Origin of the sequence: Paenibacillus sp. LjRoot153, assembly GCF_964253085.1 — a bacterium.
In the GTDB taxonomy this organism is placed as follows: domain Bacteria; phylum Bacillota; class Bacilli; order Paenibacillales; family NBRC-103111; genus Paenibacillus_E.
This window is the reverse complement of the sequence record NZ_CAXUQH020000001.1, coordinates 6,453,357-6,511,027: the sequence shown is the minus strand read 5'-3', so window position 1 is coordinate 6,511,027 and position 57,671 is coordinate 6,453,357. Positions and strand designations below refer to the sequence as shown.

Here is a 57,671-nt window from a genome sequence, read left to right as displayed (position 1 = left end):
ATGTGAAGGAATCAGCGCGCGCATTTACAGGTTGGACGTACAATAAGAATGATCATAAGGTCAACTACAATGCCAAACAGCACGATAATGATGCCAAAACACTGCTCGGGGAAAGCGGTAAGCTAGATGCAGACGATGTGATTGATATTTTATTTCATCAAGAAGCATTGCCAACGTTTCTAGCGACGAAGTTATTGAACTATTTTGCAACCGAGACACCTTCCGATCGCTGGATTCAGAATATAGCGGGATTAATCATGAAGAAGTATACCCTGGGGGAAGTGCTTCAGGTGCTATTCCTTTCCGATGAATTCTATGCCGATACCAATCGGATGGCACTCATTAAAACACCAGCAGATTATGTAGCGGGTATCCTGAAATGCTGCAAGCTCTCCGTCGCCAAAGGGCATGCACAAGCGATGCGGAAGATGGGGCAGGAACTATTCGTCCCACCTGATGTTGCGGGCTGGAGAGGGGGCGCCTCTTGGCTCACAACGAACTGTTTGTTGGCCAGGTTTCAGTTCGCTGAGGGAATCGCGAAGCAAATGAACGGACAACAGCTGAACTCGTCAGCGTTCCAACCCAATCAGGTCGAGTCGCCTATAGAATGGGCGAAGCACTATGCAGAGCTCATGGGTATCTCGGACTTATCCGAGCAAACACAAGCGAGTTTGCGTGCATACGCAGATGATACCATTGTACATACAACCCAAACCAAGCAAAAAATAACAGGCCTACGCGGTCTCTTGCAGCTCGTTTTGATTAGTCCTGAAGCTCAGATGAAATAGGAGGGAACTTTGTGAAATTAACGAGAAGAGAATTTCTAATCAAAGGAACGGCGTTATTCGCAACCCTTGGGCTTGGTGGTGCACTTTTCACAGAAACGGGTAAATCTCTATGGGCAGGGAGCTCCGAATCTAGCGTGGAGGACCCAGTGTTAGTTGTTGTGCAGTTAAGCGGCGGTAATGACGGGATCAATACATTGATTCCATATGGACAGGGCCTCTATTATGATTCACGGCCTACGCTTGCATATGAACAGAAGGACGTACTGGCGCTCGATTCTCACGTTGGCTTACATCCTATTCTCACAGGATTGGCAGCGTTGTATAAGTTAGGCAAAATGGCTATTATACAAGGTGTTGGATATCCGGAGCCTAATCATTCTCACTTTCGTTCTATGGAAATTTGGCAAACCGCAGAGCCCGCGAAAATGAGCCGCAGCGGTTGGCTGGCACGGTACGCGGAAGCTTCCTTACAGAGGAATCCGAATCCGTTAAAAGTGATTCAAATTGGCGGTTCAGGGAGCAAAGCCTTCGCCTCTGATCAATCAAGCTTTCCAGTGATTCAATCCTTAGAGTCCTATCATGTATTCGATCCCAAGACAGCGTTGATGGACAAGAATAGAATAACCAAAGCGTTCTTGGATATGTATGGGGCATCGAATCCGTCCAACCAACTGCGGGTCATTTCTTCTCGAGGATCGGAAGCCTATAAAAGTGTCGAAGCGATCCAAGCGCTTGCTGCCACTTATACGAAGAAAATTGAGTATCCAAACACGAATTTTGCGCGGGACTTACAACTTGTAACGAAACTGTTGGTTGGAAAGTCCGGGACGCGACTCTTCAATGTAGAAGTAGGTGGATTCGACGATCATGCGGATGAGAAGCTGCAGCATGCACAAATGCTGACGCAGGTCGATGAAGGGCTAACCGCGTTCTATCAGGATTTGCAGGCACAGGGGCTGCAGGATCGCGTCGCTGTTATGGTGTTCTCCGAGTTTGGACGTCGTGTTAGAGAGAACGGCAGCGGTGGAACAGACCACGGAACAGCGGCACCGATGTTTGTCATTGGCGGCAAGGTGAAGGGTGGTCTATACGGCGCCTATCCGAGCTTGAGTAACTTAGACAATGGGGATTTGAAATATGAGGTTGATTTCCGTTCTGTATATAGTACATTAATTGACTCGTGGTTAAATGGGGATACAGCAACAGTGCTAGGTAAAACGTATGAAAATTTAAAATTCATTTAAGGTGAGGTGCGCGGTTGGAACTAGCGGCAATTTCAGATCATATTGCGGAGGGTTTGCGAATTCTCTTCGTTGGCTATAACCCTAGTATCCGATCAGGAGAAACGGGACATCACTATGCGAATCCGAGTAATCGATTTTATCGCATCTTGTTACAGGCGGGCTTAACTCCAAGGCTCTACAAGCCGCAAGAGGATGGCGATCTGCTTGAAATCGGTTATGGCTTCACGAATATCGTGGCACGTCCTTCATTGACGGCAGCGGAAATTACGGCAGACGAGTACCGTGAGGGCAGACATATTCTGAGAGAGAAAATTGAGAGCTATCGACCAAAGGTCGTTTGTTTCGTGGGGAAGGGTGTCTACGAGCAGTATAGCTGCCGCAGAGGCATCTCCTGGGGAAGTCAACCGCATCCGATTGTAGAAGGCGTTATTGATTATGTGTGTCCGTCTTCTAGCGGACTTGTGCGTATGAAGCTGGAAGATATGGTAGCGATTTATCGAGGAATTCTGACAAGTCTTGTAGAGCCTGTTTGAGGTTTTACTTGATGCTTGCACAGAATATTGCTATCATAGCCATAATACAAAAGCAAAGGTGTGGTCACTCATGGGAAACAGGGCCTATAACTTTAACGCAGGGCCTGCGGCTTTACCTCTCGAAGTACTTCAGAGAGCACAAGAAGAGTTTGTTGATTTTAAAGGCATTGGCATGTCCATCATGGAAATTTCTCACCGTAGTTCGGAATATGAGCAAGTGCACAATGAAACACAAGCGTTATTGAAGCGTATTTTTGGTATTCCGGACGGGTACCAAATTCTCTTCTTGACAGGTGGAGCAAGCTCTCAGTTCTCCATGATCCCTATGAATTTCTTGAAGCCAGGCAAGGTTGGCAGCTATGTGCTGACAGGCGCTTGGGCCGAGAAGGCTGTGCAAGAAGCAGCACTATTCGGAGAAGTTTCTCTTGCAGCTAGTTCGAAAGAACAGAAATTTATGAAAATTCCTGCATTGAGTGACATTAACCTAGATCCGAATTCAGCTTACCTGCACATCACGTCCAATGAGACGATTGAAGGTGCACAATTCCAAAGCTTTCCGGAAACAGGCAACATTCCTTTGATCGGTGACATGTCTAGTGATATCTTGAGCCGCCCAGTCGACGTTTCGAAGTTCAGCATGATCTATGCGGGAGCACAGAAGAACCTTGGACCATCTGGTGTGACAGTTGCGATTATTAAAGACGATTTACTAACTGATTTGCCAAAAACAATCCCAACCATGATGCGTTATGAAACGCATAGCAAAAACAATTCCTTGTACAATACACCGCCGGCCTATTCCATTTATATGGTGAATCTCGTATTGAAATGGATTGAGGAGCAAGGTGGATTAACCGTTATTGAGAAAAATAATATCGAAAAGTCAGGCCTTATTTATAGCGCAATCGATAGCAGCAATGGCTTCTACCGTGGACCAGTGGATCTAGGAAGCCGTTCTACGATGAACATTACGTTCCGCTTGCAAGATGAAGAGCTGGAGAAGAAGTTCATTAAGGAAACCGAGCAGCAAGGGTTCGTTGGATTGAAAGGTCATCGCAGTGTCGGTGGTTTACGTGCTTCCACGTATAACGCAGTACCTTATGCATCATGTAAAGCACTCGCTGATTTCATGACGGATTTCCAACAACGCAACAGCTAGAAAATGATTTAAGCTATTCATGGCACCCTCGTGTGCGCGTGAATAGCTTTTTTTGTCTTGAGGCATGTAGTTTCGACCGAAGGGTTTGGAAGCCTGTAGAGGCTCTCTGAGCAGGTTTAAAGACGGCAACTGGAAGGAGAGTTGGAACTAGATCTAGTAGAGGATAATCGTCCTAGTCATTTCGACATATCCGAAAAAATCAAGTAAAATATGAAAATATTTTTTCTAAACCCATCGAGCCACGCCCCGTCTAGGATTAGGTGTTTTCTAAAAGTAAATAGGCCGTTTTGCTCGTTGACAAACACAATATATTGATATAAATTTGAATCTATCAACTAGATGTCGTGATAAAAAGCGCATTGCGAGATTGCTAGCGGAAGGCTCATATCGAGTCGGAAATCAAGTGAAACCGCAGGTTTCAAGCTTTTTTGACCGTTAACGGAGTCGTTAAGAAATGCAGATTCTGTCGATTCATGAGTAGTTAAACTCGCGAATGACAGACGATAGAATTGGAATCTTTACTACATATAGGTTGCTCGCAAGTGATGGCACAAGATAGAGAGAATTGAAAATGATAGGAGACGGAAGCTATGTTGATTGCTTACGATTCGAAGACTGGAAATGTTCGCCGTTTTATTGCGAAGCTCCAGATGCCCGCGGTTCAAATAGAGGAAGCGATGACAATGGACGAGCCATTCGTACTCGTGACGTATACAACTGGCTTTGGACAAATTCCTCCCAAGGTAGCTTCTTTCCTAGAAAGCAATTCCTCTCGTCTTCAAGGCGTTGCAGCAAGCGGTAATCGCAACTGGGGAGACGGCTTCGCCAAAAGCGCAGATACGATCTCAGCACTTTATGATGTTCCCGTATTAACCAAATTTGAATTATCCGGTACTAAAAATGATGTAGAACGATTTGTTCAGGGGGTACAAGCAATTGCGGCACATTGAACTTAATAATGAATTAATGCAACGCGGTACGGATGGTTTTTTCCAATTAGAGAAGGATAAAGAAGCTGTTAAGGTGTTCATACAAGAAGTCCACAGCCGAAGCCTCACATTCCCCGATACCTCTTCGAAGGTTCGTTATATGATCGACAATAACTTCTACGAGAACGTTTATGACAAATACACCGAAGATGAAGTTAACAGCGTGTATCAAGTGGCACACGACAATCAATTCGAGTTCGCATCATATATGGCAGCTTCGAAATTTTATACAGATTACGCTTTGCGCAGTGATGATAAGACGTTATATCTGGAGCATTTCCCTGATCGCGTAGCGATCGTAGCCCTGTACTTGGGTCGCGGAAACGCAGAGACAGCACGAGTGCTGGCCCTATCCATGATGGAGCAGCGCTTGCAGCCAGCGACACCTACGTTCTTGAACGCAGGCAAGAGCCGTCGCGGTGAATTGGTGTCTTGTTTCTTATTAGAAATGGATGATTCCTTAAATTCCATCAACTATGTATTAGCAACATGTATGCAGTTGTCCAAAATTGGCGGCGGTGTAGCCGTGAACTTATCAAAGCTTCGTGGGCGCGGTGAAACGATTAAAGGCGTTGAGGGTGCGGCGAAAGGTATTATTCCTGTACTTAAGCTAATGGAGGATGCGTTCTCCTATGCGGATCAAATGGGTCAACGCAAGGGCTCAGGTGCGGCGTATTACAACATTTTCGGCTGGGACGTTATGGAGTTCCTAGATAGTAAGAAAATTAATGCGGATGAGAAATCCCGTTTGAAAACACTCTCCATCGGACTTATTGTACCGAATAAGTTTTATAAGTTGGCGGAGGAGAACAAGCCTCTACATATTTTCGCTCCTTACACCGTTCTGCAAGCTTATGGCAAGCATATGGATGATCTGGATATGGATGAAATGTATGATGAACTTCTAGCGAACCCTAAAGTTAAGAAGAAAGCAATCATGAATGCACGTGATATGCTGACCAAAATTGCGACAACTCAACTGGAATCCGGTTATCCATATATGATGAATCGTACGAATGCGAATAAGGATCATGCCCTGAAGGGGATTGGGACGATCAAGATGTCCAATCTTTGTACAGAGATTTTCCAATTGCAAGAAACGTCCGAAATCAATGATTACGGTCAAGAAGACACCATTCTTCGCGATATCAGCTGTAATCTTGCTTCGATGAATATTGCCAATGTGATGGATCGTAAGAAGCTGCGCGAAACCGTGCACGAAGGCATGATTGCCCTAACTTCTGTGAGTGATATGACGACGATCCACAATGCGCCAGGTGTTGCCAAAGCGAATCGTGAACTGCATTCTGTTGGTCTTGGTGTTATGAATTTGCACGGCTATTTGTCCAAGAACAAAATTGCTTACGAGAGTGCTGAAGCAAAGGATTTCGTTCGCACCTTCTTTGCAGCGATGAATTTCTATTCCATTGAAAAAAGTATGGAGATTGCCAAAGAATCCGGCCAAACTTTCGAAGGCTTTGAGCTATCGGAATATGCGAATGGGAACTATTTTACCCGTTATACAGAAATAGATTACCGTCCGCTGTCGGATAAAGTGAAAGCTTTATTCGAAGGTATGCCGATTCCGTCGCCTAGCGATTGGAAAGCGTTGCAAGCTGACGTTCAGAAGCACGGTCTGTATCACGCTTACCGTTTGGCTGTAGCGCCAACACAAAGTATCTCGTATATCCAAAATTCAACATCCAGCGTTATGCCAATTGTTGAACCAATTGAGACACGTACGTATGCGAACTCGACAACGTATTATCCGATGCCATTCATGGCACGTGACAATTTCTTCTACTATAAATCCGCTTATCAAATGGATCAATTCAAGATTCTTGACCTCATCTCGGAGATTCAAACGCATGTGGATCAAGGGATCTCGACCATTTTACACGTAAACAGTGATGTTTCAACAAGACAACTTGCTAGATTATACCTGTATGCGGCACACAAAGGACTTAAATCGCTCTACTACACACGAACCAATCAGCTATCCGTTGAGGAATGTGTAAGCTGCTCGGTATAATTAGGAAGGGGACTACCATTCATGACAAGTGCACCAACGATCAATAAACCCATCGTCAAAAAAGCGGTGAATTGGAACCGGCCTGATGATGATTTTACGATTACGTTCTGGAATCAAAATATTATGCAATTCTGGACAGATGAAGAAATTCCATTGTCTGATGATAAAATGTCCTGGATTACACTCAGCAACGTTGAACGTGAGCTATATATGAAGGTGCTTGGCGGTCTGACATTGCTTGATACGATGCAAGGTGGAGTAGGGATGCCGAAGATTCTTGAGCATGTGGATGGGCTGCAGCGCAAAGCTGTGCTTAGCTTCATGGGGATGATGGAGCAGATTCATGCGAAGTCTTACAGCTCGATTTTCACTACGTTGTCTACGACAGAAGAGATCAACGAGCTGTTCCAATGGGTGGAGCGTAATCCACACTTGCAGTTTAAAGCGAATAAGATTTCACATTATTATGAAAATATTAATACGACCAAAGAGCTGTATCTAGCGATGGCTTCGTCAGTTCTGCTAGAAAGCTATTTATTCTATAGCGGTTTCTACTATCCGTTGTACTTAGCTGGCCAAGGTAAAATGACGAGCAGCGGCGAAATCATTGACTTGATTCTGCGCGATGAGAGCATCCACGGGTTGTACATCGGCGTGTTGGCACAAGAGGTCTACGCGGAGCTAAGCCCTGCTGAGCAAGATGAGGCGTACGCGACATTGTGTGCGCTGCTGAAAGAGCTTCATGCGAATGAAGAAGGCTACACGGATAGTCTATATGGACCGCTGGGTCTGGCGGACGAAGTGAAAGCATTCCTACGCTACAACGCGAATAAGGCGTTTATGAACTTGGGCGTTGAACCGATGTTCCCGGAAGAGGATATCAACCCGATTGTCTTGAACGGACTGAGCACGAAGACGAAGCAGCATGACTTTTTCTCCAAAAAAGGCAATGGATATGTGCGCACGATTCACGTCGAGGCTTTGACGGACGATGATTTTGTATTTTAAGTAAAATAGATGAAAGATAAACCACCTAGGATGACTGGGTGGTTTTTTTGTTTGAGTCTAGTTCAGTCTCAAGGCTGATTTACTGCGTAACATTGTTATGTTACATTGAAATGGCAAAGGAGGGATGTACATTGGATGAAGATTTGATATCGAAGAAAGAGCTACTCGAGCTAACAGGCATATCTTATGGGCAACTTTACCGCTGGAAACGCAAAAACTTAGTTCCAGAGGAATGGTTTATACGAAAATCAGCGTTTACGGGGCAGGAAACGTTCTTTCCGAAGGGGCAGATGTTGGCGCGTATCGATAAGATTGTAAATATGAAAGATGATTTATCGCTAGATGAATTAGCGGATGTGTTTTCAATCGTGCCAAATGACATGAAAATAGACAAATTAGAGCTAATTAAACGAAACATTGTTTCTCAGCAAACAATAGATTATGCATCCCCATTTTTGGGAACGACAGCGGTATACAGCTTTGAAGAAACGTTGTTTCTGTTTCTATTAGAGGATTGCTTACAATCCGGTGAAATAAGCCTCGATGAAGGGAAATACTTGCTTCTAACCATGAAAGAGCAATATGCCAAATTTGAAGGTAAGCCTTGTGATCTGATATTTATACGTAAGATGGGCTTAACTTTATTTCTACTCGTTACGACAGGCAGTGAATTATTCTTCGAGCAAGGTGTGAAGGTTGTGCTCCGTGTGCAGGTGGCGAAGAAGATTGAAGAACTGAAGCTGAAAATAACAACAACGTGAGGAGGTGACACTATGCATACAGCAGAATTGAAGCGTAAATTGATGATTTCCGGAATAGGATCTTCTAATGGCGGGAGCTTCCGTACAGTTAAAATCGACGGTATTGGGCGTCTGGAAGGGGACGTTATATGCTCCGATTTTACGCTAAATGGGCGTGCAGAAGTTAATGGTAGTATTACATCTGAAACGGCAGAATTGCATGGAACGCTAACGATTCAGGGGAATCTGAAGGCCAAAAGTACCCGAATTCATGGCAAAGTCAAGATTGAGGGCAATTATGCGGGTGAGAGCCTTGAAATTAATGGCTCTTCAATAATAACAGGCAACTGTGAGGCGGAGAAGTTTAATGCCAATGGTAAGCTGCAGGTGGGCACGCTTAATGCAGATACAGTCCTTGTTACCTTGCATGGGCATAGTAAAATTTCAGAGATCGGCGGAGAACGAATCCAAATACGTAAGCAGCGAGGCATTGGCTTGGCAAGTTGGTTGAAGATTCTGCCTCTGGGGATTGGTAATCATTTGACGGTTCAAACCGTCGAAGGCGACCATATTTACTTGGAATATACAACGGCTGATGTCGTAAGAGGAGCGGATATTACAATTGGACCTGGTTGTGAGATTGGACTCATCGAATATACGGCAAAGCTCGAGCAAGATAAGCAATCTAAGGTGAAACGCAGTGAAAAAGTGTAGCGTAGAGAGGAGGGTTTGAGGTACAATGGGTCTAGATACAAACAAACGTTCGCTTACTAGTAATTTGAAGATTACGGGCAGCTCTACCGCGGCAGGGGGCCAGTATGATCGAATGAAAATTGTTGGAGAAGGCATTATTGAAGGCGATACGAGATGCCGGTTTCTGAAATGCATCGGAACACTAGAGATGGAAGGTAATTTGCAGGCAGGCGAAGCGGGCATTGTGGGCACTTTTTCATTGACGGGGAATGTTCGAAGCGATACAATGAAAAATTCGGGAACGGTGAGTATCAGCGGTGATGCGGAAATCGGGTCACTTGCTGGTTCAGGGACGATTGAAGTGAAAGGCCATATGCAAGGCAATAAGATCGCACTTAAAGGGCATATCGCTGCAGGAGGGGATTGCGAAGTCGATGTGTTTCATCTAAAGGGAATGTTTGATGTTGGGGGACTCCTGAACGCAGGAGAGATCGACATTAGGCTTTTCCAAGATTCAACGGCGAAAGAGATTGGCGGAGAGAAAATTAGAATTCGCAAAGCGAGTTTGCTTCATCCGTTTAGCTTGTTCTTCAGACCCTCACCGCATGCCAAGGTAACGGTATCGGTTATTGAAGGGGATGATATCTACGTGGAGCACACGAGAGCGAAAGTTGTTCGCGGCAACCAAGTTGTCATCGGTCCTGGTTGTGAAGTTGATCTGGTAGAATACAAGGTACACTTAGAGAAGAAGAAGGGTGCCATTGTGAAAGAGTCACGCAAGTTGTAATATGTCTGTAAGTTCAGGGTGTAAGGCGAAAACAAATTGTAAAGGAATGTGTACGAATGACGAGTTCAAATAATAAAGTAGGCTTCGTCTTAGCAGGTCTACTCTTGGCCATGTTAATGGCGTCAATGGATAATACAATTGTTGCCACAGCGATGGGAACCATTGTAGGAGATCTCGGTGGATTGGATAAGTTTGTTTGGGTAACATCGGCCTATATGGTCGCTGAAATGGCGGGTATGCCAATTTTTGGTAAGTTGTCCGATATGTTCGGGCGTAAACGGTTTTTCATTTTTGGATTAATCGTATTTTTGTGTGCTTCCATGTTATGTGGTACAGCCGAAAGCATTGTACAGTTGAGTATTTACCGTGCTCTTCAAGGGATTGGCGGCGGTGCGCTGATTCCAATTGCATTTACGATCATGTTTGATACTGTACCTGTTGAGCAACGTGGGAAGCTTGGCGGATTGTTCGGTGCGGTGTTTGGTTTATCAAGTATTTTTGGTCCTTTACTCGGTGCGTATATTACCGATTATATTAACTGGCACTGGGTATTTTATGTGAATATTCCACTAGGTGTCTTGTCACTTATCTTCATTGCGATGTTTTATAAAGAATCACCGATTCATACGAAGCAAAAGATCGACTGGTGGGGTGCCGTTACGCTTGTTGGTGCCGTTGTCAGCATGATGTTTGCCCTTGAGCTCGGTGGGAATAAATATGCGTGGGATTCCAGCTTAATTATCGGACTGTTTGCAGCTTTCGCGGTTCTTACAATTAGTTTTATCTTTATTGAGAGAAAAGTCATCGAACCGATTATCTCATTCCCGATGTTTAAGATACGTTTGTTTACAACGAGTAATGCGCTTGGTTTATTGAGCGGGATGGGCTTTATCACGGCTTCTGTCTACATTCCGATTTATATTCAAGGTGTACTTGGCGGAACAGCTACCAATTCTGGTCTCGTTCTATTGCCGATGATGGTGGGCTCCGTTTTCTCTGCGGTAGGCGGTGGTTTCTTAATGAATAAGATGCCATACCGTAACATTATGATGATCTTTGTTGTGATTCTAGCAGCAGGTATGTTCATGCTGACACAGCTTGACCCAGATACAAGCCGCTTGTATGTGACAATGTGCATGATCGTCGTCGGTGTAGGGATCGGTGCGAGTTTCTCCGTTCTTTCCAACTCGGCGATTCATCACTTCGATCCGTCGCAGCGTGGTTCAGTGAATGCAACCGTCTCTTTCATTCGTTCCCTAGGTATGACATTAGGAATTACGCTATTCGGAATCATTCAACGGAATGATTTCACTACGAAGCTTAAGGAGATTTTCGCTGGAAGCGGGCAAGGGAACATGGCAGATAATCCTGCGTTTAGTGATCCTAGGGTGCTTCTGGCACCTGAAATGCGTGCCCAAATCCCTACACCTGTACTAGATAAAATTACAGCAGGGTTATCATCTTCGATTTCATATACATTCATGTGGGCACTGATTCCAACAGCTTTGGCTGTCGTAGCAGCGGTTCTCATGAGTAAAGAGCGCTTGACCGAATCATTAGAGCATAAGCAAGCTGAGCAAGCTGCAGCAGAATTGAAAGCTCAATAGAAAGAAGCCTCATCCATGTAGGATTCCTACGTGAATGAGGCTATTTTTTTGCAAAAATAGAGAGCTAAACCTTTTCTAATTAAGCGTAAGACTCCTTAATAACTGGCTCAGTCAATTTATATCCGACATTGCGGATGGTCATGATATATTCAGGGTGACGTGCATTTTGCTCTATTTTGTCACGGAGATGAGAGATATGGACGTCAACGATTCGTGTATCGCCGAGGAAGTGATAGTCCCACACGCCGTGAAGCAGTTGTTGCCGACTAAGCACTTTCCCACGATGCTTGCAGAGGAAAAGAAGCAGCTCAAATTCCTTCGGCGTCAGCTCGATAGGTGCGCCATTCATCGTCACTTCGCGTTGCTCTGCCTTAACAGAGATTTGGCCGATCGCAATCGGTGCTTCTTCCGTCGTAGAAGGCAGGGTCTGGATGCGGCGATGAATCGCTTGAATGCGAGAGACGAGCTCGAGCGGTGAGAAAGGCTTCGTCATGTAATCATCTGCGCCATTGTCTAGACCGGCGATTTTATCAGTAAGATCCTGCATGGCCGTCAACATAATAATGGGAACGAGGTTATTCTGGCTTCTCAACTTGCGGCATACCTGTAAGCCGTCCATCTTGGGCAGCATGAGATCGAGAACAATGAGATCAGGGCGAAACGATTGAATCGCACCGAAAACAGCTTCCCCGTCGAACACACAGTGTACCTCGAAGCCGGCAAGCTTCAGGTTGAATTCAATGAGCATGGAGATGGAAGGTTCGTCATCAACAATTAATATTTTCTTTTTCATCGTTAGCTAGGCTCCTTTTAATGAAGGATACCTCTAGTATGACGTACCTCTATCATCGCGATATTAAGATAAAGTTAACCCAGTGTTAAATTGCAATCGGGCACAGGTTATAATAGGATAGAGAATGAGGTGAATGTATAAAGATGGCTTTTCATATTGTATTAGTAGAACCCGAGATTCCAGCGAACACAGGCAATATTTCTCGCACATGTGCCGCAACAGGCGCTCATCTTCATTTGGTAAGACCCCTTGGCTTTGACACCGATGATAAGACGCTGAAGCGCGCTGGCTTAGATTATTGGCATTCGGTGAAGATTCACTACCACGATTCTTTCGATGAAGTGATGGCAGCGTATGAAGGCCATAGATTCTTCTTTGCATCGACGAAAGCAAGCAAACGTTATTCGGATTTTGCCTTCCAAGATGGCGATTTCTTCGTGTTTGGTAAAGAGACCAAAGGACTGCCAGAGGAGCTGCTGCATCAACATCCAGATACGTTAATCCGGTTGCCAATGTCCGACGCGGTAAGATCATTAAATCTTTCCAACTCAGCGGCTATTATTTTATATGAGGGATTACGCCAAACAGGGTTTGTGGGTCTTGAGTAGGGGGGCTTACGTCCTATGTTTTTTGGTGCAAAACCGACATTTTTGACAAGAAAAGAAAGTTTTTAGGGCTTTCGCAGAAGGAATTTCATGATTCACGGCGAATAGTATCGGTAAGCTCGATATGGAAATGTTGGTCGATGTGAAATTGCCGGAAGTGTAGAAAACGTCTGGGAAAAGAGAGGTGAAGTCCTATGATGAAGCCAGCTGGAGTCGTACGTAAAGTCGATCAATTGGGACGAATCGTATTACCTAAATCATTAAGAAAGCGATATCAAATGAACGAGGGAGATCCTGTAGAAATTCTGGTACAGGGTGACCATATCATTCTCGAGAGATATCGTCCGAAATGCGTGTTCTGCGGTAGCATGGAAAGTGTCAGTGAATTTAAAGAGCGTTATATTTGCGGCGTTTGTGTAACTGAAATGAACCTGCTTAAGGCGAGAGCCTAGTAGTTAAAAAAAGAAAAAGCATCGCTTTCTCTATTGGGAGAAGGCGATGCTTTTTTTCTTGGCTTAAAGACCTTTTGTTTTGTCCTCGTTATAGGAAGCCGTCAACATAGCGACGATGAATAATAGAAAAACGGAATTAACGAGCCAAAATGTAGTGGATAAACCGAACATTGCTGCACCTCCTAAAAGTTTTCGGCAGAAAACTGACTTCGTAAGCATCCCCTATAGGGTTAAAGAACGTTTTTGCAAAATATAAGCATTTTTATTTGTTTCACATAATAAGTCGGCTATATTTCCCCATAAACATACTCGTCCTTTTAGGACGGCGTAGGCGTTTATTTTGCATAGTTAAGGCTTATTATACCCAACCATCCCCAAAAAAGAAACGAATATTGTGTGAATAATTTGGATTATTTGAAAAACAAGAAGTTCGTAGCAAGAGGTCGGAGTCTTCCATCCGACGGGCGATTGATCACGCTGCCTCCCCAGACGAGCGTAGTCGAGCCACCGCCATCCAAGTTATAAGCATCCACGACGCCAAGTTGCTGCATTTTATCCTGCAGCTCAGCAAGCGTAGCACCTGAATTGCCGCTCTCATCGTAGCCATCTGTGACAAGGAATAAGAGCTGGTCATGCTTATAGTTGGCCATCACGGTTCGCGCTGCTCTTGCTGGTGAGCTTTGCCATTGATACGGAATGGACGTTTTACTGCCATTTTTCATCAGCACGGGGACGAAGGTCGAACCCATCAGTGGGTTTAGCTTATCGAGCTCTGATTGGGAGCTGAACTTGCCTCCGATCAGTTTGCGGTCTTTGTTCAAGCCAATGAAAGCTGTGTCATTGTTGGTGGGGAAGAAGCCGTTGACATATTTCCCGTTCATAACTGTAGTGTCAAGTGGGTAACGTCTTCCTCGATTATCGTCCGCGAAGCCGCCAGCGTTAATGCCAACAACGGCGCCATAGCGCGAAGCTGCGGCTAAAGTCGTTTCACTGGAGCCGAGCTTATCATTCCCCAATACGAGCTTGATCGCTTTATCGCTTTTGAGGTTCACTTTAAGAGCATAACCTGAATAATGTTTTTCATTCAAAGCGAACAACTGAATGTCGATATTGCCAGAAGTGGCTTGGCGGATCGGACTGCCGAGCTTAGCTGTAATCCGTGCATCATAGATAAGTCCGGGTTTGGCGATTGTGGAAGCCGCGCTTTGGAGCATGGCTGTTACTTCTGCGGTACTCTTCTCGTACAGCTGGAAATACTGCTGAATGACGGTTTTCGTTTGGACCGCATCATTATTCGCTTGGGTCAACAGGCTGTTTAAAGTGGTTGTCTCTTGCGCAAGATTGATCGGTGTCAAAGCAACCGGCGACTTCACTGGGATGGAAATATGCAGGGAGACGAAGAGCAGCCAAATCAGCATACCTAGAAAAGGTGCGCAGGCCAGCAACATAACACGATTGACTTGCTGAATCGAATTCGCTGTCATTATTTCAACACATCCAGATTTTTGGTCAGCTCATCCAGCTTCTTCTTGACGTCAGCGAGCTGCGTATAAAGTTGATTACTATTATCGGTCTTGCTGTTAGCGCTATCTTTGGTGAAAGCCAGTAATTCATTCAATGAATCTACCTTGGCCTGCAAAGTCTTCATATCGGAAGATACACTATCCTTCAATTGAGAGACTTGGTTCTGATAATCTTGTTGAATGACTTGTAATTGCTGCTGGGTTTGCTGTGCGATATCGGTTGATATTTGTTGCCTCAGATGTTCAGTGTACATCATCGTAGCTGTTACTCCGACTGCGATCAGCATGACCCAACCCACGAATAGGAAGACATACGTTTTCTTCTTGACCCTGGTTGCTTTCGACGTGCGGGGAAAAGAATTCGCCGTTGCGCTCTCAATGGGCATACTCATGAAAATCACCTCTTACTACTAGTATAGCATATTCCATTATTTTCTCGGAACTTTAGATAGAATTCGCTGTTTTTCGATATTCACCGGGGGTCATGCCCGACATTTTTTTGAATACCTTGCTGAAATATTTCTCATCTTGATAACCAACCATCTCAGCAACCTGAGAAATGCGAAGATTTGGATTGCAGAGCAGCACCTTGGCTTTGCTCATCCGAATTTGACCTAAATAATCAGAGAGATTGACGGTAAACTCCTGTTTAAACTTGCGGGAGATGTACTCGCGGCTGAGATAAAAACGACTGGCGATATCCGCAAGTGAAATATCCTCGTGATAATGCTTTTCTAGAAAGCCGGCGATTTCAAAAATCACATTGTTATCTTTATGTTGGCTCTCCAGATGGAGCTTGGATACTTGAATAAGGCTGCGGGTCAGCTCTTGCTGCCAGAGAGATAGGGACAATATGCCTTTCTCATCAAGCGTAATAATCGAGGCTGCGTTATCCTCAAGAAGTAACGGCTGTATGTCTTCCTCACGGATATCCGGTATCAATTGCTGGATCCAACGACGCATCATAACCCGATATTCTCCCCACCAATGCTCCAGCTGAGCAGGCGTAATAACATCACAGTTCTTGATGGCATCAATCCAGATCTGAACAATATCCTGGATCTGCTCGACATTTCCACTGCGCAGGGCTAGATGAATTTGTTCTTCAAATTGGTGAAAAGTCAGTGTTTGCTGGGATCCCTTGCTCGGGATCCAGTTCGTATGAATCCACGTTTCTTTGGTTGTCAGATTACGCTGCCGCAGTGCGTCTCGCGCCTCTTGATAGGATAGCTTCAAGTGATTAGGGAAGCTGTGAGCACTTCCAATCCCGAAATCTACACGGGCATGCAAGGCGGTACGTATACCATCATTAATCGTCGCCAACAGTTCTTCTGCCATGGATGGAGCAGACCATAAGAAGAGGACAATTTCATTCAAATTATGCAAGTGCCGGAAGGCATAGCCGCGCTTATGCGGAACAAGAAATTCATTGCAAATATTAATCAGCGAGAAGAGGAGAAGATCAATATTTTGACTGAATTTATTTTTAATACTAGCTTCCATCGTGTCTAAGGATAGAATGGCAACACGACAGGTTGCAACGCTTCTAGATAAATGAAGCTCGCGCTCCAACTGGTCAGCCACTGGTTCATAGCTGCCAGGCTCGGCAATCAATGCGGATAGCAGCTTATCCCAGTAAATAGGTTTAAATTGGTTAACCTCGATATTCAACTCGCGATTGGCATGCCTCTGTTCCTCATCTTTGAGCCAAGTTTGAATCGCTTTGTCTAAAGCTTCGTTCAACTGATCCGGGTCAATCGGCTTCAAAATATAATCCGTTCCACCATACTTCACGGTGTGCCGCAGTAAAGAGAAGTCGTCGTGACCGCTGATGACGATGGTCTTGGCATCAGGCGCATGGCGATGCAGCCATTCAAGCAGCTTGACGCCGTTCATGATGGGCATCATCATATCGGTCATAATAATCTCCGGATGCTCACTGTTCACTAAAGCAATCGCGGCTTCCCCATCAGGTGCTTCCAGGATCGTATCGATCCCATAATGCTTCCAATTCACAAGTAATCGGATGGCATCGCGCACATGCTTCTCGTCATCTACGAGTAGTACTTTCATATCAGGTAACTCCCTTTTTCATCGGAATATGAATGACAATCCGCACGCCTTGGGGATGGACATGATCAATCTCCAAGGTTGCATCATCATTGAAATAGAGCTGGATGCGCGTCAAAACGTTGCGTAAACCGATATAGGAATCATCCGCGACAGATGCTGCTTTCAATCGACTACGGACTTCATGGAGTCGTTGATCGGTCATCCCGATGCCATTATCCGCCACGGTAAGCTTCAAGAAGTCTCCCTCAGCGGTAGTCAGCTTCTCAGATTCGATGTGCAACAGACCGACGTCTTGCGATTGGCTAGGTTTAAAACCATGCTTGAAATAATTTTCGACAAGCGGTTGAAGAATCATTTTAGGAATAGAAAAGGTCCCAGTCCCTTCTTCAATCGCATAAACAATATTAAATTGGTGTTCAAAACGCTGCTTCTGCAGCTCCAAATACGCTTTAATATGATCGATTTCTTTCCGAAGAGGAACGACAGATTCGTTCGTGTTCATACTGTAATGCATCATTTTTGCCAGCGAGTTAATGAGGGTGTAGATCTTAGGTGCTTCATGCTGCAGTGCCAATGTTCCGATCGATTGCAAGGCATTATTCAGGAAATGCGGATTAATTTGGGCCTGCAGCGCCATGAGTTGATTCGATTTGTTCGCTAGCTCTAACCGATATTCGCGCATGACCATTTGATCCAAATCCTGCATAAGCCCATGGAAGCGGTTCGCTAATATCCCCATTTCGTCAACTCGGGCTAACTCAATGTCGCTCTGATGATCACCTAGTCCAGCTTGTCCAGTTTGAATGCGTGTAATGTAACGAATTAATTGCTTAATAGGGGCTGTGAAACGAATGCTAATATACACCGTGCCAGCCATGACGATCAGCATTGAGAAGGAAAGGATAAGAGCGTTAATGAAGGTCAACTGTCGAGCGTTCTTGGTGAGCTGCTCATATGGAAGACGCTTTACAATCGTCCAGTTCAGATAGTCTGTACGCATTTTCTCATACATATTAATTCCCGCAAAAGCACCTTTCGACCATTCATAGCTACCTTTGTCAAGGGTACTGTGAACAGCTTCATCACCCCAATCGCCGTCTAATTGAAGCCCCCACTTGCTTGGATCTGGACCGAATACGATATGTCCCGTTTCATCTAATATGTAGAGTTCCTCTTGATCATGGGTGAATAATCCTTGTGAAATATCAGATACTAGGTCCAAATTCAAATCAATGATAAGCTCGCCAATCGATTGATTGCTAGGTGAGTACATGATGTTACGGTGCATAGAAATAACTGGCGTTGGGTTAGAATATGCAGAGAGTGACATGCCATACAAATTGTTCTGATGTTTGATTTCGAAATACACAAGCTTGCCCGCAGGGAACGGCTGCAGTCCCTTATATTTACCAGCCATGCTTACTTGAATGTCATTGTGGGTGAGAAAAGAACTGTTGCTAACGGAGGCATACAGGTAAATTTGTTTGATTTCTTTAACCGAATGTGACATGACCTGTAGACCGCTTTTGATCACTTTATCGCTCTGATAGTTAATCTCGGGCTGCGTTTGAATGATCTCATAAAATTGGCCGAGCTCAGCAATATTCCTGCCTGTATAAATGGTGGAGGAAGCTTGAACCACCCCATCCAGATAGTTCACGAGATTCGTTTTACCTTGTGAAAGTAGGGCGGAATTGTTGGTCAGCGTATCTTCTGTCACCTTCTGTTTGGTGAAGAAATAGGAGACGCCAAGGGAGGTAAGGAAGGGCACGAGAGTGGCAATCAGCAGAAATAAGATCAATTTATTACGAATACTATGTCGAATCACACTTCATCAACTCGGTTTCTGTATTGGGATTTTCCCCTACATTGTAGCAGGAGAGGTCAACAAATTCCACCTAATGCGTCACCATCGTCTGTGTTTTGGGGTACTGCGGCACTCTATACTTGGGGTATAGTAGCAGAATGGTAAGGGGGACTTCCCAGTGAAAACAAAAAGAATGCTTTCCGGATGGCTTCAGCAATGGGTATTTATCGGACCTGCGTTAATCTTTTTTAGCATCGTGGTCTTGATTCCATTTCTGATGAGCATCTATTACTCGTTTACCGAATGGAATGGTGTAACAACCAAAGTAAACTTCAATGGACTGGAGAATTTCAAGCAAATTCTATTCCATGATCAGGATTATCGTAATGCTTTTAACTTTACATCACGCTTGACCGTGACGAACGTCATTTTGACGAACCTTGTTGGCTTCTTGCTTGCCTTACTACTCACGCAAGCGCTGAAAACGAGGAATGTGTTGCGCACAATCTTTTTTATGCCTAACGTAATTGGTGGTTTATTGCTAGGTTTTATCTGGCAGTTTATCTTTGTTAAAGGGTTTGCGACCCTAGGCAATCTCACGCATATCGGCTTTTTCGAACTGCCTTGGTTAGGTGATTCACCGACAGCTTTCTGGGCGATCGTTATCGTCAGTGTGTGGCAGGGTGCTGGATATCTGATGATTATTTACATAGCCGCCTTGTCGAATGTACCGAAGGATATGCTCGAGGCAGCGTATATTGATGGCGCATCCCGCTTGCAAGTACTGCGAAGCATCATCGTGCCACTTATTATGCCAGCCGTTACCGTGTGCTTGTTCTTGACGATTTCGTGGTCATTCAAAATCTTCGACTTGAACTTCTCCTTAACGAAAGGCGGACCGTTCAATTCCACAGAGTCGGTGTCCATCAATATTTATCAAGAAGCTTTCCGTAATAATCGGTATGGTTTAGGTACGGCCAAAGCTCTCGTATTCTTCATCGTGGTTGCCATCATTTCAACCATCCAAGTGATGTACACCAAGCGCAAGGAGGTTGAGGTCTAATGGCTTCCATCAAAAAATATACGGGCCGATTATTTGCTCTTGAAGTTCTTGGCATTCTAGTTGCCTTACTGTTCTTAGTTCCGTTCTACTTCGTCATCGCGAATTCTTTAAAGACGTTTCCCGAATTAGCGGCGAATACAGCGAAGCTGCCAAGCTCTCTTTACCTAGATAACTACACCAAAGTGTGGAGCATTATGAAGTTCCCGAAGGCGTTCTTCAACTCCTTATTCATTACCGTTTTGAGTAATGTAGGACTCGTGATCATCTCCTCAATGGCGGCGTATCGCATGGTGAGAAGAGCTTCTAAATTCAATAATCTTGTTTTCTTAGCTTTCGTCGCTGCCATGGTTATTCCATTCCAGTCGATCATGATTCCGCTTGTTCGAGTCGCAAGTCAAATTGGCATTATGGATAGTAAGCTGGGATTGGTTGCTTGTTACTATGGATTTGGCGTTTCGTTGAATGTGTTCTTGTATCATGGCTTCATCAAATCCATTCCACTGGAAATTGAGGAGTCAGCCAAAGTAGATGGCAGTTCTGCGTACGGCGTGTTTTGGAAAATTGTATTCCCACTGCTCAAGCCAATGTCGATTACTATCATTATCTTGAACAGCTTATGGATATGGAATGACTATTTGCTTCCATCTCTTGTGTTGGGCAATCCGGAGCTGCGGACAATTCCGCTAGCCACCTTCTCCTTCTTTGGACAATATACGAAACAATGGGATTTAGCTCTTGCAGGGTTAACCTTAAGCGTATTGCCGATCGTAATTTTCTTCTTGTTCTTACAGAAGCACATCGTAGAAGGGATTACAGCGGGTTCAGTAAAAGGGTGACAGAATTGCAAATAAGTTCAAGATTTTCCACCTTTATGTTCAATATACTCGGTGTTAAGCCAGGATGTAAGTGTTTACAATGAATCATGTAAGGAAGCCAAGCAAGAACAAGCAAGTGAGTTTAAACGAGGATACAAGATAAAGGGAGGCATTACCTAAATGAAAAAATTAACAATGGTTTCAATGGCAGCAGTATTATCCTTATCCGTACTAGCAGCTGGTTGCGGGAAAAAAGAAGAGACAGCAAGTCCAGCTCCAACAACGGGTGCATCAACAGCGACAGCAACGCCTGCTGCTAGCGGTAAGCCAGTTACCATTAAAATGTTCCAATTCAAAGTAGAGATTGCAGATCAGCTTGGTAAAATGGTGCAAGAATATCAGAAGCTGAATCCAAATGTCAAAATTCAAGTCGACACAGTCGGCGGTGGAGCTGACTACGGTGCAGCACTTCTTGCGAAGTTTAACGCAGGTGACAAACCGGATATCTTCAACAACGGTGGATTCACAGACCTAGATAAATGGATCGAGAACTTGGAAGATCTATCCGATCAACCATGGGTGAAAGATCTTGTAGACGTTGCGAAAGAGCCTATGACTAAGGGTGGAAAGCTATACGGTCAACCACTTAACCTTGAAGGTTATGGCTTCCAATACAATAAAGATCTGTTTGCAAAAGCGGGCATCACAGAACTTCCAAAAACATTCTCTCAATTAGAAGCAGCGGCTAAAAAATTGAAAGACGCGGGTATCACTCCATTTGAAACAGGCTATGCCGAGTGGTGGGTACTTGGAAACCATTTCGTGAACCTTCCATTTGCTTATCAAAAGGATCCGAATGCGTTCATCGATGGCTTGAACAAAGGTACAGCGAAAATTACTGGCAACGAAGTGTTCAACCAATGGGCGAAATTGTTCGACCTTCAACTGCAATATGGCAACAAAAACCCTCTGCAAACCGACTACAATACACAAGTAACGGATTTCGCAACGGGTAAAGCTGCTATGACGCAACAAGGTAACTGGACACAAGTTCAAATTACGAAAACAAACCCAGACATCAAAATTGGCTTCTTGCCAATGCCGATCAGCGATGATGCAGCAACAAACGACAAATTGTTCGTAGGCGTACCGAATAACTGGGTTATCAACAAGAACTCTGCAGTTAAAGACGAAGCTAAGAAATTCTTGAACTGGATGGTTAGCTCCGATATCGGTAAGAAATATATCACAGATGAATTCAAGTTTATCCCTGCTTTCAAATCCATTCCTGCTGACGAGAAAGTACTTGGACCATTAGCAGCAGACATCATTGCTTACAGCAAAGCTGGTAAAACATTGAGCTGGAACTGGTTCAAATTCCCAGGTGGAGAAGCATCCAGTAAGAAATTCGGCGATATCATGCAAGGTTATGTTGCTAAGAAGTATACGAAGGATCAAATGTTGGAAGAATTCCAGAAAACATGGGATAGCCTTAAGAAGTAACCCGAATCTAGACGTACGTAAAGCCTCAGCGCCAATGCTGAGGCTTTTTGCTGTTTAACAGATGTTGCAATGGCTGTTACAATGAAGAGGACTGGAGGTTTACCATGAATCTTAAAATCAGAGCTTGGCTGCAAAGTAAAGGGAATACGCTTTCACTAGAAAAAAGGCTATCACGCGAGGCGATCATTTCTTTACTTATTCATTCCGTTTTTCAATTCGGAGCTTCCATGTCAGGGGTGTTTCTCAATTTATACTTGTGGCGGTTAACGCATAGTGTTGTCGTGAATGGAACCTACAGCATGATCGTGTACATCTTAACACCGATTGGGTTCGCCATTGGCGGTTATATGATTAAGAAGAAGGATCGGATGGTAGCGTACCGGCTAGGTATTGTACTGATTGGTCTCTTCTATTTAAGTGTGAGTATTGCTGGGGAGCGTTTGGTCGATTATTATGTGCTTTTTGCCATATTTAATGGACTCGCTGGAAGTTTCTACTGGGTCGGTTATTTAACCTTGATGTACGATGTGTCGACGGAGCAGAATCGGATTCGCTATCTCGCTTTCAATATGATGTTTTTCACAGCGGCTACGCTTGCAGGGCCAGCACTTGCTGGTTTCATCATTCGATTGAAAGAAGGGTTAAGCGGATACACCATCGTCTTCTCCATTGCTTTCTTCATGTTTCTATTGGCCGCGATCATTTCTTTGAAAATTAAGGCATCAAGCGGGCATCACCGTGTGTATTATTTGAAATACACGGGGCTAATTATGAAGAAAAAGCAGGAGTGGTCGAAAGCGCTGTTTGGTTTCTTCGGTATGGGCTTACTGCAAGGTACGATGTTATTTCTACCTAATATTCTTTTATTCAAAGTACTGCCGCGGGAAGATTTGGTCGGTTATCTCGGTGTCCTCTATTCGAGTCTAAGTATCGTCATGGGGATCTTTATATCGAAGTACGCGAACGCGGGTAGGGCAAGGATGTATTTGACCATTTCGACAGTGGGTTACCTTGTTGGGGTCTCCTGTATTATAGGAAGTTTAAATGTGTGGTCTGTAGTCGGCTTTATGATTCTGTACTCCATCTTTGCGCCGCTGCAAGGGAACACCATGACGGGGTTCTATTATAGCCTCATTGCGAGACTCCCTCTTAAGGGGGAGTTAAAGGTAGAAAGCGTGGTTGTTCGGGAATTTTTCTTAAATGTGGGGCGGGTTATTTCCATTCTCGTTCTCATTACCTTTGGGAGCGATATGGATAGCGGTCTTATTCCATGGATCCTGCTGCTAGCCGCTTTGACGCAGTTTGGCTTGATTTGGTCGATTAAGAATCGATAGGCATGTAAGTGAGAGTTCAAAAAGTCCGGTTTTCAGCACCGAGAAGATTGAAAGAAGCTAGGAAGTGAGGAGCGGAGCGTAGTGAAAGCTAAAGTGGACTTTTTGAACAACCTATATAAGGATGATTGTCCCTCAATTCGGTTATCCTAGTTGGTAGTGAATTGGAGAAGAGGGACATTATGCAAATGGAGAAAGTAGACAGTATTATTGTCGGAGGAGGCATTGCCGGACTCCAAGCGGCGATTCAGTTAGGCAGATATGAGCATAAAGTACTTGTGATTGACGCTGGTTATGGCCGTTCTACCCTATGCAGAAGCTATCATAATATTTTAGGTTGGCCAGATGGGGTGTCTGGCGAGGAACTACGTCGATTAGGCAGAATGCAAGCTGAGAAGCTAGGTGTTGCTTTTGTTCAAGATGAAGTTGTACAGGCTGTCGCCAAAGGAAGAATTGGTGATGGCTTCGAGCTATGGGGAAAAAGTGGTCGCGGCTATGAGGCAAGGACGCTTCTGTTAGCAACGGGCTTAATGGATCGTATGCCTGAATTGCCGAATTTGAAGGAATGCTTGGGGCTTACGGTATATGTGTGCCCGGATTGTGATGGGTATGAGATTAAGGATCGAAGTACGCTCGTGATGGGCTCAGGTGATGCAGGAGCAGCGATGGCGATTAAGCTTCGCCATCGCACGGATAAGATGATTTATGTGAATCACCAAAATCGAGCTGTGAAAAGCGAGTTACTGTTGGAAATGAAAAATAAGGGCATCACTTATGTGACGGAAGATCTCAATGAGGTTGTGGTGGATTCGCCTGGACGATTCAAGGGAGTCCTGCTGAGCGATGGCGGGATCCTGCAAGCAGAGCGAGGTTTCATAGCATTCGGGGGTAATGAAGTGAAGTCAGATTTGGCGCGACAGCTTGGCGCTGAACGGATGGAGAATCGGCATATCATGACCGATCCCCGGAGTAAAATGACGAGTATCCCGTTCGTCTGGGCTGCAGGCGATGTTGGCGTTCATGCGGAGCAAGTGACGATCGCGATGGGGGAAGGCTCACAGGCGGCGATTTGGATGAACAAAGCGCTGCTGCGGATGAATGAGGAAGCGAATGTGCACCGGGTTGTTATTCGGTCTTAGATATCATGGATAACGAGCGGGATAGATGATGAGACAGAAACGGGATTGCTTAAGCGTTAGACATAGGAAAGATTAAGTGCTAGAGACGACAGGGAAAGCCACTACTACGTGAGCATACTCTTGTAAAGCTTTCTCGCCGTTAGGTGTAAGATGATAGATGCCGCGGCTTTGTCTCACAAACCAACGATAGTAGTTTTGCTGTAGAAGCGAGCTGACGTTCATATTGTTGGTTAATTCACGCAGCTTGCGTGGACTGAGTGGACCGTGCTGCTGCATGAGATAGGCGCAGTGCAAGGATTTCTCACGGTACGCTGTCATGAGCTTCTGCTGGGAGCTGCCGCCGACATTGTAGTCGCCGCTGCGCTCATAGAATTCGGTCATCAGCTTGCCCGAAGCTCGTTTGTTCGGGCGCAGTGTATAGGGTGTAGGCTCACAGACGAGGTCGACTGTGGGCTGTTTGCGTTTGTAGAATTGAACAGTAAGGACGCCAAGTCCCAGCATGCGACAAAGTCGACGGATATCCTCCCATTGTAAGCGGTGGGGGGCTTTTCCTTTGTTAGGAAGCTCGAAGGCGACATATACGTCTTGCGTAAGCTTCAAGCGTTCAATGCCTTGAACGAGAAGCGGGATATTAAAGCCTTTCTTCAATTCAACAATAACTGGAGGCTCATCACCACGAATGGCCACTAAGTCACAGTGCTTTACTTCCCCGCGGACGGTGTAGCCACGCTGCTCGAAGAACTGTTTTATCGGTGCATAGAGCTCGGTTTCAGTTTGGATCGGCATGAGGGTCTATTCTCCTCTTTTCATTCAAAAGTCTGATAGAATGGCTTTTATTATAGCATATGTTGAGCTAGAATTGGGGTGGAGATGTACATGTAGGGAGTTGAGAGATGTGAGTGAATTGTTGAATGATTGGTTGGGCAAAAGCTTCAAATGTGCCTGTGGACAGCAACATGAAATTCCGATTCGCCGAATTGTGATTGAAAGAAGTGCGTTAGGTGATGTTGTCGGCTATGTGAAAGAAAATGGTTATGAGCACGTAACGCTTGTTGCAGACACGAATACATATGCAGTAGCTGGTGAAAAGCTTCGCTCGTTGTTGGAAGAATCGCAGGTGAGCGTTGGCTTGAGCGTGATCCGTGAGAACGGGATGGGGGAAGTAGCTGCTGATGAGGAAGCTATCGTACAGTTGATGTTGGATACGTCGACTACTTCACAAGTGTTGATCGCCGTGGGTACGGGAACGATCCATGACATTGTACGATTCGTAAGTCATCGAACGAATCGGCCTTTCCTATCGGTGCCGACAGCGCCGTCCGTTGACGGGTTTGCTTCTGTGGGCGCGCCGCTCATCGTTCGCGGCTTCAAGCAGACGATTCCTTGCTCGGCGCCCGAGGCGATTTTCGCCGATCTGGGCATCCTCGCTGCGGCGCCGCAGGCGATGATTGCGGCTGGCGTAGGCGATATGCTCGGCAAGCATACTTCCCTCGCGGACTGGGCGCTCGGCCGCGTGCTACTGGACGAGCACTACTGCGAGCTCAGCGCTCGTCTGACGTTGGAGGCGGTGGAGCTGTGCACCGCTCATCTGGAAGAGATTGCGCAGCGCACCGAGCTGGGCATGCGTCGATTGATGGAAGGCCTGATCCTATCCGGCCTTTCCATGCTCTTGGTCGGCCACTCGCGGCCGGCCTCCGGGGCTGAGCACCATCTCTCCCATTATTGGGAGATGGTGCTTCTGCAGCAGCGCCGCCGGGCACTGCTGCACGGCGCGAAGGTCGGCGTCGCGACCGTGCTCATGGCGCAGCGCTATCAGGCGCTGCTCACGCTCACGGAGGGCGAAGCCGCTGCGCGCCTAGCGGGGCGACAGGCTCCGAGTGCGCAGACGGATGCGGAACGCATCCGGGCGGCCTACGGGGCCATGGCCGAGGCCATCATCGCCGAGAATGCGTCGGCGATGGGGGTTGATACGTGTGCGCTGCAAGCGCGCATCGCTGCTACTTGGGGCGATGTGCAGCACATCGCCCGCGGGGTTCCGGCGCCTTCGCTGCTTGCTGCGTGGCTCGCGGCGGTGCAGGGGCCGGTGACGCCGGACCAGCTTGGCGTCGAGCCAGCGCTGGTGGAGGCGTCGCTGCAGGATGCGCTGTTCGTGCGCAACCGGTTTACGATTTTACGCTTACAGCGGCTGCTGTAAGCATCTTCTATAGCTGCATGTCCCAATCCTCCCTATTGTCGGGAGGATTTTTTCATACTGAACCTCAGGCTATTTTAGACAAAGTGGCCAAAATGTTAAAAAAATACATTCCTATCGTAAATTACTTCATACAGCTTAATTCTAATAGGGATTATGATATTAACATTCAAGGAAATGTAAGCGCAAACATAATAAAAGCCTTGATACGGCCTAGGTACTATCGAGAGGAGGATGGCGGCTCTTAAAGTGGAACGAACGTGTGACTTTATCTGTTAACGATCAAATCAACACAGTTTAGCTAACCGTTTCTCAGAAATATCAATCAGTTATGGAGGCGAAAATGTAATGAAAAAAAAGTTTAAATTGATTATTTCCAGCTTAACGCTCGTATCCACGATTGCAATTGCAGCTACCGTATATGCAGCTACCGTAACGATAAATTCTGATGGTCCGAATACTGGAAAGACTGCATTCGAAATCTTCCAGCAGTATCTGGGTTCAGACCCGATCGACGGGCCAACCGATTCAAGCCATCTATACGAATCCACCTCTACTCATGTTGGCAACGTATTCCAATTCAAAGTAGGCACCTCTTCGGATACCGCAGCATTGGACGGCAGCAATACCGACCGCCAACGGCTTGAAGTAAAAGCCTACAAGAGCTCACCGAGCAATGTAACGGCAACTAACGGACAAACGACTACTTACAAATGGCAGTTTAGAGCGGTAAGCCCATATCCGATGTCGCCGACAGGAAATTTCCACCATATTTTTCAATTGAAAGCACAGGACGGGGATGACGGTGCCCCGATACTAACTTTCTCGTTAGATGACGGTTACCTAAAATTTAGACATAGCCCGATTGGGGCTACGATGGATGAAGTGGAAACGCTAGCCCAAACTGCATTCTCTAACATTGACGGTCAATGGGTAGAAGCATCAATTACAGTGAAGCATACAGATAGCGGTTCCATTAATATGACTCTCAAGAAACTCGATGGCACCGTATTGATGTCCTATAGCGGCACTAAGGATAACTGGAGAGAAGGAGCATCGATCAACCGTCCGAAATGGGGCATTTATCGCAAAATCTACTCCGGTATGCCAGAAGCCAAAATTCAGTTCGCCAACTTCCAAATTACTGAATAATCTCTGTCAACGTGGTGTCCCAAAAGTAAATTAAATCACTTAGTGGCATAGCAAGAAATGAGGTGGCAAGGTTAGTCTTGCCTTCTCATTTTTTATTCAATGAAAGGGGTCAACTACAATGAATTTTTTAAAGCGTTTTAGGAAAATTTCAGCATTGTTATTAGCATTATTATTTGTCTCTGATATGGGAATATGGCCAGTTTCAGTTTTGTCAGCAGCTAGTTCATCCCCTATTGATGTACTTGATCCGGGTTTTATGAATAGCCATGGCGGCAATTCTGTTTCCATAAATGCCGATCCAAACAAGTCACCATACGCAGTCTTTGGCGAAGCTTTTGGCACGGATAATCCTGTCGAGGGTGCTACAAAAACGGCAAGAGACATCCTCGGGGAAGAAGCGGAAAGACATGTTGCCAATTTCTATGATCAAACTTTAGGTAAAGACGTTTTTAAGGTAGAAGTGAATGGAAGCGATTGCTATTCCTGTTATTTGCATAATACGACTTATGACAGCGCTACCGGCACTTTTATCGGTGGTAACGACGACAGACAAAGAATTGAAATTAGACCACCTGAAGAAAGCAGAGATCGGATAGGATTGGAAAATGATATTACAGCCTATCACTGGAAGCTAAAGATAGATAAAGAGCTTACAAAGCCTGATGGTTTCTTTCATATATTCCAATACAAGGCGTACAACTCTTATGGTCTAGTTGGAAGCACATTACCACTTCATGACGCAGTTAAATATCCGAACTTCTCTAGCGCTGAGGATGGAAATCCGATACTTACGTTTACGGTTTCGTCATCAGCTACGCAAAATTTGGAGTTCCGTTATGCTGATATTGGTACGGATGCGGGGCAAGAGACGCTTGCTAGTTACCCACTGAATGCCATTAAGGACAAATGGGTTGATATTACTGTCAAAATTCTTAACTCTGAGTCTGGTTGGGTCACAATGACGATGAAAGACAATGAAACCGGGCAAATTTTGATGGAATACAACGATCCTAACAGAGTTCTTGATATCTGGAGACGCCCTGAGGTGAAATATAACGAAACGACGTTTGAGGGGCCGTATCCTGCAGTTGACGATATGATTAACCGCCCTAAATGGGGGATTTACCGTAAGGCTGATAAGTCGAATCCAAATGTCAAGGATGCCAAAATTTACCTTTCAGATATGACGCTTTATAAGTCTGCGGTAGGTGTTTCTCCAGTTAACCTTGCTTACGGTAAAAAAGCTTACAATGTTGGCGCTACAACTGGTAATGCGTTCCAAATAGCTAACGCTAAGGCAGAAAGACTAACCGATGGTGTACAAAAAGACCCTGTTACTTATTCGACGACAGTACCCCAGAACAACTACTCCGCACTTGGCATTTTGAACTGGATAGGTACAGAAAGCTCCAAAAAGGGTAATGTTATTATCGATTTAGGAAAGAAAATGGACTTTAGTCAAATTAAGCTCTTTGCTGAAACTTCAAGATTAAAAACCGTTAACATGTATGTCTCAAATGAAGAAAATGATCGTACAGATGTTGACAACATCGTATTTAGTTCAATTCCATCATTTATCTATTCGGGTCCTAACACCGGCGATGATACCGTAGATAAAGAATATCTCATAGATTTGGGAGGAACGTATAGTTCCCGATATGTGAAATTATTTTTTGAAAACGGTTCAGGCTCCAACACGACGAATGCTTCCACATTTACAATGACGGGTCCGCCACGTGTGACGGAGCTTGAGATTTACAATGCACCTCAAAAACCTAAAAATGTGACAATCAGTTACTCTGGCGGTTCAGAAGCAACTATTTCTTGGGATCGTGTTCCTGCTGATCATTTCGTTATTTATGATAACGGAAAGTTACTTGTAGATCATGCTGGTTCAAATAGTTATAACCTAACACAGTTAGACCCCGGGGCAATTTACAATCTTTCTGTGAAAACCGTATATACAGATCCATATTCTTTCAAGCCGATGCTTTCAGCAGAAAGTGAAGTTAAACTATTACAGACCGATGGCAATCCAATTGTTCCCAATCCTCCATCATCAGTGACAGCGACAGCCGCATCGGATAAATCCATAAACATGGTCTGGGATGCAGTAACTGATGCTCAGAGTTATAGAGTGGCACTGGTTACTGACGCTGTTGAGAGAGTAGTGCTGGATGATTATCAGGGTACATCCTATACGGTGAAAGATCTTTCCCCTGGAACGTCGTATCAAGTAAAGGTTTACGCCATAAGAAGAGGTACATTGTCTGCTGCAGCGGCAGAGGACCAAGTTACAACCTCCGGTATAAAGAACGGTTCCGATAATCTTTTATTTAATAAGGAAGTACAGTATCCGAGAGTCTGGAACGATGATACAAGCAGCTATGGAGCTAATAAGGCACTTGATAATGATGCGGATGGTTCCCGATGGGTTTCTCTCAAAGGTTCCACATCGGCATGGATGATGGCTGATATTGGAGAAACAACCCCTGTTAGTGTGCTTGAATACTATAGCTATCAGAACAAGTTGAAAAAAGTTTCTTTCTATTATGCAACGGAGGGTGAAGCATTCACGAATCCAAACAGTAATAAATGGATTAAGATACTTACCGACGACCGTGTGGGACAAGGTAAATATGGCAATCCCGCCATTACTAAAATTGCAGAGAGGATTACACTTGCTGCGCCTGTAAATGCAAGATTTATTAAATTTACGGTTGATGAAGTTGATGGTGATATTAACGTAAATGAAGTTAAGGCTTTTGGACCTATATCCTTTGTCCCGAATTCTGCCTTAACGGCTGCTGCGAAAACAGATACCAGTATTTCACTTAGCTGGTCCGGTTCCAATACGTCAATCCCGGCTTCAAGCTATCAGATTTATAATGGAAATACGAAGCTAGCAACCGTGGCAGCTAACGTTTCTACATATACTGCTATCGGTCTTGCGCCAAATACGGAGTATACATTCAGGGTTAAAGCTGTCAGTGAAGCTGTGAATAGTTCTGAATACTCGACACTAGGTGGACTGACGCTTCATGTAACAACTTTGGCGGATCAGACAGCTCCGACAGCTGCCGTTGCATATAGCACCGCTTCGCCGACCAATGGGAACGTGATTGCTACGATTACGCCGAGCGAGTCAGTTACGGTCACGAATAACGACGGCTCGCTCAGCCATACGTTCAGCGACAACGGAAGCTTCACGTTTGAGTTCGTCGATGCAGCAGGCAATAAAGGTACGGCAACGGCAGCGGTTGCGAATATCGACAAGATCGCTCCAAAGCTTACGCTATCGGTCGACAAGCCAGTGCTTAACCCTCCGAACCACAAGATGGTGACGGTCACTGCGAGCGTGTATGCGGATGGGACCGGCTCCGATATTGCATCCGTCGTGTTGACGTCGATCGTCTCGAACGAGCAGGATAACGGGCAAGGCGACGGCAATACGGTTAACGACATCCAAGACGCGGCGTTCGGAACATTCGATAAATCGTTTAGCCTCCGCGCAGAGCGTTCTGGTAAAGGAAACGACCGCATCTATACGATCACGTATACGGTAACTGATACGGCCGGCAACGTAGCAAAAGCCTCGACACAAGTGGTGGTTCCGCATTAATGGCATGATCCAAACGGCAGTCCTCTAGATGAGGGCTGCCGTTTTTTCGATAGTAAAAGTGTAAAAAATCACAACCTCACTTAATTTTTGCCATCCCGCAATGCGGAATTGTTTTTTATACTTGTAGCTAATGTAGGACGATTCCTACTTGATTGAGACAAGGGAAGAACATAAGGAGGCGCAACATGAAATTTGCTAATGAGAAAGTCAGCGATATTCAAATCGCTTATATTGGCGGCGGCTCGATGTATTGGGCTAAAAATCTGATTGCCGATTTGGCGCTGGATGGTCAATTATCGGGGACGATTCGCTTATATGATCTTGACTATGGGAAAGCCAAAAATAATGAAAAGCTGGGCAATTCGGTTGCTGATTATCCAGAGACGAAATCTAAATGGACGTACAAGGCGTATCCGACGCTCCAAGAGGCGCTGAATGGATGCGATTTTGTTTTTATCTCGATTCTTCCAGGCACCTTCGAGGAAATGGAATCCGACGTCCATGCACCGGAAAAATACGGTATTTATCAAGCGGTTGGCGATACAACTGGACCTGGGGGGTTGGTCAGAGCGTTGCGCACCATTCCCATGTACGTAGAAATTGCCCAAGCCATTGAGCGCTTTTCGCCGGATGCCTGGGTGTTCAACTATACGAACCCAATGACACTCTGCACACGGACGCTTTACGAAGTATTTCCCAAAATAAAAGCCATTGGCTGCTGCCATGAAATTTTCGGTGTGCAAGGACTATTGATTCGCATGCTTCGCGATATGGAAGGGATTGAAGGTGTACATCGCGATCAAGTGAAAGTGAATGTGCTGGGGATTAACCATTTTACTTGGATCGATCAAGCGACGTATCACAATATGGATTTACTTCCGATGTATCGCAAGTTTGTTGATAAATATTATGAATCCGGATTTGAACATAACAAAGATGCCTGGGTTACGAACACGTATACGGCGGCCAACCGTGTGAAGTTTGATTTGTTTCGGCGTTATGGGGTTATTGCAGCGGCAGGTGACCGCCACTTGGCGGAATTCATGCCTCCTTGGTATTTGAAAGATCCGGAGACGGTTCGCTCATGGAAGTTCGGTTTAACGACGGTCAAAAGTCGTGTCGAGAAGCATGCTTCAACCGAGCAGTTTTACGGGAAGCTGCTAAGTGGCGAGGAGAAACTGCCGCTCAAGACATCAGGCGAAGAAGAAGTTAGACAGTTAAAAGGTCTGATCGGACTTGAGCAATTTGTAACCAATATTAACGTTCCTAACGTTGGCCAAATGAAAGGTATTCCGCTGGGAGCAGTCGTAGAAACGAATGCGGTGTTCTCTGCGAATAGCTTGCGTCCGGTCTACGCAGGCGAGCTTCCGATGGAAGTTAATAATCTGGTCCTGCAGCATACGATGAATCAGGAGCTTATTCTGAAGGCTGCTCTTCAAAAGGACAAAGACTTAGCCTTCAAAGCGTTTATTAACGATCCGCTAGTGAATATTGATATCCACGATGCGGAAGTATTGTTCGATCAGATGCTGCACAATACGAAAGCATATTTGCCTGGTTGGAACATCTGATGGCGGGTCAGCCATGAGTGCAGATGCAGCGAAATACAGCGAATCCGCCTCTATAAATCCGCAGGATGATAAAGCTGTTCGACGGATGATTTTCAAACTAGCAGGTCCATCTTTGACGGAAATGCTGCTCATGAACGTAACCCAAATGGTCATGATGATCTTAGTCGGACACCTCGGGGCTGTTGCCGTGGCAGCTGTTGGCTTAACAAGCCAACCGTATTTATTATTGGGCGTACTGTTTGCAGCGCTGAATTCGGGTACAACCGTTATCGTTGCTCGCTCCACTGGAGCGGGGAAGATGGAAGATGCGAATTTGGCGGCAGGGCAATCACTTATGCTTGGTACAGCCCTGTCTGTCGTTATTGTTGCACTTGGAGTCACCTTTGCGGAGAGCTTACTTCAATTGATGGGCGCTAGTAAAGAGGTTGTTCAAGTTGGACTACCTTATGCGAAAATCATGTTTTTCTCCATCGGTTTTTCTTCCATCTCGTCGGCTTTATCTGCTATTCTGCGAGGCTCGGGAGACACCCGAACACCTATGAAAATCAATGTGCTGGCAGGCTGCGTGAATGTGACCCTTGGGTTTGTACTGATTTATGGTCATCTCGGTTTACCTCAAATGGGTATTACAGGTGCAGCAATCGCTACTTTGGCAGTTCAGTCTGGAGCCATGATTTGTCTTATCGCTGTCATGTTCAGCGGAAGATTTACGGTTCGCATCGGATGGTCAGAGATCAGTCGTTTGGATAAAGCCATGATTAGTCGAATGTTGAGGATTGGTATACCGAGCAGTCTGGAGCAGTTGATCATGCGCTTAGGGATTATGACGTTTGTGAAAATTTGTGCCGGATTGGGGACTGTTGCCATCGCGGCATCGCAAATTGTAACGAGCATCATTGGTATCTCGTTTATGCCAGGGGCTGCCTTTGCCATAGCAGCTTCAACGCTAGTTGGGCAAACCCTTGGTGTAAGTAAACCCGATCTCGCTGAACGATACGTGTGGCAAGTCCGAAAGTACGGTATGCTTGTGGCCGGTTTCATGGGAACGATTTTCATCCTGTTGGCTCCGCATATTCTCAGGCTGTATACGAATGACGAGACGATTATTCGTGAAGGTGCGTGGGCCCTTCGAATTGTTGGATTTATCCAAGTATCACAAATATCGCAATTTGTACTTGGAGGAGCGTTACGAGGAGCAGGAGATACCCGCTATCCGTTATATTCGACATTCATTGGCGTATGGGGAATCAGGGTTGTACTGAGTTACTTGTTTGTATATGTCTTCCATTGGGGCATGATCGGTTTATGGAGTGCGGTTGCAAGTGATCAATTTCTTAGATCTAATCTAATTTATTTGAGGTTTAAACGCGGGGCTTGGAAGCATCTCAAGGTTTAATACGCACAGAGGGGACGCGTCAAAATGGGAATTGTATACGATTCGAATTCGCAAACCTTCCATCTTCAAGGGAAGTCATCGAGCTATATCATGCAGCTGGTCAATTCCAACTATGTAGCCCACGTTCATTGGGGGCGACAAGTGCGTGGCAGCAATCTGGGAGGATTGCTCGCTAGGAGACGACGCTGTTCTTTCTCTCCATCCACGGATCCGGATGATCTTACGCTGTCTTTGGACACATTGCCGCAGGAATTTCCGGGATATGGAGGGAGTGATTTTCGAGTTCCGGCCTATCAGGTTCAAATGGAAGACGGCACGACAGTCAGTGAACTCGTCTATGAGTCCCACCGGATTTACGCAGGAAAAGCACTGCTAGAGGGACTTCCATCGACCTATACGGAGGATGAGAGCGAAGCGGAGAGCATTGACATTGTATTGGCAGATCCGATCATCGGATTAAAGGCTATTCTCACGTACACTGTTTTTCGTGATTTAGATGCTATTACCAGGTCTGTTCGATTCGTGAATGAGAGTCATCAGTCCATTAAGCTGCTGCGAGCACTGAGCTTCGGTATCGATATATCTCACAGTGATTTCGATATGCTCCATTTATCTGGCACATGGGCGCGTGAGCGTCATATTGAAAGACGCCCTCTTGCCACAGGCGGGTCTGTGATTGAGAGCCATCGGGGGGCTAGCAGCCATTCGCTTAACCCATTCATGGCGCTGCTTTCAAAGCAAGCGGATGAGGATCACGGAGAAGTCTATGGTTTCAGTCTTGTTTACAGCGGAAACTTTGTTGCTCAAGCCGAAGTGGACCCTTATGGAACGACGCGTGTCGTGATGGGCATCAATTCATTTGATTTTTCGTGGCTCTTGGAGCCTGGGCAATCCTTCCAGACGCCCGAAGCGGTTCTCGTTTATTCTGCGGAAGGCATTGGCGGGATGTCGCGAAACTATCATAAGCTGTACCGCACACGTTTATGTCGTGGGCAATACCGTGATCGTCACAGGCCGGTTCTCATTAACAACTGGGAAGCCACTTATTTCAATTTCAACGCGGATAAAATTGAAGAGCTTGCGCAAGTAGGTAAGGAGCTCGGTTTAGAGCTTCTTGTACTGGACGATGGTTGGTTCGGCAAGCGTGACAATGATAAAAGCTCACTCGGCGATTGGTTCGTTGATCGAAACAAGCTCCCACAAGGCATGCCAGACTTGGTAAAGCGTGTGAAACAACAAGGACTAGAGTTCGGTCTATGGTTTGAGCCTGAGATGGTATCCCCGGACAGTGACCTGTATCGGGCACATCCCGACTGGTGTCTGCATGTGCCAGGCCGACGAAGGACAGAAGCACGGCAGCAGTTGATTCTCGACTATTCGCGTCAAGATGTCAGAGACTACATCGTGAAAGTCATCACAGCTATACTTGCGAGCAGTCCCATCACGTATGTGAAATGGGATATGAACCGCAATATGACGGAAATTGGATCTGCCCAGCTCCCGCCAGAGCGCCAGCGAGAAACGGCACATCGCTATATGCTAGGGCTTTACGAAGTGATGGAACGGATAACTTCGGCATTTCCGAACGTCTTGTTCGAAAGCTGTTCTGGCGGTGGGGGAAGGTTTGATCCAGGGATGCTCTACTACATGCCGCAGACATGGACGAGCGATAATACCGACGCCGTTGAACGGCTAAAAATTCAATATGGAACGAGCATCGTGTATCCAATCAGCACGATGGGCGCTCACGTTTCCGCAGTTCCTAACCATCAAGTGCATCGGACGACACCGCTTGATATGCGTGGGCATGTGGCGATGTCGGGGAATTTCGGCTACGAGCTTGATTTGACCACTTTTACAGAAGCGGATAAGGAAGCCGTGAAGAAGCAAGTCGCGCTTTATAAACAATTGCGGCCTCTGATTCAGTTCGGAGAATTTTACCGACTGATCAACCCTTTTGAACACACTAGCGCGGCATGGATGTTCGTTTCCGAGGATAAGAAGGAAGCCTTGGTCGCTTTTTTTCAAGTGCTCTCGGAACCGAACGCTCCTCTTAGGAAATTGCGATTGAAGGGATTAGCGGAGGAGAGTAATTATTTGCTTTGTGATGCGGGAGATCAGGATCAGCATGTGGAAATATTTGGAGGAGACGAACTCATGCACGTAGGACTTAATTTGCCGATCTGGAAAGGCGATTTCCGAAGCCGCCTTTACCGCTTGAAAATGGAGGAATGACAAGATGAAGAAGCTGCGTTTGAGTGATTTGCAGGATATAAGGAATGGCCACATTTTGCAAGATGTATTACCAGGTGCTTATTTATCGTCAGGCGGCCTGTCTTTCGCGAAACGGGGCGAACGCAGCCATACGAATGATGGTCCTGAAGGAAGAGACTATCATGTTCACGGTGATTGTGAAGCGTTCATTATTTTGCAGGGAACTGGAACGATGGAGATGAATGGGGAGCATTTCCCGGTTACGACGGGAGATATCGTGATTATTGAACCAGGAGAGGACCATCATCTCAATTCCAGTGAGGACGACCCAATTGTCACTGTGTGGTGCCATGCAGGTGCGAATCGTCATAAGAATCAACAGCAGGAGGACGCTGGATGAACAAAATTATAAACACGGATATCCATTCCTTTCAGTTATCGAGTGAGGATCATGGGTTTACCGTCACATTGAATACGACAAAGCTCCAGAAGGGCATTGATCTCATCACATTGCGACTGGAATCAGAGGAGGCAGTAACGCCTCCCGTCTTCACACTTCGTTGGTCCCATCCCGCCTGCGATATTCAAGGCAGCTGGCATCCGGCACAGGACAGGAATAAAAGCTTTAAGGCCGATTGGATGCGAACTTTGCGCTCCAATGCTGCTGCATCGGCTCCTGTCTATGCTTTGTTTAATAGTGTGGGTCGTAATAGGTTAACATTTGCCTATTCGGATGCACTTAACACGGTACACTACTCGGGAGGTATCAGTGAAGAAACGGCTGATTTTCATTGCTGCGTACAATTGTTTACAGAGACAACGGCGCCTTTCCAATCGTATGAAGCCAAGCTTCTCGTAGATACGAGAGATGTTCCTTACTATGAAAGTCTTGATGGCGTTCAAGCGTGGTGGAGTGAGATGCCGGAATATCAGCCAGCATTCGTCCCTGAGGCTGCCAAGGAACCGATGTACTCAACTTGGTATAGCATGCATCAGAATGTAACAGACGCCGATATCGAAGAACAGTGCCGTATCGCTAAGAAGTTGGGAATGGAAGCTGTAATCGTAGATGATGGCTGGCAGACGGCAGATAACCGCAGAGGGTATGCCTATTGCGGGGATTGGGAGACCTATGAGGGCAAATTCCCCGATATGAAGCGGCATGTGGATGTGGTTCATGCGTTAGGCATGAAGTTTATCCTCTGGTACTCAGTTCCTTTTATCGGCAAATATAGTCTGGTGTGGGATCGGTTTAAAGATAAAATTCTCCGATTTAATGAAGGTCACGGAGCCGCTGTGCTGGATCCGAGATATCCAGATGTCAGGGAATATATTATCAATACGTATGAGAAAGCGGTCAAAGAGTGGGGCTTAGACGGCTTCAAGCTGGATTTCATTGATACGTTCTATTCGCCTGAGCTGCAGCTGCCTTCCACAGTGGAAGGTAAGGATTATGAGTCGATACCCGCTGCTGTTGACCGTCTACTGACGGACTCTATCGGTAGATTGAGAGAACTAAATCCTGACATTATGATTGAGTTCCGACAAATGTATATCGGTCCTGCGATGCGTAAATACGGCAACATGTTCCGCGCTTCTGATTGCCCGAACGACAGCATCCAAAATCGCGTACGTACGCTGGATCTTAGGCTGATTAGTGGGAATACAGCGGCTCATGCGGATATGATCATGTGGCATCCAGCGGAACCTGTTGAAAGCTCCGCCTTACAGTTGATTAACTGCTTGTTCGCGGTACCGCAGGTATCTGTCCTTTTGGATAAACTGCCTTCTGATCATTTGAAAATGCTTACCTATTGGCTTGCCTTCTGGAAAGAGAACCGCACGCTGCTGCTGGACGGCTCTATTGCGCCTATGAATCCGGAATTGTTATATCCGCTAGTCCGAGCGGTTCATGAGGATCGCGGGATTATCGTCGCTTATCAGGAGCAAATTGTGCCTATCGATGCAGCAGCGTCGGTGTCTCAATGGATCGTTGTGAACGGAAGAAGACAGGATGGACTCTATGTAGAGGTTATAGGTGAGATAGGGATAGCGAAAGTGACGATTCGCAATTGCTGTGGTGAAATCACGGAGGAGCGTTCTGTCGAATTGAGATCAGGTATGCATAAGCTTGCGATTCCGGCGTCAGGGCTTGCGACCATCTCCATTTTATAAGGAATAGAAAGACGGTAGTCATATTTAGGGGGATCAGAGATGAACTATGCAGCAAATGAAGGAAGATATGCAGATATGCCGTACAATCGAAGTGGAAAGAGCGGCTTAAAGCTGCCGCCGATTTCGTTTGGATTGTGGCACAATTTTGGTGGTGTCGATCTATTCGAGAATAGCAGAGCATTAGCGCGTCATGCCTTTGATCTGGGGATTACGCATTTCGATCTTGCGAATAATTATGGTCCACCGACTGGCTCAGCGGAAGAAGTGTTCGGGCAAATTTTGAAAAAGGATTTGCAGCCGTATCGTGACGAGCTGATTATTGCTACGAAAGCAGGCTACCGTATGTGGGACGGTCCCTATGGGGAGCGTGGCTCCCGCAAAAGCATGCTCGCTAGCCTTGATCAAAGCCTGAAGCGACTAGGCATGGATTATGTGGATATTTATTATTCGCACCGTTTCGATGCAGAGACGCCTCTGGAAGAAACGATGAGCGCTTTGGATCAGGCTGTACGTCAGGGAAAAGCGCTGTATGTCGGAGTGTCCAACTATAATGCGGAGCAAACGGAGCAAGCCGCAGCAATTTTGAAAGGTCTTGGCACTCCGTTTATCATCCATCAAGTACATTATTCGATGTTTGAAAGACGATTGGAGCAGGGGCTGCAAGATATTTTGGCAAGAGAAGGTGTGGGGTCCATCGCCTATAGTCCTCTCGCTAGGGGACTGCTGACGGATCGTTATTTGGAAAACATTCCGGCGGATTCCCGTGCTGCAGGCGGCAGTGTGTTCCTAAGACCTGAGGATATTACTGAGGAAAAGATTGCTAAGTCTCGTCTTCTGAATAAACTAGCTCAGGAGCGCGGGCAAAGCCTTGCCCAGATGGCATTAGCTTGGGTTCTTCGCAAGGGGCATGTTACCTCCGCATTAATTGGGGCAAGTAAAGTGAGTCAACTTGACGATAATGTGGCAGCCTTGAAGCAGCCTACTTTCACTCAGGAAGAATTGGACCGTATCGATCAAATTCTTGGGGATTGAAGTTTGAAGTTTCGATTTAAATAGAAAAATAGCAAAATGACCGTTTAATGCCATTTTATTGGCTGAAAACGGTCATTTGCATGAAAAAAGTGGATATGACTTTTTCAGGGACTTCGGACTCAATCTTCGGGCTTTTTCGTTATTATCTTTGTCGGCTTAACTTCTCAATACAGTTGTATTCCTTTAGAATAAAGAAAGCGCTATTAATCGTAAACTCGGAGGTTAGAGATGCTTTATATGAAATATAAAGGATTAAAGGGAAGGCACTACGTATTCTTCAGGCTGATAGTTCCCAACATTTTATTTTTAACACTGCCTCTACTCACCGGATGGATTATACGTAACAAGACAACAGCTATGATGGAGAATGAAATTATGGAGAAAGCGGAAGTCGACCCCGGCAGGAGGAATGTCTACAGCTTGATTGATGAGACGGTGGCCGGTCTCATTCGAAATAACGATGCGAAGTATATAGAGCTATGGAAAAGCCTCATTTTCAAAGGCAGAAGAGGGTTGTGTGTATGTTAATCCGATTGAATAAAATACTCGAAAAAGCGATGCCGTTTATAACGCCATCTGCTGTTATTGTTGGATTAATTTGCTCAGCTTGGCTGCATCATCTTAGCTTTCTAGTGCCATGGATATTTGCTGCAATGACGTTTGCTGGAAGCATTGGATCTAATTTTAAGGATTTACGCAGGGTGATGATGCATCCGCTCCCGATTATAGCCAACTTTATCATTCTGCATCTTGCGATGCCGATACTGGGATGGGGGGCAGGTTCGATATTTTTCCCGGGGGATGATTTGACACAAACTGGATTTGTGCTCCTGTTCGTTATTCCTACGGGAGTTGTCAGCTTGGTGTGGGTTACCATATACGGGGGGAATATTGCGCTCACTTTGGCGCTCATCTTACTTGACACGCTGCTATCTCCATTGATTGTGCCGCTTAGTCTCTCTCTCTTCGTTGGAGCTAAGGTGCATATGGATCCATGGGATATTATGAGTGGGCTATTCTTAATGGTTGTGATCCCTTCATTGATTGGCATGCTGCTTAATCAATGGACGAAAGGCAGAATTAAAACAACCTGGGGGCCGCGGTTGGCGCCTTTTTCAAAAATTGGACTTTTTGTGGTTGTCGCGATTAATTCATCGGTGATAGCTCCCTATTTGAAAGACATGAACGGTCAGTTGGTGAAAATCATTGCTGTTTCTTTCGCATGTGCAACCATCGGTTATTTGGCAGGATGGCTTGTGTCCCGGATGATGAGATGGGACCGTGAAGTCACAATTGCCCTCACCTTCAATTCGGGGATGCGAAACTTGAGTGCGGGTGCAGTACTCGCTATCAGCTTTTTTCCGCCGCCTGTTGCGCTTCCAGTTGTCGCAGGTATGCTGTTTCAACAAATCCTAGCGGCTTTATACGGGCAGCGTTTGGCTAAAAGGTATGGTTTGAACAGTCATACAGCCAAGGTAGCCTAATGAGAATAAGCCTTCAGAACCACTGCAAAAGTGGGGCTGAAGGCTTGTTTTCATTAGGCTTATTACTGAATCATTGTAAAAGAAAAATGCCGGTCTAGCGCAAAATTGATTGCACCGAGTGCTCCGCCAATTTCAGGCAGTACGGCGGTGTCTACCGCTATTCCGGCTGAGAGGGCCAACATGGACCGCTGCTTCATAACTTTAGTGGCAGTTTGTACATAAGTACTGCACATGCTAGGTATGGATCCTCCAAGAATGATTGCCTCGGGATTCAGCAAATTAACCAGATTAGCCAAAGCAATGCCGAGATAAGTAGCGGCATGATTAACGACGCGTATCGCCAATTCATCGCCCTGATCTGCGGCCAAGCAAACATCCCTTGCCTGGAGAAGTTGGAGGTCTCTTCCTTGTACTACACCGTTAAGCAAACTTTCCTCTTGTCCGGAGCGAAGCTGTCTGCGGGCTTCCTGTTCGATTGCTGAAGCCGTAGAATAGAGGTGCAAACAACCGTTATTCCCACACGGACATACGGGACCGTCAGGTTCAACCGTAATATGCCCGAGCTCACCAGCTCCGCCGAACGAACCGGACATCAACTGCCGATCATGAAAAATTCCGGCAGCTATGCCGGAGCCTACTCCGACATAAATCATATGCTTGTAGTCGCTTCCTGAACCGAATCGGCATTCGGCAAGCCCGCGGGCGCGATGCCTGTTTATGGCCACGGTGGGCCAACCAAGCTTTTTGCTTACCATGTCCTCAATGTCCACGTTAGACCAGCCCAAATCGGATGCGCTCCTAATAATACCTCGTCTCGTATCGACAAGACCGGGTACCCCCAGACCGAACAATTTGATGACTTCTATGTCCAATTCCTTAACAAACTTTGAGGTTTGATCAGTCAACTCCTGGATCGCTGTCTCGGGTTGGGAAGAGCTGACGGGTATTTTCGTCATATGCAGGACATTGCCAAGTAAGTCAAACACGCCTAGCGTCCATACTTGATTATCCAAATCGGCACCCATAATGCCATGGGATCCTGGGACAAGCTCTAGAGAAATAGCAGGACGCCCCCCCGTAGATGGGGCTTTTTCCGTTTCTTTGACAAGATTCCAATCCATGAGCTCAGAAATCGTTGAAGAGATGGTAGCCCTGCTCAACTCCGTAACTTTGGTCAATTTAATCCGAGGCATGGATCCGTGCATGCGCAAGGCTTGAATGATACTGGTTTTGCTGCCCTTTTGATCACTTTTGTTAGGAATTATCATGAACTTCACCGTCGCTATATCATTATGTCATTAAATCGATTATACCTGAACCTATAGTTATAATGGTAATGTACTCACTTTAATAAAAAATAGAACAAAGTTCAAGGAGTAATTAAGTTTAATAGGCGTATTTCGCTATTATTTACATTTTATTTTAATACTTAATTTGAATATTGACGTAAGTGTCGTTTTTGGATTATGATATCCTCATAATAATGAAAGCGCTATTAAGGAGGGGGAAGGATGAAAGCGATGATCGTTTTAGGCGGTAATATGTATGATGATTCTACAATCGAGCACTTTTTGAAAGATGCGGCTGCGATTGGTTATGAGGGTGTTGAGATTCGTGGGGTTGGTGAGTTGAAAGACGGTCATATTCCGCAAGAACGGGCGGAGCAAATTAAAGATTTGCTTGAAGGCTATCGTCTAACTCCTATCAATCTGTCACTGTTTGTAGGGAATTTCGCTTGTAATACAGAGGAGGAAAATAATGCTGAGGCTCTGAAATGGGAGCGCTATCTCAATTTTTCATCTACGATCGGATGCGGCATGATGAGATTGAATCCAGGATTCCAACATTCCGATGAGGTTTCCAAGGATGATTTTGCGAAAGCTGTGAAGTGGTTTCAACACTGCGCTGATGCTGCAAGCAAACGCAATATCCGGGCGGTTATTGAGATGCACCATGGAACACTATGTGATACTGTGGATTCGTCAATCGCTTTTGTTGAAGCGGTAGGGCGCAGTAATGTAGGGCTGATCATGGATCCGGTCAACTTGTATCAGGTACCGACTGATTATGGGATAGAAACCATTAAACGCTTAAAACCATATCTCTTCAATGTTCATATCAAAGACATCGTGGCATTGAAAGGAAACGAGTATCCTTGGGCTTTCGAATACAGTGATTATGTGCCGCATATCGGCCGATACCACCGGGTCATACCTAAACAGGGCAAACAGGAAGAACAATATTTTTGTCACCGGCTCATTAATCAGGGCGGCATCGATTGGTACGAAGTGTTCCGGGGGTTGGAGCAAATCGGGTACAGCGGCTACCTCACTGTTGAAAGTGTTAGCAAGCCTGGCTCCGATCTTCCCGTGCATACCGTGTTGGCGCAGCAATGTTACAAGGATGTGCAGCAATTGCTAAGTATCACAAAATCTAATGTCAACGTATAAAAAGTTCGACGAGGGAGTGTAGCGCTGCTGTGGAAAATTCAGAAAAGCCATTTTCTTTTTCACTCTTTGTCAAGCATTGGAAAGATAAACCAGCTCCAGAGCTGGCCCGTTTTGTAAGCGATATCGGCTTTGACGGCATCGAGCTTCCCGTGCGTGCCGGGTTTCAGGTTGAGCCTGAAACCGCCCAGAAATCGCTTCCGGCATTCGCTAAGCAGCTCGGTGAACAAGGGGTCAAAATTTACAGCGTTGCCGCTTCTACCGATGAAGCGGTTTTCGCCGCATGTGCGGAGGCTGGAGTACCGCTCATCCGGATCATGGTCAACATAGATCAGGACGGCTATAAGGCGACGGAAGAACGAGCCAAGAGGATGTTGGAAAAGCTTGTTCCGCTTTGCGAGAAGTACGGCGTGAAGGTCGGCGTCCAGCAACATTATGGAAACTTTATCATCGATTCCAATGGCATTATGCGGTTGATGGATAACCTCAGCCCGGGCCATGTCGGTGTAGTTTGGGATGCGGCACACGACGCATTCGCGGGACAGCAGCCCGAATATGGATTGGACATTGTTTGGTCCCACCTTGCTATGGTGAATTTGAAGAACGGTTTTATTATTCGAAGCAACGGACCCGAAGCCGAAACAGCCGAATGGAAGCGTCATTTTACGACCGGACGGCACGGTATGGCCCACTGGCCACGGATTGCTAACTATGTGAAAGAACGAAATTATGCTGGTATTGTTTGTTTGACTGCGGAGTACACGGATCTGGCCAATAAAGACCGCTACATCGCCGAAGATCTTGCTTACGCGAAGACGCTTTTTAAGTAAAAAGGAGGTGCAGTACCATGGCAGCTCAGAGTGAATTGTATGTGGGCAGTCTCGCAAAAACCGCACCGCAAAGCAGATGGAAGCATGTGATGCACGGACTTAGACGAGACAAATTTCTATATTTGTTGATTGCTCCCGGTGTGTTGTTTTTTCTGATATTCAAATATGTTCCTATGTGGGGAGTCGTCATCGCTTTCCAAGATTACTCGCCATACCTAGGTGTAACGGGAAGTCAGTGGGTTGGCTTTGAGCACTTTATCCGTTTTTTTTCAAACCAAGACTTCTATCTTCTATTTCGAAATACGATGGCTATCAGCTTGCTGAGCCTGGTGTTCTTTTTCCCGCTGCCGATCTTACTTTCCCTTTTATTGAACGAACTGCGCAATGCCATCTACAAAAAATGGATCCAATCGATCGTATATATGCCGCACTTTCTTTCGTGGGTTATTATCGCAGGGATTACCTTCTTGTTATTGTCGCAGTCGTCGGGCATTGTTAATAAAATGCTAGTCAGTTTAGGGGTAGCCAAATATGACTTTTTAACGAATGAGAATAATTTCTGGGTACTGCTTACCGTACAAAACGTCTGGAAAGAAGCTGGATGGGGAACGATCATTTTCTTAGCTGCTATTGCGGGCGTGGATCCTCAGCAGTATGAAGCGGCTAAAATGGATGGAGCCAACCGCATTCGGCAAGCCTGGCACGTAACGCTGCCTGCGATCCGCAGTGTCATTGTCGTTTTGTTCATTTTGAAGCTCGGCCATATTATGGACGTAGGTTTCGAACAAGTATTTTTGATGATGAACGGTGCAGTGTCTAATGTCGCGGATGTATTTGAAACTTACGTTTTTCGTCTGGGTATTCAGCAGGGACAATTCAGTTTCAGTACCGCCGTCGGTTTGTTCAAATCGGTGGTTGGATTGATTCTGGTTATTGCAGCCAATAAGTTGGCAAAACGTTTTGGCGAAGAAGGCGTTTATTAATCACCGCTAACTATCAGAAACGGGGTGAGAATAATGAAACGAAGCATAGGCGACCGCATTTTTGATACAGCGAATATCATTGTGCTTGGCATTATAGCGATCATTACGCTTTTTCCGCTTTATTATGTATTTGTCGTTTCTTTTACGGATCCAGCAGAGTACATCCAGAAGCAAGGATACATCTTATTTCCAGAAAAATGGACATTAGATTCTTACAAATATTTGTTGTCTACGTCGGCTTTTCAAAGCGCAACGATGATCAGTGGTTTTCTAGCTACTGTTGGAACCGCACTAAGCCTGGTGATAACGGCTGCACTCGCATATGGGTTATCCCGTAAGCGCTTGCAGGGTAGAAGACTAATCATGCTATTGATTCTTATCACACTTTTGTTCAGTCCGGGATTGATCCCGCCTTACTTGTTGGTTCGCGATTTGGGATTGATTAACAGCATTTGGTCATTGATTTTGCCAGTGCTGACCAGCGGGTGGTACGTCATCCTGATGAAAAGCTTCTTCGACAGCATTCCGGTTGAGTTGGAGGAATCCGCTATCATCGACGGATCAACCGATATCGGCGTTTTCTTCCGGATTGTCCTTCCATTGTCGCTTCCCGCACTTGCCGCATTCGGATTATTTTACGCAGTGGCTTACTGGAACACATTCTTTAGTGCTGTATTATACATCAATGATCATGCGAAATGGCCGCTTCAGCTCGTGCTGCGCAATATGTTGATTGACTCATCTACTCAAGCGGGGGGATCGGCAGCAGCAGAGATGATGGCAGAACAAAGTATCCCTACCGAAACTTTAAAAATGGCTGCAGTCGTTATAGCGACGCTTCCAATCCTGTGTGTTTATCCGTTCCTACAAAACCATTTTGCCAAAGGCGTCATGCTGGGTTCGGTGAAAGGATAATCTTTTTAAAATGAATGAGGAGGGTTAGTATGAAAGTAATAGGAAGAGTTATTACATTTAAAGCGGCGCCAGCATCTCTAGCATTCATCATGGTAACATCGGTCCTGTCGGCTTGTTCCAGCAGTTCAGCGCCAGTTTCAACTACAGGTACAGCCGCTACGGCTGACAGCGGTAAACCAACGGAAATCAGCATTTTCACAGAGTTTAGCACTCCGGAACCTCCAGCAGCTGATAATCCAGTTACGAAGGAATTCGAGAAGCGCACGAATACCAAGCTGAATATTACTTGGGCATCTCCAAACGCATGGGAAGAGAAGCAAAACGTTATGTTGGCTTCGGGCGATATGCCTGATTTGATGAAGATCAAGGACATGAAACAAACGCAGGCGATCACCATGATTAAGCAAGGCGCGTTTTGGGATTTGACGCCTTATCTGAAGGATTATAAAAATTTGTCGGCTTATCCGAAAGAAATTATGGACAGTGTCAAAGTGAATGGCAAACAATATATCCTGCCGTCGGTACGTCCGCTCCATGGAAGCAGCTTCTTCAATATTCGCCAAGATTGGCTGGATAACGTAGGGTTGAAGATGCCGCATACCATGGATGAGTTCTATACAGCATTAAAAGCATTCGTTGATAAAGATCCCGACAAGAACGGCAAGGCTGACACGTATGGTTATAACGGCAAAAACTGGGAAAAAGTGATCGATATTTTCAACAAAAGTAACGGCAAATGGAAAGACGCGGGCGGCAAGCTGGTTGACACCGATCTGGAACAGGGAACAAGAGACGGACTTATTTATCTAAATAAGATGTACAAGGATAAAATAATGCCGGAAGATTTCATTGCTATGAAAACAACCGACTTTGAGAACATGGCGAAAGCGGGCAAAGTCGGTGTCCAAATGGATACCACGGAAGGTGTTTTCCGTTCTACGGAAGGTGCACAAAAGCTGGATCCGAAAGCCGATTTTGTGGCGATGACTTATCTTGAAAGCACGGCCGGTAAAATGGTTCATACGGGTTCCGGATTTGCCGGGTTATACGTGATCCCGAAAAAAGTCCCTGAAGCCAAAATGAAGAAAATCCTGGCTTTGATGGATTACGGCGCATCCGAGGAAGGCTTTGAATTGGCCTGCTACGGCCTCAAGGATATCCACTTTAAGGTGGTTGATGGCTTCAAAACAGCTACAGAGCAAGCTGTCAAAGACAGTGTTTCGCAAAGCTCGTTTGGTAAAATTTTCGAAAGATTCGATCCGTACCTTTGGGCCTACCGCGTAGGTATGCCGAAAGCAACCTTCGAGCGCAACAAGAAAATCGTTGACGATCGTTCAAATTACGGCGTTCCAGATGTATCGATCGGCCTTTTGTCCGACGTCGATTTGAAAATGGGACCGGACTATAAGAAGAAGATGGACGATATGAAAGTTAAAGTGATCATGGGTAAAGAGCCGATCGAATCATGGGATGCTATGGTTAAAACGTTCAAGGCAGACGCCAATTACATGAAGATGATCGATGAGTTCAACAAGGCCTATCAGGACAGAAAAAGCGGTAAATAAATAGAGAAAAGGAGTCGAGAGTCCATGCTGCAAAAATTGCGATTGGCCGTTGTCGGATTGGGACGCGTATCGAAGTCCCATCTTCCGGCAGTACGGGAGCTTGCTGAACAAATTGAATTGGTTGCCCTTATATCTCGCGATGAGGGTAAATTGCGGTCGGAAGCCGAAAAGTGGGAAGGGGTGAAAACCTATACTTCCTATGATGACGCGGTCGATGATCCGGATATCGACGCTTTCCTGCTGCTTCTGCCGCATGATATTCACGCGGAATATTCGATTAAAGCGCTTCGTGCCGGCAAGCATGTGCTGGTCGAAAAGCCTATGGCGATGAATGTGCAGGAAGCAGAGGAGATGGCAGAGGCTGCGGAAGCAAATAACGTCACCTTAATGATCGGGCAAAGCCGTCGTTTTTATAAACCGGTAATGGAATCGATCCGTCAGGTGAGAGAGAAAGCTATCGGCGATTTGATCAATATCAACGCGCTGCTTCTGGCGCATATGGATAAGCCGGCAGCGGATTGGTGGAAGGACGAATCGAAAATCGGCGGATTTATTATTCCGCTTTGGGGCAGCCATATTCTAGACTATATGCTGTGGGCTTACGGCAGAGCCCCCCTGTCAGTTTACGCGCAAGGACATTCCAATAACCCGAATTGGACGGGGGAGGATGAAGTCGCCATTTCCATGAATTTTGGCGAAGGCCGGATGGCGAATGTGTTAATGTCGTTCAATGCAGGCTGCCGCCCGACGGATGAAGAGGGTCTTACAGGAAAGCGTATATGGTCCACGCAGAATAGCATTTACGACCGATATTTAATTGGCTCGAACGGCTTGCTGCACTTGAAAGATGAATACGAGCTTAGTTTGAATGGAGAGAAGCTGGAAACCTGTGAAACCACTTTCGCTAATTTCACATGGCAGCTAGAGGAATTTGTGGGCGCTATACGAGAAGGACGTCAGCCTCTGGCTTCAGGCCGAGAAATCATCCAGGTGATGAAAGTCATTGATGGTTGCTTCGAGTCGATGCGTACCGGTCAAGTTGTACAGCTTTAATCCTTGAGGGGAAAACGAAGGAGGACTTTTGCAATGAAGTTAAAAGCCTTGGTGCTTTCACCGCAATCTCGTTTGGACGAAGTATGTTCGGAGGCGTGCCGTGCGAGAATAAATGAACATTTCGAACCAGTGTGGAATGAGACAGGACGCGACTATTCACAAGAAGAGCTATCAGCGCTGGTTGCGGATGCGGAAGTGATTATTACCAGTTGGGGATCCCCCAGCCTGACCGACGAAATGCTAGAGAAGGCCGTCAAGCTTCGCGCCATTGGCCATGCGGCCGGAACCGTGAAGAACCTTGTTCCGAAGCAGATTTTCTCTCGAGGAGTCAAAGTATTCTCTGCAGCTCCGAGGATCGCACAAAGCGTAGGGGAATATTGCTTGGCGGCACTTCTTACATCACTGCGGTATTTGCCTGCCTTCGATTCTACGATGCGGGAAGGGAAATGGAAGATTGCCGGGTTGAAGGGTAGGGAGCTTACCGGCAGCACGGTCGGCATCATTTCAGCTAGCTCTACGGCTCGCGCTTTTATCAAGTTGCTTGCACCGTTTCAAGTCAATGTTCTCATTTACGATCCCTATTTGACGGAAGCAGCAGCAGCCCGGTTGAATGCTAAGAGGGCTACACTAGAGGAAGTAATGGGCTGCCCTATCATTTCGGTGCATGCACCAAAGCTTCCCGCTACCGAAAGAATGCTAACCCGTGAATTGTTGGCACTTATTCCGGATGGTGCGGTCTTCATTAACTCTTCCAGAGGCCCTGTGGTAGATGAGCAGGCCTTTATGGAAGGACTTCAAAGCGGACGATTCTTTGCCGCACTTGATGTGTTCGAGAAGGAGCCTCTCGCTGTGGATCATCCTATCCGGTCGCTGCCGAATGTCCTTCTATCTCCCCATATTGCCGGAGCTTCTGTACAAGGCCATCTTGCGCTGATGGAGGAAGTGGTCAAAGACATCATCAGAAGCCTGCGGGAAGAAAAAACGACGTATGAAGTAAACGAGAAAATGTGGGAAGTTATGGCCTAACAGGTCGCAGAGTCCTTTTATATCGGAAGGAGAAATACTTAGATGGTTAGAAAAATGTCCGTTCCTCCTATGGAATTGGTAGACTATGATGGTCCCGGTACGCAGATGTGCGCGGTTATGGACGCTATCGGAGAGATTAGTGTCAGACGGGCTTTGATTCCGGAACCTAAGGAAGGCGAAGTACGTGTCAAGGTCAAGTGGGTTGGTATTTGTGGAAGTGACGTTGAGGTGTTCCGTGGTGCGCGCGAGCCTGAGTTTATTTCGTACCCTACCAGGCTGGGACATGAAGTGGCAGGGGTTATTGATAAGGTCGGCACTAATGTGATTGGCGTCAAGGAAGGCGACCATGTTGCTTTGCGGTATGTTTGGGGCGCGTTTGCCGAATATGTATGCTGCACGCCTTTTTCCCTTAAGGTTTTGCCCAAAGACCTGCCGTTAATCGAGGGTTCACTGATTGAAGTGCTTCCGGGCATCATCCATGCAGCAGAGCTCGGGGACATTTCCCCTAATAAGAACGTACTGATCACTGGGCAAGGCGTCAGTGGTTTAGTGATGACCCAAGTCATCAATATGTTTAGCCCGAGAAATTTGGTCGTAACGGATTTGTTTGACGAAAAACTGGCGTTAGCACGCAAATATGGCGCCACCCATACGTATAAAATCCCTCATGAACATGCGGATACCATGGATATCGTTGGAGCAGACTTCCCGGATGGGTTTGACGTGGTCATTCCTTGTCTTCTGGAAGGAGCAGGGATGGTAGACGCTATTAACGCAGCAGCGCAGAACGGACGTATTGTCATGTACGGCTGCATCGGCACCTGTCATAAACCGGTTGATTTCTTCAAGGTTCACAAAAAAAGGTTGGATATCCTTTCAACGGAACCTAAGAGGGACATCGACAATCGACGCTACTTCGATGAAGGGCTGCGGTTGGTTCTTGACGGATTAGTTAACACCGAGGAAATGATTACTCACGTCGTTCCCCTCGCGGAAGTCGCCAGGGCATTCCAATTGAGGAATGAACATAAGGGAGATACCATTCACGTCATGATTGATTGCGAGGTCAAATAGCATATTATGGAATAAACTCCCATATTGCCGCAGGAGCTGCCTTTCTGGCCGCTTGCTCAGTAATTTTCCCACCTTGCGTAATTGCCTGTGCAGTAGCACAAGCCGCATGTGTGGCCCTTTGCTAGTTTAATAATGGCTAAACCACCATTTTGTTGGTGGTTTTTTTGTTATGAATAAAGAGTAGTCAAGGGACATCATAAAAAATCACAACCCAGTGGAAGTTATCCCATGTAACAGATCAGGCAATCCATGTACCATCAGGACATACGGCGTGTAGAAGGAGGAAGAGGAATGAATAGTCAGATGAACCAGGGGAAGGAAGATTTTGAGGCGAAGATTATGCAGCTGCCCGTTGTGGATACGCATACTCACCTTGTGGGGGATCGACTCTGTGCAGGTGACTTCTGGGAGATTGCCCACTATTTCTGGTTGTTTCGTGAACTGCAGGCTGCTGGTTACCCAGCGAATGCCATGGAGCTTCCTGAGGACGAACGGATCGCTGCCTTCTTGGAAGCTTACCATGGGTCGAGAAATACGATGATGAATGTGGCGATGACGCACATTTTCCGAGATTTGTACGGCATTGTCATCCGTGACGCCGCCTCGGTAAGGGAAGCTGATGCCGCCGTTAAACAGAGTGCTGGGCGTGCAACGTGGGCCCAAGAGGTAGCAGACCGATTGAACGTTAGTAGATTCGTTGTGAATATACCTGAGCACGCAGATTTCCAAGGCATGCGTGAGAATGCCATTCTGATCCCGCGAATTGATGGTAAATTGGGCGGGTGGGTCAAAGAAATTGAGATGTCACATAACCCGGCTGAAGCATTTGCACAAGTGCGTGAGAAACTGGCTCAGCTTATGGATACCTATAAGGAAGCGGGTTACGCGGGCATTATGACCACATTGCCGAGCTATGAAGCCAGAGCGAACCGCAGGGTTGTGGTCGGGCAAGGCAGCACCAAGGATGAGATTTTAATGATGCTTCTGCACGAATTAGGAGCCGCTGCTGAGCAAAGGGGTCTTCTCATACAGTTGTTTCTCGGCGTGGAACGTTCTTGGTGTGGAACAGCCACGCCAGTCAATGACCCGGGTCGCATCCTAAAGCTTTCAGCCTTGTTTGAAACATATGCCTGTACCTTCGAGCTCGTGGTGGCCTCGGAGCTCAACAATTTAGATATTGTGCAAGCCGCATGGAACTTCCCGAACGTTCATGTTGGTGGACATTGGTGGTTTAACTTCCGTGCGAGTACCTATCGCGATAGTATGCAGTACCGGTTAGAGGCGCTGCCGGCGATCAAAAGCTCACTCATTGTTTCTGACGCCAGATGTATGGAGTGGAGTTACGGCAAGATCGTGCTTGTCAAAAAGCTAGTGAGCGATTTCCTGTGGGGGCAAATCGAGGCAGGTTGGATTGATTACGATACAGCCATCTATGTTGCGGAGAATTGGTTGTACCAAAGTGCAGCGAAGCGGTACGGGGCTGCTCAATCGTAAAAAAACACAAAGCGCTATAAGTTTCACCATCGCCACTTTGGAACAACCCTAGTAAGATGAAGAAGTCAAAACGATGCAGCAGGCAAGAGGGGGAGGACAACATGGCCAGCAAAATACAGCCATCCGATCAAACCATGTATAATTTCACATCGCAGAGTCAGAAATGGGCTTTTATGCGAAAACATTGGCCAATTTATGTGATCTCATTACCGGGAATTATTTATTTCTTACTTTTTAAATATATCCCATTATTCGGTTCGGTCATCGCGTTTCAAAACTACAACATTTTCAAAGGAATTAAAGGAAGTAACTGGGTAGGTTTAGAGCATTTCCAACGAATGTTTGCCTATACCGATTTTCTGCAGATTTTAAAAAATACGATCATCATCGGCATTTACGATATCTGTTTCGCTTTTCCAGTACCAATCCTGTTGGCGCTTCTCATTAATGAAGTTCGCATCATGGCTTACAAACGGATTGTACAAACCGTGGTTTATATGCCTCACTTCCTGTCATGGGTCATCGTCGGTGGCGTTGTTGTTGGGGTATTGTCGCCTTCTACGGGAATCGTCAATCATTTACTCTCCTTGTTTGGTGTTGAGCCGATATATTTCTTAGGGGAAAGCAGCTATATTCGGACCATTCTCATTAGTTCAGGGATTTGGAAGGATAGCGGATGGGGGACGATCATCTATTTGGCAGCGATTGCAGGCATTAATCCTGATCTGTACGAAGCTGCACAAATTGATGGAGCCAGTCGCATTCGACAAGTATTTTCTATCACGATTCCTAGTATCCTGCCAACCATCGTCATTTTGTTTCTGCTTCAAATTGGTAATTTTCTCGATTTCGGTTTCGAACGCGTCTTCGTATTTCTTAACCCGCTTAATAATGAGAATGGGGAGATTATTGATACGTTTGTGTACCGGGCAGGGCTTGTTGATCGACAATACAGCTACACGACTGCGATTGGGTTATTCAAGTCGGTAGTGGGTCTTATCCTGATTATGATCAGTAATACATTTAGTAAAAAAATGACTGGAGAAGGCTTGTACTGATTCGGAAGGAGACCGGAGGTGAATTGCTATGATTATGACAAGAGGTCATAAAATTTTTAATGTATTCAACATTCTATTGTTAGGGGCACTCGGATTGAGTATGGTGCTGCCCTTGATTCACATTATTGCTCAGTCCTTAAGTAATAACACGGCGATTAATGCAGGTGATGTATCGTTCTGGCCAGTAGGCTTCACATTGGGAAGCTATAAGCTTATTTTAAAGGATCCGACGATATGGATTGGGTTTCGGAATAGTGTCATCATTACCGTATTTGGTACGTTCATTAATTTGTTTATGACAACAACACTTGCTTATTCCTTGTCCAGACCCGAGTATTTGTACCGTAAATCGGTTCTGCTATTGGTGCTGTTTACGTTAATTTTCAGCGCACCATTAATTCCCAACTATTTGTTAATCAAGCAATTAGGGTTGCTGAATACCCTCTGGGCTTTAATGCTGCCAATGGCGATAAGCGCTTTTAATTTATTCGTTATGCGTTCATTTTTCCTTAACCTGCCATCGGAGCTGCTCGATTCGGCGCGAATTGACGGCTGCGGAGAATTCCGGATCCTTTGGAATATTGTATTGCCTTTATCTAAACCTGCGATGGCTACGATGGGCATTATGTATGCCGTGGGTCACTGGAACCGTTATGCTGAGGCCGTCTTTTATATCGACCATCGTCAATGGATTCCGCTGCAAGTGCGGCTGAGGGAAATTGTATTTACCGATCAGCTGGGGCAATCGGACGTATCATCGGAATTAATGCAATTTATATCACCGGAAGGGATCAAGATGGCGGTCATTGTCGTAGCTACGATTCCAATCCTATGTGTATATCCGTTTCTGCAAAAACACTTTATCCAAGGTATGATGGTTGGATCGGTGAAATCTTAAAAACCTACATCTGAACGCTGGCGCTCATTTCGGAATGGCCTCGTTCAGATTTTCTTTTAAAATCACAAAAAACGACAGCACATCATAAATTTACCAATCTTCAAATTTTTGTATCCTGTGTATGCTGTGAATGGTAAGTCATTCATAACATTTAGGAAAGAAGGGGTTCTTTTGAAAAAAGTTGCAAATGTCGCACTCATCGCTGTATTGTCTGTCGGTACACTAGCGGGTTGTTCAACAGGAACTGATCCACAGCAAGCAACGTCCACCACAGCCACACCAGCAGTAAAAAAGCCAGCGACCAAGTTCTCTATCTCTTATCCGACCACGACGAATACTGGATACCATACTCGAGTTGACATTAATAATGACAAATGGGTGAAGAAACTAGAGGAGCTGACCAACACAGACCTGACGCTTAAAGTAACGGAAGTAAGCAAGATGGGCGTCATGTTCGCGAGCAACGATATTCCCGATGTAGTTGGAAGCTTGGGTACAGCGACAGATAAAGCGATGTCAGGCTCCATAGAAGCGGGCGTTTTCATGCCACTCGATGATCTGCTGAAGCAGAATGCACCGTATTTAATGAAGAATGTCCCCAAGGAAGCCTGGGATTCGGTATCCTATAATGGGAAGATTTACGGGATTCCGAACTGGCTAAACAATCCTTCCAGACGTGCAACTTTTATTCGTACGGATTTGCTGGAGAAAGCCGGTCTGCAAGCGCCTAAAACAGTCGATGAATTTCTGAACGTACTCAGAAAGTTTAAAGATATGGGTGTCAAATATCCTTACGGCGGCCGTGAAACCTTGAAATATGCCGATACGATTCTTGGCGCCTTCGATGTGCTCCCTTATAAAGAACAATTCGAATTGGTGAACGGTCAAGTGGTACCGAAATTTTTTGATGTGGAGAATATGACCAAAGCCCTAACCGTATATAAAACCATGTTTGATGAAGGCTTGATGGCGAAGGAGTTCGCGACAACATCGTCAACGGATTGGTTGAAAAATATACGTTCAGGTGAGGTTGGTATCTGGTCCTCCAACTTGGTTAGCTTGAATGACTTCCGGACAAACATTCCAAACGCGGTGAAGGACGCAAAGATCGATGTCATCTCTTCTCCGAAGGGCCCTGATGGCATGAGCGGTTACCTGATGTATTTGCCAGTAACAAGCGCGCATTATATTAATAAAAACGTGAAACCTGAAACAGCTGTTGATATCGTCAAGTATTTTGATTGGATGTCGTCAGAAGAAGCCTATAAATTCTTCACTTTCGGTATTGAAGGAGATACATATACGGTTGTAGACGGTAAAATTAAGTATAAGGAACCGACTAACAAAGAGGAGCAAGAAGAGCAGGATCACCGTGGTACGCTGCACTCTGCTCATGAAAGTACCGTGAACCGTCTGAAAATGCAAACGGATCCTAATGGACCGTACATTCTGAATGCATTTGACAATATTCTGGCTAAAGAAGGTTTATCAGGAATCGGCTTTGCGCCTGATTTGGAGGCCAATGCCAAATATCCGGATGCCGCTTCACCAGGTTCGGATGCTGCTCCGAAAATTATTATGGATCATATGATTAAAATGATTTATGGCAAGGAACCGATTTCGGATTGGCCAAAAGTTATTGAAGAGTATAAAACCAAAGGCGGCAACGAGATCATTAAGGAAGCGACCGACCGCTACAACAGTAAAAAGGGAGTTCTATTCCTAGGTAAGAAATAGTAATCAATAAGAAACTGCCCCGGATGCGGAGGTACTGAAAAACGACAAGTTCTTCAGTGTCTTCTTGTGTGTGGGTGGTTTTTATTTTTTGATATTTCATGCTAAATTTGAGGCGCGAGAACGTCAAATCCTAATCGTATAAAATGACAAGTCAGCTTAAATTTATACATACTGGTAATAATGAATATTCGTTATGATACATACAGAATTATGAAATCGCTTGCACTCTGTAGGGAAAGAAGGGGAGTTTCATGAAAAAAACAATTAGTCTTAGTCTGGCTGTCGTTCTGGCGGCTTCCGCTTTAACGGCATGTTCATCTGATGGGAAAGTAGATGGAAATGCTTCTCCGCAGCCATCAGGGAATGTGAAGAAAGCACCAGTCAAGTTTTCGATGCTGTATCCAACGACGGTCAGCACGGGATACCATACCCTCGTTCCAGATTTGAACAAGGATAAGTGGATACTGAAGCTTGAGGAGCTGACCAATACGGATTTGGACGTCAAGGTTGTGGAGGATGCCAAATTCGGAGTTATGTTCGCAAGTAATGATATTCCCGATGTTGTTGGAAGTATCGGAGGTCCTGGGAGTAAGTCAATGTCCGGCTCTGTAGAGAACGGTGTTTTCATGCCGTTGGATGATCTTCTGAAGCAAAATGGGCCTAATTTGTTAAAAGTGGTACCCAAATCGGCGTGGGATAGTGTTTCGTATGAAGGGAAGATTTATGGCGTTCCCGAATTTTTGAGCAATCCATCCCGCCGTTCGACGTATATTCGTACAGATTTGCTGGAAAAGGCAGGGCTGCAAGCACCTAAAACAGTTGACGAGTTTCTGAATGTGCTGCGAGCTTTTAAGAAGATGGGTGTAGAGAGTCCGTATCAAATGAGAGAAAACTTCAAGTATGCGGACATTATTCTAGGAGCTTTCGATGTATTGCCGTATAAGGATCAATTTGAGTTAGTAAATGGTCAAGTCGTACCGAAATTTTTTGATGTAGAAAATGTTCAAAAGGCACTTACCACGTATAAAACGATGTATGATGAAGGTTTGATTGTTAAGGAATTCGCAACC

General features: G+C 45.8%; 49 protein-coding genes (2 of these 49 cut by a window edge). 42 read left to right on the top strand and 7 right to left on the bottom strand.

Features of this window, described 5'->3' with window-relative positions:
* The 11 genes from ACSQ8P_RS28035 to ACSQ8P_RS27985 form a co-directional block, all read left to right on the top strand.
* Nucleotides 1-788, top strand: partial view of a DUF1800 domain-containing protein gene (locus tag ACSQ8P_RS28035; protein ID WP_436238199.1) — the 3' portion only. 541 nt of this gene lie to the left of the window's left edge; only the last 788 of its 1,329 coding nucleotides appear in the window; its start codon lies beyond the left edge, outside the window; the stop codon is at nt 786-788.
* Between the two features lie 11 nt (nt 789-799).
* A complete protein-coding gene (locus ACSQ8P_RS28030) occupies nt 800-2,032 on the top strand; it encodes a DUF1501 domain-containing protein (RefSeq protein WP_436238198.1) in 1,233 nt (410 codons plus the stop codon).
* Nucleotides 2,033-2,046: 14 nt separating this feature from the next.
* Complete coding sequence (mug, locus tag ACSQ8P_RS28025; RefSeq protein WP_436238197.1) at nt 2,047-2,565, top strand: G/U mismatch-specific DNA glycosylase; 519 nt, start codon at nt 2,047-2,049, stop codon at nt 2,563-2,565.
* A 70-nt stretch (nt 2,566-2,635) separates the two neighbouring features.
* Nucleotides 2,636-3,724, top strand: coding sequence for a 3-phosphoserine/phosphohydroxythreonine transaminase (gene serC, locus ACSQ8P_RS28020; protein ID WP_436238196.1), 1,089 nt, complete (start codon nt 2,636-2,638; stop codon nt 3,722-3,724).
* Between the two features lie 590 nt (nt 3,725-4,314).
* Nucleotides 4,315-4,674: a class Ib ribonucleoside-diphosphate reductase assembly flavoprotein NrdI gene (nrdI, locus tag ACSQ8P_RS28015; RefSeq protein WP_056609533.1), complete on the top strand. Its 360-nt coding sequence runs from the start codon at nt 4,315-4,317 to the stop codon at nt 4,672-4,674.
* Nucleotides 4,661-6,745, top strand: coding sequence for a class 1b ribonucleoside-diphosphate reductase subunit alpha (nrdE, locus tag ACSQ8P_RS28010; RefSeq protein ID WP_436238195.1), 2,085 nt, complete (start codon nt 4,661-4,663; stop codon nt 6,743-6,745). The genes nrdI and nrdE overlap by 14 nt, the downstream gene beginning before the upstream one ends.
* Nucleotides 6,746-6,766: 21 nt before the next feature.
* Nucleotides 6,767-7,753: a class 1b ribonucleoside-diphosphate reductase subunit beta gene (gene nrdF / locus ACSQ8P_RS28005; protein WP_171630010.1), complete on the top strand. Its 987-nt coding sequence runs from the start codon at nt 6,767-6,769 to the stop codon at nt 7,751-7,753.
* Between the two features lie 131 nt (nt 7,754-7,884).
* A complete protein-coding gene (locus tag ACSQ8P_RS28000) occupies nt 7,885-8,514 on the top strand; it encodes a YhbD family protein (RefSeq protein WP_436238194.1) in 630 nt (209 codons plus the stop codon).
* 12 nt (nt 8,515-8,526) lie between these two features.
* The gene (locus ACSQ8P_RS27995) at nt 8,527-9,207 is read left to right on the top strand and encodes a polymer-forming cytoskeletal protein (RefSeq protein WP_436238193.1); all 681 of its coding nucleotides are present in this window, start codon (nt 8,527-8,529) and stop codon (nt 9,205-9,207) included.
* A 25-nt stretch (nt 9,208-9,232) separates the two neighbouring features.
* Nucleotides 9,233-9,973: a hypothetical protein gene (locus ACSQ8P_RS27990; protein ID WP_436238192.1), complete on the top strand. Its 741-nt coding sequence runs from the start codon at nt 9,233-9,235 to the stop codon at nt 9,971-9,973.
* 56 nt (nt 9,974-10,029) lie between these two features.
* Nucleotides 10,030-11,580: an MDR family MFS transporter gene (locus ACSQ8P_RS27985; RefSeq protein WP_436238191.1), complete on the top strand. Its 1,551-nt coding sequence runs from the start codon at nt 10,030-10,032 to the stop codon at nt 11,578-11,580.
* A gap of 79 nt (nt 11,581-11,659) precedes the next feature.
* Here the strand turns inward: ACSQ8P_RS27985 and ACSQ8P_RS27980 are convergent, their stop codons facing one another.
* Nucleotides 11,660-12,373 (bottom strand): response regulator transcription factor, encoded by a 714-nt coding sequence (locus ACSQ8P_RS27980; RefSeq protein WP_056624673.1) that lies wholly within the window; start codon nt 12,371-12,373, stop codon nt 11,660-11,662.
* Nucleotides 12,374-12,516: 143 nt separating this feature from the next.
* Between ACSQ8P_RS27980 and trmL the strand changes: the two genes are divergently transcribed.
* Nucleotides 12,517-12,981 carry a tRNA (uridine(34)/cytosine(34)/5-carboxymethylaminomethyluridine(34)-2'-O)-methyltransferase TrmL gene (gene trmL / locus ACSQ8P_RS27975; RefSeq protein WP_436238190.1) on the top strand — a complete coding sequence of 155 codons (465 nt, stop codon included), beginning with the start codon at nt 12,517-12,519 and terminating at the stop codon, nt 12,979-12,981.
* 194 nt (nt 12,982-13,175) lie between these two features.
* The gene (locus tag ACSQ8P_RS27970; RefSeq protein ID WP_056624765.1) at nt 13,176-13,430 is read left to right on the top strand and encodes an AbrB/MazE/SpoVT family DNA-binding domain-containing protein; all 255 of its coding nucleotides are present in this window, start codon (nt 13,176-13,178) and stop codon (nt 13,428-13,430) included.
* Nucleotides 13,431-13,840: 410 nt separating this feature from the next.
* Here ACSQ8P_RS27970 and ACSQ8P_RS27965 read toward each other — a convergent pair whose 3' ends face one another.
* From ACSQ8P_RS27965 to ACSQ8P_RS27950, 4 genes are read right to left on the bottom strand one after another with little or no spacing between them, the layout of a single operon-like run.
* Nucleotides 13,841-14,914, bottom strand: a complete 1,074-nt coding sequence (locus tag ACSQ8P_RS27965; protein ID WP_436238189.1) for a phosphodiester glycosidase family protein — start codon at nt 14,912-14,914, stop codon at nt 13,841-13,843.
* Nucleotides 14,914-15,345: a hypothetical protein gene (locus tag ACSQ8P_RS27960; protein WP_057315385.1), complete on the bottom strand. Its 432-nt coding sequence runs from the start codon at nt 15,343-15,345 to the stop codon at nt 14,914-14,916. The genes ACSQ8P_RS27965 and ACSQ8P_RS27960 overlap by 1 nt, the downstream gene beginning before the upstream one ends.
* A gap of 52 nt (nt 15,346-15,397) precedes the next feature.
* Entirely contained in the window at nt 15,398-17,026 is a 1,629-nt protein-coding gene (locus tag ACSQ8P_RS27955; protein ID WP_436238188.1) for a response regulator, read from the bottom strand.
* A gap of 1 nt (nt 17,027) precedes the next feature.
* Nucleotides 17,028-18,854, bottom strand: coding sequence for a cache domain-containing sensor histidine kinase (locus tag ACSQ8P_RS27950; RefSeq protein ID WP_436238187.1), 1,827 nt, complete (start codon nt 18,852-18,854; stop codon nt 17,028-17,030).
* A gap of 172 nt (nt 18,855-19,026) precedes the next feature.
* Between ACSQ8P_RS27950 and ACSQ8P_RS27945 the strand changes: the two genes are divergently transcribed.
* From ACSQ8P_RS27945 to ACSQ8P_RS27925, 5 genes are all read left to right on the top strand, one after another.
* Nucleotides 19,027-19,896, top strand: coding sequence for a carbohydrate ABC transporter permease (locus ACSQ8P_RS27945; RefSeq protein ID WP_436239620.1), 870 nt, complete (start codon nt 19,027-19,029; stop codon nt 19,894-19,896).
* Complete coding sequence (locus ACSQ8P_RS27940; protein ID WP_436238186.1) at nt 19,896-20,732, top strand: carbohydrate ABC transporter permease; 837 nt, start codon at nt 19,896-19,898, stop codon at nt 20,730-20,732. Before ACSQ8P_RS27945 ends, ACSQ8P_RS27940 begins: the two co-directional genes overlap by 1 nt.
* 159 nt (nt 20,733-20,891) lie before the next feature.
* The gene (locus ACSQ8P_RS27935; protein WP_436238185.1) at nt 20,892-22,214 is read left to right on the top strand and encodes an ABC transporter substrate-binding protein; all 1,323 of its coding nucleotides are present in this window, start codon (nt 20,892-20,894) and stop codon (nt 22,212-22,214) included.
* A 104-nt stretch (nt 22,215-22,318) separates the two neighbouring features.
* Complete coding sequence (locus tag ACSQ8P_RS27930) at nt 22,319-23,548, top strand: MFS transporter (RefSeq protein WP_436238184.1); 1,230 nt, start codon at nt 22,319-22,321, stop codon at nt 23,546-23,548.
* 179 nt (nt 23,549-23,727) lie between these two features.
* Nucleotides 23,728-24,684: an NAD(P)/FAD-dependent oxidoreductase gene (locus tag ACSQ8P_RS27925; RefSeq protein ID WP_436238183.1), complete on the top strand. Its 957-nt coding sequence runs from the start codon at nt 23,728-23,730 to the stop codon at nt 24,682-24,684.
* A 72-nt stretch (nt 24,685-24,756) separates the two neighbouring features.
* Here the strand turns inward: ACSQ8P_RS27925 and ACSQ8P_RS27920 are convergent, their stop codons facing one another.
* On the bottom strand, nt 24,757-25,470 hold the full coding sequence (locus ACSQ8P_RS27920; protein WP_436238182.1) for a DUF2161 domain-containing phosphodiesterase: 714 nt from the start codon (nt 25,468-25,470) through the stop codon (nt 24,757-24,759).
* Between the two features lie 109 nt (nt 25,471-25,579).
* On the opposite strand from ACSQ8P_RS27920, the gene ACSQ8P_RS27915 reads away from it, so the two are divergent.
* From ACSQ8P_RS27915 to ACSQ8P_RS27865, 11 genes are all read left to right on the top strand, one after another.
* On the top strand, nt 25,580-26,878 hold the full coding sequence (locus tag ACSQ8P_RS27915) for a sn-glycerol-1-phosphate dehydrogenase (RefSeq protein ID WP_436238181.1): 1,299 nt from the start codon (nt 25,580-25,582) through the stop codon (nt 26,876-26,878).
* Between the two features lie 345 nt (nt 26,879-27,223).
* Entirely contained in the window at nt 27,224-28,027 is an 804-nt protein-coding gene (locus ACSQ8P_RS27910; protein ID WP_436238180.1) for a hypothetical protein, read from the top strand.
* Nucleotides 28,028-28,145: 118 nt separating this feature from the next.
* Nucleotides 28,146-31,649 (top strand): fibronectin type III domain-containing protein, encoded by a 3,504-nt coding sequence (locus ACSQ8P_RS27905; RefSeq protein WP_436238179.1) that lies wholly within the window; start codon nt 28,146-28,148, stop codon nt 31,647-31,649.
* 185 nt (nt 31,650-31,834) lie between these two features.
* Entirely contained in the window at nt 31,835-33,220 is a 1,386-nt protein-coding gene (locus ACSQ8P_RS27900) for an alpha-glucosidase/alpha-galactosidase (protein ID WP_436238178.1), read from the top strand.
* Between the two features lie 13 nt (nt 33,221-33,233).
* Nucleotides 33,234-34,616, top strand: coding sequence for an MATE family efflux transporter (locus ACSQ8P_RS27895; RefSeq protein WP_436238177.1), 1,383 nt, complete (start codon nt 33,234-33,236; stop codon nt 34,614-34,616).
* Nucleotides 34,617-34,640: 24 nt separating this feature from the next.
* Nucleotides 34,641-36,851: an alpha-galactosidase gene (locus ACSQ8P_RS27890; protein WP_436238176.1), complete on the top strand. Its 2,211-nt coding sequence runs from the start codon at nt 34,641-34,643 to the stop codon at nt 36,849-36,851.
* 4 nt (nt 36,852-36,855) lie between these two features.
* Nucleotides 36,856-37,230: a cupin domain-containing protein gene (locus tag ACSQ8P_RS27885; protein WP_436238175.1), complete on the top strand. Its 375-nt coding sequence runs from the start codon at nt 36,856-36,858 to the stop codon at nt 37,228-37,230.
* Nucleotides 37,227-39,005 carry a glycoside hydrolase family 36 protein gene (locus ACSQ8P_RS27880; protein WP_436238174.1) on the top strand — a complete coding sequence of 593 codons (1,779 nt, stop codon included), beginning with the start codon at nt 37,227-37,229 and terminating at the stop codon, nt 39,003-39,005. The genes ACSQ8P_RS27885 and ACSQ8P_RS27880 overlap by 4 nt, the downstream gene beginning before the upstream one ends.
* A gap of 39 nt (nt 39,006-39,044) precedes the next feature.
* Nucleotides 39,045-40,037, top strand: coding sequence for an aldo/keto reductase (locus ACSQ8P_RS27875; RefSeq protein WP_436238173.1), 993 nt, complete (start codon nt 39,045-39,047; stop codon nt 40,035-40,037).
* A 228-nt stretch (nt 40,038-40,265) separates the two neighbouring features.
* Complete coding sequence (locus ACSQ8P_RS27870; RefSeq protein WP_436238172.1) at nt 40,266-40,565, top strand: hypothetical protein; 300 nt, start codon at nt 40,266-40,268, stop codon at nt 40,563-40,565.
* Between the two features lie 5 nt (nt 40,566-40,570).
* A complete protein-coding gene (locus ACSQ8P_RS27865; protein WP_436238171.1) occupies nt 40,571-41,521 on the top strand; it encodes a bile acid:sodium symporter family protein in 951 nt (316 codons plus the stop codon).
* A gap of 62 nt (nt 41,522-41,583) precedes the next feature.
* On the opposite strand, the gene ACSQ8P_RS27860 is transcribed toward ACSQ8P_RS27865, so the two are convergent.
* Nucleotides 41,584-42,789, bottom strand: coding sequence for an ROK family protein (locus tag ACSQ8P_RS27860; RefSeq protein ID WP_436238170.1), 1,206 nt, complete (start codon nt 42,787-42,789; stop codon nt 41,584-41,586).
* 243 nt (nt 42,790-43,032) lie between these two features.
* Here ACSQ8P_RS27860 and ACSQ8P_RS27855 point away from each other — a divergent pair, with 243 nt between their 5' ends.
* The 13 genes from ACSQ8P_RS27855 to ACSQ8P_RS27795 form a co-directional block, all read left to right on the top strand.
* Entirely contained in the window at nt 43,033-43,971 is a 939-nt protein-coding gene (locus tag ACSQ8P_RS27855) for a sugar phosphate isomerase/epimerase family protein (protein ID WP_436238169.1), read from the top strand.
* Nucleotides 43,972-44,000: 29 nt separating this feature from the next.
* Nucleotides 44,001-44,798: a sugar phosphate isomerase/epimerase family protein gene (locus tag ACSQ8P_RS27850; RefSeq protein WP_436238168.1), complete on the top strand. Its 798-nt coding sequence runs from the start codon at nt 44,001-44,003 to the stop codon at nt 44,796-44,798.
* 89 nt (nt 44,799-44,887) lie between these two features.
* Nucleotides 44,888-45,781 carry an ABC transporter permease gene (locus tag ACSQ8P_RS27845; protein WP_436239619.1) on the top strand — a complete coding sequence of 298 codons (894 nt, stop codon included), beginning with the start codon at nt 44,888-44,890 and terminating at the stop codon, nt 45,779-45,781.
* A gap of 33 nt (nt 45,782-45,814) precedes the next feature.
* On the top strand, nt 45,815-46,696 hold the full coding sequence (locus ACSQ8P_RS27840; protein WP_436238167.1) for a carbohydrate ABC transporter permease: 882 nt from the start codon (nt 45,815-45,817) through the stop codon (nt 46,694-46,696).
* Nucleotides 46,697-46,725: 29 nt separating this feature from the next.
* Nucleotides 46,726-48,261, top strand: coding sequence for an extracellular solute-binding protein (locus ACSQ8P_RS27835; protein WP_436238166.1), 1,536 nt, complete (start codon nt 46,726-46,728; stop codon nt 48,259-48,261).
* A gap of 24 nt (nt 48,262-48,285) precedes the next feature.
* The gene (locus tag ACSQ8P_RS27830; RefSeq protein WP_436238165.1) at nt 48,286-49,314 is read left to right on the top strand and encodes a Gfo/Idh/MocA family protein; all 1,029 of its coding nucleotides are present in this window, start codon (nt 48,286-48,288) and stop codon (nt 49,312-49,314) included.
* A gap of 33 nt (nt 49,315-49,347) precedes the next feature.
* The gene (locus ACSQ8P_RS27825) at nt 49,348-50,340 is read left to right on the top strand and encodes a hydroxyacid dehydrogenase (protein ID WP_436238164.1); all 993 of its coding nucleotides are present in this window, start codon (nt 49,348-49,350) and stop codon (nt 50,338-50,340) included.
* 42 nt (nt 50,341-50,382) lie between these two features.
* Nucleotides 50,383-51,414: a zinc-dependent alcohol dehydrogenase gene (locus ACSQ8P_RS27820; RefSeq protein ID WP_436238163.1), complete on the top strand. Its 1,032-nt coding sequence runs from the start codon at nt 50,383-50,385 to the stop codon at nt 51,412-51,414.
* Between the two features lie 291 nt (nt 51,415-51,705).
* Complete coding sequence (locus tag ACSQ8P_RS27815; RefSeq protein WP_436238162.1) at nt 51,706-52,908, top strand: glucuronate isomerase; 1,203 nt, start codon at nt 51,706-51,708, stop codon at nt 52,906-52,908.
* A 101-nt stretch (nt 52,909-53,009) separates the two neighbouring features.
* On the top strand, nt 53,010-53,966 hold the full coding sequence (locus tag ACSQ8P_RS27810) for an ABC transporter permease (protein WP_436238161.1): 957 nt from the start codon (nt 53,010-53,012) through the stop codon (nt 53,964-53,966).
* Between the two features lie 28 nt (nt 53,967-53,994).
* Nucleotides 53,995-54,864 (top strand): carbohydrate ABC transporter permease, encoded by an 870-nt coding sequence (locus ACSQ8P_RS27805; protein ID WP_436238160.1) that lies wholly within the window; start codon nt 53,995-53,997, stop codon nt 54,862-54,864.
* A gap of 171 nt (nt 54,865-55,035) precedes the next feature.
* Nucleotides 55,036-56,601 (top strand): extracellular solute-binding protein, encoded by a 1,566-nt coding sequence (locus ACSQ8P_RS27800; RefSeq protein WP_436238159.1) that lies wholly within the window; start codon nt 55,036-55,038, stop codon nt 56,599-56,601.
* Between the two features lie 251 nt (nt 56,602-56,852).
* Nucleotides 56,853-57,671: the 5' portion of an extracellular solute-binding protein gene (locus ACSQ8P_RS27795; protein WP_436238158.1), read on the top strand. 759 nt of this gene lie beyond the right edge of the window; 819 of the gene's 1,578 nt are visible here — the first part of the coding sequence; it begins with the start codon at nt 56,853-56,855; its stop codon lies beyond the right edge, outside the window.

Coding starts and splice junctions, on each gene's coding strand:
- ACSQ8P_RS27900 (WP_436238178.1), top strand. CDS start 31,835: ATGAAATTTGCTAATGAGAAAGTCAGCGATATTCAAATCGCTTATATT.
- ACSQ8P_RS27955 (WP_436238188.1), bottom strand. CDS start 17,026: ATGAAAGTACTACTCGTAGATGACGAGAAGCATGTGCGCGATGCCATC.
- ACSQ8P_RS27870 (WP_436238172.1), top strand. CDS start 40,266: ATGCTTTATATGAAATATAAAGGATTAAAGGGAAGGCACTACGTATTC.
- ACSQ8P_RS27805 (WP_436238160.1), top strand. CDS start 53,995: ATGATTATGACAAGAGGTCATAAAATTTTTAATGTATTCAACATTCTA.
- ACSQ8P_RS27930 (WP_436238184.1), top strand. CDS start 22,319: ATGAATCTTAAAATCAGAGCTTGGCTGCAAAGTAAAGGGAATACGCTT.
- ACSQ8P_RS27860 (WP_436238170.1), bottom strand. CDS start 42,789: ATGATAATTCCTAACAAAAGTGATCAAAAGGGCAGCAAAACCAGTATC.
- ACSQ8P_RS27880 (WP_436238174.1), top strand. CDS start 37,227: ATGAACAAAATTATAAACACGGATATCCATTCCTTTCAGTTATCGAGT.
- ACSQ8P_RS27940 (WP_436238186.1), top strand. CDS start 19,896: ATGGCTTCCATCAAAAAATATACGGGCCGATTATTTGCTCTTGAAGTT.
- ACSQ8P_RS27970 (WP_056624765.1), top strand. CDS start 13,176: ATGAAGCCAGCTGGAGTCGTACGTAAAGTCGATCAATTGGGACGAATC.
- ACSQ8P_RS27895 (WP_436238177.1), top strand. CDS start 33,234: ATGAGTGCAGATGCAGCGAAATACAGCGAATCCGCCTCTATAAATCCG.
- ACSQ8P_RS27905 (WP_436238179.1), top strand. CDS start 28,146: ATGAATTTTTTAAAGCGTTTTAGGAAAATTTCAGCATTGTTATTAGCA.
- ACSQ8P_RS27995 (WP_436238193.1), top strand. CDS start 8,527: ATGCATACAGCAGAATTGAAGCGTAAATTGATGATTTCCGGAATAGGA.
- ACSQ8P_RS27835 (WP_436238166.1), top strand. CDS start 46,726: ATGAAAGTAATAGGAAGAGTTATTACATTTAAAGCGGCGCCAGCATCT.
- nrdI (WP_056609533.1), top strand. CDS start 4,315: ATGTTGATTGCTTACGATTCGAAGACTGGAAATGTTCGCCGTTTTATT.
- ACSQ8P_RS27990 (WP_436238192.1), top strand. CDS start 9,233: ATGGGTCTAGATACAAACAAACGTTCGCTTACTAGTAATTTGAAGATT.
- ACSQ8P_RS27945 (WP_436239620.1), top strand. CDS start 19,027: ATGCTTTCCGGATGGCTTCAGCAATGGGTATTTATCGGACCTGCGTTA.
- ACSQ8P_RS27960 (WP_057315385.1), bottom strand. CDS start 15,345: ATGAGTATGCCCATTGAGAGCGCAACGGCGAATTCTTTTCCCCGCACG.
- ACSQ8P_RS27825 (WP_436238164.1), top strand. CDS start 49,348: ATGAAGTTAAAAGCCTTGGTGCTTTCACCGCAATCTCGTTTGGACGAA.
- ACSQ8P_RS27810 (WP_436238161.1), top strand. CDS start 53,010: ATGGCCAGCAAAATACAGCCATCCGATCAAACCATGTATAATTTCACA.
- ACSQ8P_RS27925 (WP_436238183.1), top strand. CDS start 23,728: ATGCAAATGGAGAAAGTAGACAGTATTATTGTCGGAGGAGGCATTGCC.
- ACSQ8P_RS27965 (WP_436238189.1), bottom strand. CDS start 14,914: ATGACAGCGAATTCGATTCAGCAAGTCAATCGTGTTATGTTGCTGGCC.
- ACSQ8P_RS27985 (WP_436238191.1), top strand. CDS start 10,030: ATGACGAGTTCAAATAATAAAGTAGGCTTCGTCTTAGCAGGTCTACTC.
- serC (WP_436238196.1), top strand. CDS start 2,636: ATGGGAAACAGGGCCTATAACTTTAACGCAGGGCCTGCGGCTTTACCT.
- ACSQ8P_RS27935 (WP_436238185.1), top strand. CDS start 20,892: ATGAAAAAATTAACAATGGTTTCAATGGCAGCAGTATTATCCTTATCC.
- ACSQ8P_RS27830 (WP_436238165.1), top strand. CDS start 48,286: ATGCTGCAAAAATTGCGATTGGCCGTTGTCGGATTGGGACGCGTATCG.
- ACSQ8P_RS27875 (WP_436238173.1), top strand. CDS start 39,045: ATGAACTATGCAGCAAATGAAGGAAGATATGCAGATATGCCGTACAAT.
- ACSQ8P_RS27840 (WP_436238167.1), top strand. CDS start 45,815: ATGAAACGAAGCATAGGCGACCGCATTTTTGATACAGCGAATATCATT.
- ACSQ8P_RS27980 (WP_056624673.1), bottom strand. CDS start 12,373: ATGAAAAAGAAAATATTAATTGTTGATGACGAACCTTCCATCTCCATG.
- ACSQ8P_RS27815 (WP_436238162.1), top strand. CDS start 51,706: ATGAATAGTCAGATGAACCAGGGGAAGGAAGATTTTGAGGCGAAGATT.
- ACSQ8P_RS27855 (WP_436238169.1), top strand. CDS start 43,033: ATGAAAGCGATGATCGTTTTAGGCGGTAATATGTATGATGATTCTACA.
- trmL (WP_436238190.1), top strand. CDS start 12,517: ATGGCTTTTCATATTGTATTAGTAGAACCCGAGATTCCAGCGAACACA.
- nrdF (WP_171630010.1), top strand. CDS start 6,767: ATGACAAGTGCACCAACGATCAATAAACCCATCGTCAAAAAAGCGGTG.
- ACSQ8P_RS27890 (WP_436238176.1), top strand. CDS start 34,641: ATGGGAATTGTATACGATTCGAATTCGCAAACCTTCCATCTTCAAGGG.
- ACSQ8P_RS27885 (WP_436238175.1), top strand. CDS start 36,856: ATGAAGAAGCTGCGTTTGAGTGATTTGCAGGATATAAGGAATGGCCAC.
- ACSQ8P_RS27910 (WP_436238180.1), top strand. CDS start 27,224: ATGAAAAAAAAGTTTAAATTGATTATTTCCAGCTTAACGCTCGTATCC.
- ACSQ8P_RS27845 (WP_436239619.1), top strand. CDS start 44,888: ATGCACGGACTTAGACGAGACAAATTTCTATATTTGTTGATTGCTCCC.
- ACSQ8P_RS27920 (WP_436238182.1), bottom strand. CDS start 25,470: ATGCCGATCCAAACTGAAACCGAGCTCTATGCACCGATAAAACAGTTC.
- ACSQ8P_RS27820 (WP_436238163.1), top strand. CDS start 50,383: ATGGTTAGAAAAATGTCCGTTCCTCCTATGGAATTGGTAGACTATGAT.